Origin of the sequence: Pseudomonas lundensis (genome assembly GCF_001042985.1) — a bacterium.
In the GTDB taxonomy this organism is placed as follows: Bacteria; Pseudomonadota; Gammaproteobacteria; order Pseudomonadales; family Pseudomonadaceae; genus Aquipseudomonas; species Aquipseudomonas lundensis.
Window position 1 is genome coordinate 57277 of record NZ_JYKY01000003.1, and the last position, 57152, is coordinate 114428.

At 59.0% G+C, this 57152-nt stretch carries 53 protein-coding genes and 1 pseudogene (2 of these 54 only partly in view); 30 read left to right on the forward strand and 24 right to left on the reverse strand.

Annotation, left to right across the window (positions count from 1 at the left end; genetic code table 11):
• A protein-coding gene (locus tag TU74_RS03245; RefSeq protein ID WP_048375091.1) for an OprD family porin crosses the window boundary here: on the reverse strand, window positions 1-72 show its beginning. It extends 1281 nt beyond the left edge of the window; the window shows 72 of its 1353 coding nt (coding positions 1-72); the start codon lies at window positions 70-72; its stop codon lies off the left edge, out of view.
• Between the two features lie 498 nt (window positions 73-570).
• Here TU74_RS03245 and tauA point away from each other — a divergent pair, with 498 nt between their 5' ends.
• Genes tauA through tauD form a run of 4 tightly spaced genes read left to right on the forward strand, consistent with a single transcriptional unit; the run spans window position 571 to window position 4098 of the window.
• Complete coding sequence (tauA, locus tag TU74_RS03250) at window positions 571-1551, forward strand: taurine ABC transporter substrate-binding protein (protein WP_048375093.1); 981 nt, start codon at window positions 571-573, stop codon at window positions 1549-1551.
• Window positions 1552-1578: 27 nt separating this feature from the next.
• Window positions 1579-2373, forward strand: a complete 795-nt coding sequence (gene tauB, locus TU74_RS03255) for a taurine ABC transporter ATP-binding subunit (RefSeq protein WP_048375095.1) — start codon at window positions 1579-1581, stop codon at window positions 2371-2373.
• A complete protein-coding gene (tauC, locus tag TU74_RS03260) occupies window positions 2370-3209 on the forward strand; it encodes a taurine ABC transporter permease TauC (RefSeq protein WP_048375097.1) in 840 nt (279 codons plus the stop codon). Before tauB ends, tauC begins: the two co-directional genes overlap by 4 nt.
• Before the next feature lie 55 nt (window positions 3210-3264).
• Window positions 3265-4098, forward strand: a complete 834-nt coding sequence (gene tauD / locus TU74_RS03265; RefSeq protein ID WP_048375098.1) for a taurine dioxygenase — start codon at window positions 3265-3267, stop codon at window positions 4096-4098.
• 35 nt (window positions 4099-4133) lie between these two features.
• Here the strand turns inward: tauD and TU74_RS23035 are convergent, their stop codons facing one another.
• Both TU74_RS23035 and TU74_RS03275 read right to left on the reverse strand, forming a co-directional pair.
• Window positions 4134-7058: an RHS repeat-associated core domain-containing protein gene (locus tag TU74_RS23035; protein ID WP_157315135.1), complete on the reverse strand. Its 2925-nt coding sequence runs from the start codon at window positions 7056-7058 to the stop codon at window positions 4134-4136.
• 69 nt (window positions 7059-7127) lie between these two features.
• Window positions 7128-8153, reverse strand: a complete 1026-nt coding sequence (locus TU74_RS03275) for an LLM class flavin-dependent oxidoreductase (RefSeq protein ID WP_048375100.1) — start codon at window positions 8151-8153, stop codon at window positions 7128-7130.
• 216 nt (window positions 8154-8369) lie between these two features.
• Between TU74_RS03275 and TU74_RS03280 the strand changes: the two genes are divergently transcribed.
• Together TU74_RS03280 and TU74_RS03285 are read left to right on the forward strand one after the other, a co-directional pair.
• Window positions 8370-8801: an OsmC family protein gene (locus tag TU74_RS03280; protein ID WP_047296236.1), complete on the forward strand. Its 432-nt coding sequence runs from the start codon at window positions 8370-8372 to the stop codon at window positions 8799-8801.
• A 170-nt stretch (window positions 8802-8971) separates the two neighbouring features.
• Complete coding sequence (locus TU74_RS03285; protein ID WP_047279681.1) at window positions 8972-9205, forward strand: DUF1161 domain-containing protein; 234 nt, start codon at window positions 8972-8974, stop codon at window positions 9203-9205.
• Window positions 9206-9208: 3 nt separating this feature from the next.
• Here TU74_RS03285 and TU74_RS03290 read toward each other — a convergent pair whose 3' ends face one another.
• Complete coding sequence (locus TU74_RS03290) at window positions 9209-9628, reverse strand: PA0061/PA0062 family lipoprotein (RefSeq protein WP_047296237.1); 420 nt, start codon at window positions 9626-9628, stop codon at window positions 9209-9211.
• A 109-nt stretch (window positions 9629-9737) separates the two neighbouring features.
• Here TU74_RS03290 and TU74_RS03295 point away from each other — a divergent pair, with 109 nt between their 5' ends.
• On the forward strand, window positions 9738-10793 hold the full coding sequence (locus TU74_RS03295; RefSeq protein ID WP_048375102.1) for an aminopeptidase: 1056 nt from the start codon (window positions 9738-9740) through the stop codon (window positions 10791-10793).
• On the opposite strand, the gene TU74_RS03300 is transcribed toward TU74_RS03295, so the two are convergent.
• The gene (locus tag TU74_RS03300; protein WP_048375103.1) at window positions 10790-11431 is read right to left on the reverse strand and encodes a dual specificity protein phosphatase family protein; all 642 of its coding nucleotides are present in this window, start codon (window positions 11429-11431) and stop codon (window positions 10790-10792) included. The two genes, TU74_RS03295 and TU74_RS03300, sit on opposite strands and share 4 nt — an antisense overlap.
• Window positions 11432-11733: 302 nt before the next feature.
• On the opposite strand from TU74_RS03300, the gene TU74_RS03305 reads away from it, so the two are divergent.
• From TU74_RS03305 to TU74_RS03325, 4 genes are all read left to right on the forward strand, one after another.
• On the forward strand, window positions 11734-12483 hold the full coding sequence (locus TU74_RS03305) for a gluconate 2-dehydrogenase subunit 3 family protein (protein ID WP_048375104.1): 750 nt from the start codon (window positions 11734-11736) through the stop codon (window positions 12481-12483).
• A gap of 2 nt (window positions 12484-12485) precedes the next feature.
• A complete protein-coding gene (locus TU74_RS03310) occupies window positions 12486-14267 on the forward strand; it encodes a GMC family oxidoreductase (RefSeq protein ID WP_162199704.1) in 1782 nt (593 codons plus the stop codon).
• A 12-nt stretch (window positions 14268-14279) separates the two neighbouring features.
• Window positions 14280-15548 carry a cytochrome c gene (locus TU74_RS03315; RefSeq protein ID WP_048375109.1) on the forward strand — a complete coding sequence of 423 codons (1269 nt, stop codon included), beginning with the start codon at window positions 14280-14282 and terminating at the stop codon, window positions 15546-15548.
• 934 nt (window positions 15549-16482) lie between these two features.
• Entirely contained in the window at window positions 16483-16908 is a 426-nt protein-coding gene (locus TU74_RS03325; RefSeq protein WP_048375111.1) for a DUF4399 domain-containing protein, read from the forward strand.
• Window positions 16909-16966: 58 nt separating this feature from the next.
• On the opposite strand, the gene serA is transcribed toward TU74_RS03325, so the two are convergent.
• Window positions 16967-18196, reverse strand: a complete 1230-nt coding sequence (gene serA, locus TU74_RS03330) for a phosphoglycerate dehydrogenase (RefSeq protein ID WP_047278613.1) — start codon at window positions 18194-18196, stop codon at window positions 16967-16969.
• A 206-nt stretch (window positions 18197-18402) separates the two neighbouring features.
• Here serA and TU74_RS03335 point away from each other — a divergent pair, with 206 nt between their 5' ends.
• The 7 genes from TU74_RS03335 (at window position 18403) to TU74_RS03365 (ending at window position 25342) form a co-directional block, all read left to right on the forward strand.
• A complete protein-coding gene (locus TU74_RS03335; protein ID WP_048375114.1) occupies window positions 18403-19797 on the forward strand; it encodes an FAD-binding oxidoreductase in 1395 nt (464 codons plus the stop codon).
• Between the two features lie 134 nt (window positions 19798-19931).
• Entirely contained in the window at window positions 19932-20597 is a 666-nt protein-coding gene (locus TU74_RS03340; RefSeq protein WP_048375116.1) for a fumarylacetoacetate hydrolase family protein, read from the forward strand.
• A gap of 126 nt (window positions 20598-20723) precedes the next feature.
• Complete coding sequence (locus TU74_RS03345) at window positions 20724-21767, forward strand: DUF5924 family protein (protein WP_048375118.1); 1044 nt, start codon at window positions 20724-20726, stop codon at window positions 21765-21767.
• A gap of 45 nt (window positions 21768-21812) precedes the next feature.
• On the forward strand, window positions 21813-22967 hold the full coding sequence (locus tag TU74_RS03350) for an ABC transporter permease (protein ID WP_186350557.1): 1155 nt from the start codon (window positions 21813-21815) through the stop codon (window positions 22965-22967).
• Between the two features lie 8 nt (window positions 22968-22975).
• Window positions 22976-23767, forward strand: coding sequence for an ABC transporter ATP-binding protein (locus TU74_RS03355; protein WP_088500181.1), 792 nt, complete (start codon window positions 22976-22978; stop codon window positions 23765-23767).
• A 1-nt stretch (window position 23768) separates the two neighbouring features.
• Window positions 23769-24707, forward strand: coding sequence for an MlaD family protein (locus TU74_RS03360; protein ID WP_047296253.1), 939 nt, complete (start codon window positions 23769-23771; stop codon window positions 24705-24707).
• Window positions 24704-25342, forward strand: a complete 639-nt coding sequence (locus tag TU74_RS03365) for an ABC-type transport auxiliary lipoprotein family protein (RefSeq protein WP_047279533.1) — start codon at window positions 24704-24706, stop codon at window positions 25340-25342. The genes TU74_RS03360 and TU74_RS03365 overlap by 4 nt, the downstream gene beginning before the upstream one ends.
• 66 nt (window positions 25343-25408) lie before the next feature.
• On the opposite strand, the gene TU74_RS03370 is transcribed toward TU74_RS03365, so the two are convergent.
• The 5 genes from TU74_RS03370 to TU74_RS03390 form a co-directional block, all read right to left on the reverse strand.
• Complete coding sequence (locus TU74_RS03370; protein ID WP_048375121.1) at window positions 25409-26638, reverse strand: nucleoside recognition domain-containing protein; 1230 nt, start codon at window positions 26636-26638, stop codon at window positions 25409-25411.
• A 104-nt stretch (window positions 26639-26742) separates the two neighbouring features.
• On the reverse strand, window positions 26743-28062 hold the full coding sequence (gene gltP / locus TU74_RS03375) for a glutamate/aspartate:proton symporter GltP (protein ID WP_047278630.1): 1320 nt from the start codon (window positions 28060-28062) through the stop codon (window positions 26743-26745).
• 557 nt (window positions 28063-28619) lie between these two features.
• Window positions 28620-29084 carry an inhibitor of vertebrate lysozyme family protein gene (locus TU74_RS03380; protein WP_047278632.1) on the reverse strand — a complete coding sequence of 155 codons (465 nt, stop codon included), beginning with the start codon at window positions 29082-29084 and terminating at the stop codon, window positions 28620-28622.
• Between the two features lie 2 nt (window positions 29085-29086).
• On the reverse strand, window positions 29087-29251 hold the full coding sequence (locus TU74_RS23295) for a DUF1328 domain-containing protein (protein ID WP_019828122.1): 165 nt from the start codon (window positions 29249-29251) through the stop codon (window positions 29087-29089).
• A gap of 84 nt (window positions 29252-29335) precedes the next feature.
• Window positions 29336-29620 (reverse strand): hypothetical protein, encoded by a 285-nt coding sequence (locus TU74_RS03390; protein WP_047296259.1) that lies wholly within the window; start codon window positions 29618-29620, stop codon window positions 29336-29338.
• 436 nt (window positions 29621-30056) lie between these two features.
• Here TU74_RS03390 and algB point away from each other — a divergent pair, with 436 nt between their 5' ends.
• Together algB and TU74_RS03400 are read left to right on the forward strand one after the other, a co-directional pair.
• On the forward strand, window positions 30057-31403 hold the full coding sequence (gene algB / locus TU74_RS03395; RefSeq protein WP_047296261.1) for a sigma-54-dependent response regulator transcription factor AlgB: 1347 nt from the start codon (window positions 30057-30059) through the stop codon (window positions 31401-31403).
• A 10-nt stretch (window positions 31404-31413) separates the two neighbouring features.
• Window positions 31414-33201, forward strand: a complete 1788-nt coding sequence (locus TU74_RS03400; RefSeq protein ID WP_048375123.1) for an ATP-binding protein — start codon at window positions 31414-31416, stop codon at window positions 33199-33201.
• A 7-nt stretch (window positions 33202-33208) separates the two neighbouring features.
• On the opposite strand, the gene TU74_RS03405 is transcribed toward TU74_RS03400, so the two are convergent.
• The 7 genes and pseudogenes from TU74_RS03405 to TU74_RS24415 all read right to left on the reverse strand — a co-directional run bounded on the left by TU74_RS03405 (window position 33209) and on the right by TU74_RS24415 (window position 40388).
• Complete coding sequence (locus TU74_RS03405; protein WP_226942046.1) at window positions 33209-34849, reverse strand: EAL domain-containing protein; 1641 nt, start codon at window positions 34847-34849, stop codon at window positions 33209-33211.
• 15 nt (window positions 34850-34864) lie between these two features.
• Entirely contained in the window at window positions 34865-35641 is a 777-nt protein-coding gene (locus tag TU74_RS03410) for an N-acetylmuramoyl-L-alanine amidase (RefSeq protein WP_047296265.1), read from the reverse strand.
• Between the two features lie 55 nt (window positions 35642-35696).
• Window positions 35697-37739 (reverse strand): GGDEF domain-containing protein, encoded by a 2043-nt coding sequence (locus tag TU74_RS03415; protein WP_048375125.1) that lies wholly within the window; start codon window positions 37737-37739, stop codon window positions 35697-35699.
• Window positions 37736-38614 (reverse strand): endonuclease/exonuclease/phosphatase family protein, encoded by an 879-nt coding sequence (locus TU74_RS03420; RefSeq protein ID WP_048375127.1) that lies wholly within the window; start codon window positions 38612-38614, stop codon window positions 37736-37738. Before TU74_RS03420 ends, TU74_RS03415 begins: the two co-directional genes overlap by 4 nt.
• Window positions 38615-38628: 14 nt before the next feature.
• Window positions 38629-39270 (reverse strand): thiol:disulfide interchange protein DsbA/DsbL, encoded by a 642-nt coding sequence (locus TU74_RS03425; protein WP_047296314.1) that lies wholly within the window; start codon window positions 39268-39270, stop codon window positions 38629-38631.
• Between the two features lie 198 nt (window positions 39271-39468).
• Complete coding sequence (locus TU74_RS03430) at window positions 39469-40089, reverse strand: c-type cytochrome (protein ID WP_047296315.1); 621 nt, start codon at window positions 40087-40089, stop codon at window positions 39469-39471.
• 46 nt (window positions 40090-40135) lie between these two features.
• A pseudogene (locus TU74_RS24415) lies at window positions 40136-40388 on the reverse strand (c-type cytochrome).
• A 215-nt stretch (window positions 40389-40603) separates the two neighbouring features.
• On the opposite strand from TU74_RS24415, the gene yihA reads away from it, so the two are divergent.
• Complete coding sequence (gene yihA / locus TU74_RS03440) at window positions 40604-41248, forward strand: ribosome biogenesis GTP-binding protein YihA/YsxC (protein ID WP_047296316.1); 645 nt, start codon at window positions 40604-40606, stop codon at window positions 41246-41248.
• A gap of 268 nt (window positions 41249-41516) precedes the next feature.
• Here the strand turns inward: yihA and polA are convergent, their stop codons facing one another.
• Window positions 41517-44285: a DNA polymerase I gene (polA, locus tag TU74_RS03445; RefSeq protein ID WP_047296318.1), complete on the reverse strand. Its 2769-nt coding sequence runs from the start codon at window positions 44283-44285 to the stop codon at window positions 41517-41519.
• A 74-nt stretch (window positions 44286-44359) separates the two neighbouring features.
• Between polA and TU74_RS03450 the strand changes: the two genes are divergently transcribed.
• Window positions 44360-44650: a DUF2782 domain-containing protein gene (locus TU74_RS03450; protein WP_047278657.1), complete on the forward strand. Its 291-nt coding sequence runs from the start codon at window positions 44360-44362 to the stop codon at window positions 44648-44650.
• 57 nt (window positions 44651-44707) lie between these two features.
• The gene (locus tag TU74_RS03455; RefSeq protein ID WP_048375129.1) at window positions 44708-45658 is read left to right on the forward strand and encodes a homoserine kinase; all 951 of its coding nucleotides are present in this window, start codon (window positions 44708-44710) and stop codon (window positions 45656-45658) included.
• An 80-nt stretch (window positions 45659-45738) separates the two neighbouring features.
• On the opposite strand, the gene TU74_RS03460 is transcribed toward TU74_RS03455, so the two are convergent.
• Window positions 45739-46659, reverse strand: a complete 921-nt coding sequence (locus tag TU74_RS03460) for a zinc ABC transporter substrate-binding protein ZnuA (protein ID WP_048375131.1) — start codon at window positions 46657-46659, stop codon at window positions 45739-45741.
• A gap of 66 nt (window positions 46660-46725) precedes the next feature.
• On the opposite strand from TU74_RS03460, the gene TU74_RS03465 reads away from it, so the two are divergent.
• From TU74_RS03465 to TU74_RS03480, 4 genes are read left to right on the forward strand one after another with little or no spacing between them, the layout of a single operon-like run.
• Entirely contained in the window at window positions 46726-47208 is a 483-nt protein-coding gene (locus tag TU74_RS03465; protein WP_047278664.1) for a Fur family transcriptional regulator, read from the forward strand.
• Window positions 47208-47996 carry a zinc ABC transporter ATP-binding protein ZnuC gene (gene znuC / locus TU74_RS03470; protein WP_047278667.1) on the forward strand — a complete coding sequence of 263 codons (789 nt, stop codon included), beginning with the start codon at window positions 47208-47210 and terminating at the stop codon, window positions 47994-47996. The genes TU74_RS03465 and znuC overlap by 1 nt, the downstream gene beginning before the upstream one ends.
• A complete protein-coding gene (gene znuB / locus TU74_RS03475; RefSeq protein WP_047296324.1) occupies window positions 47989-48777 on the forward strand; it encodes a zinc ABC transporter permease subunit ZnuB in 789 nt (262 codons plus the stop codon). Before znuC ends, znuB begins: the two co-directional genes overlap by 8 nt.
• Window positions 48778-48814: 37 nt before the next feature.
• On the forward strand, window positions 48815-49531 hold the full coding sequence (locus TU74_RS03480; protein ID WP_047278671.1) for a PA5502 family lipoprotein: 717 nt from the start codon (window positions 48815-48817) through the stop codon (window positions 49529-49531).
• Window positions 49532-49599: 68 nt separating this feature from the next.
• Here TU74_RS03480 and katE read toward each other — a convergent pair whose 3' ends face one another.
• Window positions 49600-51738: a catalase HPII gene (gene katE, locus TU74_RS03485; protein WP_048375133.1), complete on the reverse strand. Its 2139-nt coding sequence runs from the start codon at window positions 51736-51738 to the stop codon at window positions 49600-49602.
• Between the two features lie 308 nt (window positions 51739-52046).
• Here katE and TU74_RS03490 point away from each other — a divergent pair, with 308 nt between their 5' ends.
• The 3 genes from TU74_RS03490 (at window position 52047) to TU74_RS03500 (ending at window position 54581) form a co-directional block, all read left to right on the forward strand.
• Entirely contained in the window at window positions 52047-53054 is a 1008-nt protein-coding gene (locus TU74_RS03490) for a methionine ABC transporter ATP-binding protein (protein ID WP_047278675.1), read from the forward strand.
• Window positions 53054-53728, forward strand: a complete 675-nt coding sequence (locus TU74_RS03495; RefSeq protein ID WP_047281536.1) for a methionine ABC transporter permease — start codon at window positions 53054-53056, stop codon at window positions 53726-53728. The genes TU74_RS03490 and TU74_RS03495 overlap by 1 nt, the downstream gene beginning before the upstream one ends.
• Before the next feature lie 82 nt (window positions 53729-53810).
• Entirely contained in the window at window positions 53811-54581 is a 771-nt protein-coding gene (locus TU74_RS03500; RefSeq protein ID WP_047296340.1) for a MetQ/NlpA family ABC transporter substrate-binding protein, read from the forward strand.
• Window positions 54582-54668: 87 nt separating this feature from the next.
• On the opposite strand, the gene TU74_RS03505 is transcribed toward TU74_RS03500, so the two are convergent.
• The 3 genes in view from TU74_RS03505 to TU74_RS03515 are tightly spaced (each overlapping or abutting the next) and all read right to left on the reverse strand, a layout consistent with a single transcriptional unit that may run on beyond the window.
• Complete coding sequence (locus TU74_RS03505; RefSeq protein WP_048375137.1) at window positions 54669-55304, reverse strand: SCO family protein; 636 nt, start codon at window positions 55302-55304, stop codon at window positions 54669-54671.
• Window positions 55301-56200 carry a heme o synthase gene (gene cyoE / locus TU74_RS03510; RefSeq protein WP_047296344.1) on the reverse strand — a complete coding sequence of 300 codons (900 nt, stop codon included), beginning with the start codon at window positions 56198-56200 and terminating at the stop codon, window positions 55301-55303. Before cyoE ends, TU74_RS03505 begins: the two co-directional genes overlap by 4 nt.
• Window positions 56188-57152, reverse strand: partial view of a COX15/CtaA family protein gene (locus TU74_RS03515; protein ID WP_048375139.1) — the 3' portion only. Its footprint extends 115 nt past the window's final position; 965 of the gene's 1080 nt are visible here — the last part of the coding sequence; the start codon falls outside the window, past its right edge; its stop codon occupies window positions 56188-56190. The genes cyoE and TU74_RS03515 overlap by 13 nt, the downstream gene beginning before the upstream one ends.

The window sequence follows — 57152 nt, forward strand, 5'->3', positions numbered from 1 at the left end:
AAAACCGGCAGCGCCCGCTTGTTGTGCCAACAAACCTACGGCCACAGCCACGGCCAAGGTGGACTTGTTCATTGTCTTGCTCCTTTGCATTTCTAATTTTTGTAGTTCTTTAGCCCCAGATCTGACGTCTCGGTGCTACAGATGCGCGATTAGCGCCAGACAGTGACTGACAAGTCAATCGTAACTTTTCGTGTCTACGACCTTTGTCTAGTCTGCTGTCCTTTGTGCGTAGGTTAATGGCTTTCTGTTAAACCCAAAAAGAATTATTTCTAAAATTATCAGATCAAACAGCTATATACAGCGCCTTTTCCAACGCGCAGGTGAGGGAATGCTATCGGCCTTTGGTCTAATTTCTAAATGGATATTTATGAAGTTTTTAAGTCTGTTTTCTTATAAGGCGATCAACGGATCAGGGACGCAGAAAATCGCCGGATCAGTTTTCGTCACCGCACGCTCAAGCCGAATGAAGAACTTCATAAGCTAATGCTTAAAAGTTATTTATTTAGCGATTCTTAGATCATTTAACCTCGTTTTCTGCCGATCTCCGGCCGCCTGTCGAGGAGCTTCATCGTGAAACTGTATTCTCCCCTACGCCTTCTGGCTGCTTTGTCCCTGGCAACTGCCAGTTTCTTCGCACAGGCCGCCACGGATCTCACCGTTGCCTACCAAACCACCGTCGACCCGGCAAAAGTGGCTCAGGCAGACGGCGCTTACGAGAAAGCCATCGACGCCCCCATCCAGTGGCGCAAGTTTGATAACGGCGCAGACATCATTGCCGCTATCGCGTCGGGCGATGTGCAAATCGGCTACCTGGGTTCCAGCCCGTTGACCGCGGCGATCACCCGTAACGTCCCGGTCGAAACCTTTTTGATAGCCACTCAGATCGGCGGCGCTGAAGCGCTGGTAGCGCGCAACGGCTCAGGCATCAACAACCCGCAGGATCTGATCGGTAAAAAAGTCGCCGTGCCGTTTGTTTCGACGGGCCACTACAGCCTGCTGGCCGCGTTGAAGCACTGGAACATCGACCCGTCGAAGGTCACGATTCTGAACCTTGCGCCGCCCGCCATCATTGCCGCCTGGAAGCGCGGTGACATTGACGCTACGTACGTATGGGACCCGGCGCTGGGCGCCGCCAAAGAAAACGGCAAGGTGCTGATTACCTCCGGCGAGTTGAGCACGTTCGGCGCCCCGACGTTTGATGCGTGGATCGTGCGCAAAGACTTCGCCGCCAAACACCCGGACGTCGTCAAAGCCTTTGCCAAGGTGACCCTGGATGCTTACGCCGACTACCACAATGACCCGAAAGCCTGGCTGGCCAATCAAAGCAACATCGACAAGCTGGTGAAGCTGTCGGGCGCCAAAGCGGCTGATATCCCGTTGTTGCTGCAAGGCAACGTGTACCCGCTGGCCACCGATCAGGCGGTATTGCTGGGCGCGCCCACCACCAAAGCCCTCGCTGACACAGCGGCCTTCCTTAAAGAGCAAGGCAAAGTGGACGCCGTGCTGCCTGACTACGCGCCGTCTGTGAACGCCCGCTTCGTCGCTCAATAACTCACGCTTTTTCAGGAGCCGCCCGACATGGCCTTGTTATCACTGGAGCGCATCAGCGCACAGTATCCGGGGGCTGCCGAACCGGTGCTGTCGGACATTTCCGTCAACCTCGGCCCGCAGCAGTTGCTGGTCGCACTCGGCCCGTCGGGCAGCGGTAAAACGTCGTTGCTGAACCTGATTGCAGGCTTTGTCGAACCCAGCGGCGGGCGTATCACCCTCGATGGCGCGCCGGTCCATGGCCCCAGCGCCGAACGCGGCGTGGTGTTTCAAGATGACGTGCTCCTGCCTTGGCAAGACGTACTGGCCAACGTCGGCTTCGGCCTTGAACTGGCGGGTATCGCCAAGGACAAACGCGAAAGCCGGGCCCGCGAAATGCTCGCGATGGTGGATTTGTCGGGTTTTGAAAAACGCCGGATCTGGGAGCTGTCGGGCGGGCAGAAACAGCGCGTGGGGCTGGCCCGTGCGTTGGCGGCCGATCCTCGCGTGCTGCTGATGGACGAACCGTTTGGCGCCCTCGATGCCTTCACCCGTGAGCAGATGCAGGAGCTGTTGCTGCAAGTGTGCCGCCGCACTGCCAAGCCGGTGTTCCTGATTACCCACGACATCGAGGAAGCCGTATTTCTGGCCACGGACCTGATTCTGCTGGCACCGAATCCGGGACGCATCGTGGAACGTCTGACGCTGGACTTCGGGCAGCGCTACAACGCCGGTGAGTCGGCACGCTCGATCAAGTCCGACCCGCGTTTTATTGAAACCCGCGAACACGTGCTCGAACGCGTGTTTTCGCAACGCGACGCCGCCCGACGGCAGGAGCGCGCATGAGCAGTTACGAACTGGCGAACGACGCCACCCCACCCGCAGCGGCGCACGCGCCGCGTCCAGCCAAACGTCCACTGAGCACACGCTGGATCAGCCTGTTGACCCTTATTACGCTGATCGCCGCCTGGTGGGCCGTGACCGCTGCGGGGCTGATCGAGCCGCTGTTTTTGCCACCGCCGTCCGCCGTGCTGGAGAAAGGCTGGTTGCTGGCAACCCGGGGCTACATGGATTCAACCTTGTGGCAGCACTTGGGCGCCAGCTTGAGCCGCATCGGGCTGGGCCTGGGGTGTGCGATTCTCACGGCGATTCCGGTGGGCATTGCGATTGGCCATAACCGCATTGCGCGGGGGATTTTAGACCCGCTAATCGAGTTCTATCGCCCGATCCCGCCACTGGCTTACTTGCCGCTGATCGTGATCTGGTGCGGCATCGGCGAGCTGTCGAAAGTGCTGCTGATTTACCTCGCAATCTTCGCGCCGATTGCCATTGCCACCGCCACCGGCGTGCGCACCGTGGACCCGGCCAAAGTGCGCGCCGCGCAGTCACTGGGCGCAACCCGCTGGCAGTTGATTCGGCATGTGATCCTGCCAAGCGCCCTGCCCGACATTTTGACCGGCGTGCGCATTGGCCTGGGCGTGGGTTGGTCGACGCTGGTGGCCGCCGAGCTGATCGCCGCCACCAGCGGTCTGGGGTTCATGGTGCAGTCGGCCGCGCAATTTCTGGTCACCGATGTAGTGGTGCTGGGTATTTTGGTGATTGCCATCATCGCTTTCGCCATGGAAATGGGCCTGCGCGCCCTGCAACGCAAGCTGGTGCCGTGGCACGGCCAGGCTCACTAACTGTTTCGAACTAACACGACGCTGATGCATCGGCGTGCTGATGAAGAGAATGACCATGAGCCTGACCCTTACCCCGCTTAGCGCTGCCCTCGGCGCGCAGATTGAAGGCGTTGACCTGACTCAGCCGCTGAGCATCGAACAGCGCGACGCCATTGAGCAGGCGCTGCTGACGCATCACGTGATCTTCTTCAGGAACCAGTCGATCAACCCGCAGCAACAAGCTCGATTTGCGGCCAATTTCGGTGATCTGCACATCCACCCGATTTACCCGAATATTCCCGAGCAACCCGAAGTGCTGGTGCTGGACACCGCCGTCACCGACGTGCGCGACAATGCGGTCTGGCACACCGATGTCACCTTCCTGCCAACGCCTGCCCTGGGCGCGGTGTTGAGTGCCAAGCAGTTGCCAGCCTTTGGGGGCGACACGTTGTGGGCCAGCGGAATTGCGGCATTTGAGGGGCTGTCAGCACCCTTGCAGCGGCTGCTGGACGGGTTGACGGCGACCCACGACTTCACCAAGTCGTTCCCGCTGGAGCGCTTCGGCTCCACCCCGGAAGACTTCGCGCGCTGGGACCAGACGCGCAAGAACAACCCGCCGCTGTCACACCCGGTGATACGCACGCACCCGGTGAGCGGTCGCAAGGCGTTGTTCGTCAACGAGGGTTTCACCACCCGCATCAATGAGCTATCAGAGGCTGAAAGCGAGGCGCTCCTGAAGCTGTTGTTCGCCCACGCCACGCGCCCTGAATACACCATTCGCTGGCGCTGGCAGGAAAACGACGTGGCGTTTTGGGACAACCGCGTCACTCAACATTACGCCGTGGATGATTACCGCCCCAACCGGCGCGTGATGCACCGCGCCACCATTCTGGGCGATGCACCGTTTTGATTCACCGCGTTCGGGCAGTGATGGCACTGGCCCTCCTACCACCTGAACCCATGGGGATCGGTCATAAAGGGAAGTGCTTGACGCTTTGACGGCGGCACATAGACCTCTTGCAGCACAAAGTGGGTCGCTGAGGGGGCATAGGCTTTTACTAGCGCTTGAGAGAAGCCCGCAGGCTTAATGGTGAAGGTCGATTGCAGCGGGTAGATGCTTTCGGCCTCATTGACCGGCGATGGCAACTCCATGGCGCGCGCACCTTTGACCGTGAGCATCACAGGGTTCAGGCCCCCCCCACGTGTGTCGTAAGACCCAAGCGAAAACCGCTTGGCAACGCTCATCATGCTGCTGACAGACAGAAATTGCTCAGTGCGCACTATGTCGCCTGTACTGGCTTGTGCAATCAGGGCCTTCAAACCCAAATCACTCACCCCAGTGCCTCTGAAAGCAGTCACCACTGAGGCACCGGGGTTGCTGCGTATATGCAAATCGAACAGCTCGACAGCGCGTTCGCGGGTCACACTCAACGCGTCACTCATGCCTGATTCAGCAGGATCAAAGGTAACAGCGCCTTCGGGTTGCATGTTTGAGTAGATCGTCTCGATGTCCGCTGTGCTCCAATCGCCAGGGACCGGGTTGAAAAGAGGATTGGTCATCCATCTGGCCATTTCGTTGAAATAACTGGATGACGCAATATACGCCTGCTCCAAGCCCTGCAAGATATTGGCTGGTCTGTTGGCGCTGATGCTCACGGAAGCGTTGTACTTGGCCATTTCTTCGAAACTGAACCCTTGCGTTCTTAATGCGTTGATGACATCCGCGTGCTCACCGCCTGAAAGGCTGTGCCGGAACATGAACGTCTCCAGGGGTTGAAGGTAAACCGTTGGAAAATGCTCGCGCACGTAATGCTCCAAGGCTTGAACACGATTTGGCCTGAGATCCGAATAAACGCCATTCAAGCCCATGCGATCACGTTTTGAAACCGGGTTGTTACCGACCATGACGTAGCGGTTCAAACCGTCCACAGCGCCCGCCGGGTCGGGGTTGATCCAGCGTTGCAACCACGGCGCGTAATAGCGAAATCCGTAGTAATACAGCCCGCTGGCGTCCTGTTCCTTGCCCGAGTAACGAACCGTTTTGAACGTGGCCTGCAACGCCGTCCGGGCCGCCCACCAGGCCGTGGCGCCATAGGGGTAATAGCTTTCCTGCGTGATTAACTGCCCGTGCCCGTCAAGCTCCAGCGTGGTACTGCCTGACAGATCTGCGAGGCTGAAACGACACTGCGTTTGAGCCTCGGGGTCAACCCGACCGCGATCCCACTGCAACACCCTGATCCCGCTCAAACCGGTTTGAACCGTAATGACATTGAGTTGCTCGCCAGTGGCGGTGTCTTCGCGGATCTCAAGCCCCGGCAAATACAGAACCGAACGGGTATGGACCCTGCTTGCGGCCAGGGTCGTGCGCACTTTCTGCACCCGTTGCCCGGCCGCGTCATAGGTATAAGCCTCCTCGTCGTTGCTGGCATCGGTGCGGTGAACCAGCGTGACGCTCAACAGGTGGTTGTTCACGCTCCATTGAAGGGCCTGCCCCCGACCCAGCGACAGTGGGTTGCCGTTGCGGTCAAACGCACTGCCCAGTCCAGGGGTTTGAGGCGTAACGGCCTCGTCGTCATGCAGCACACCGTGATTGCTGGTGCTAGCCACTGCAAAGGTCCGCCGATAGCCGCTGCCGGTCTTAACGTGATGGCGTAACTGGGTCAGGTTGCCCGCCTCGTCGTAGACATACACGTGCCGGTAGTTTCGCCAGACCGTGTCATCTTTCACGCCATACAGCATGAACGCCGGTAACGCCGGGGAGGGGCTGTTATTCGCGTTTTCGCGCCCCGTTGCATAAGTCAACTGATAGAGCGTGTCGTAAGCGAAGGTACTGACCGGATCGACCTGAGCATTAAACGACCACTGCACCGGCTGCGCGTTGTCGCGGATCCGGGTCACATTGCCCACCCGGTCATATTCATAGTTCAGGTCTTGCAGCGGCGACTTCGCCTCGCCAGCCCGGTAAGCCTGCAACCGCTCCAGACGTCCATCAGGCTGCGCGTATTGCGCCACTGTCATCACATTGTTCGAGGCGCGTTCGGACTCCAACTGGCCACTGGCGTTGTAGGTGCGTTGATCGATCAGCACCTGGCGGCGCTCACCTTTGAGGGTCAGGGCGTTTTCGAGCAACAACCCATCGATGCCATAGACACTGTGCTGACAATGACCTTTGGCATCAATTTGCCCGATCACCGCCGCAAACACGTCGTAGTGCCAGGCCGTGGTGAAACCCTCAGGCTTCAACCGTGCATCGCGCTCAGCCACCGCTTGCGGCCAGTCCACCACGTGCAGTGACTGACAGAGCCTGCGCTGCTCGCTCAACACCTGCCCTGTCAACGAATAGTGCTCATAACGCAAAGACCCCGAGGCATCCTCATGCCGCACCAATCGCCCGCAGCGGTTGGCGGTCTTGTCCTGTGACGTGACGCTTGCGTAGGTCAGAACCTCGACGCAACGTTCAGCCAGCTCGTCGGCGCCGCGCTCATGCCGTGCGATCAGTCGCAGCCATGGGTCGAACACCTGACGCTGCTTTGCCCCCCTTGAGTCCCAACTCCTGAGCACGTGCCCCGCTGCCCCGCGCAACCACCAGCGACTGCCCGCATCGACGCTGCGGCTAAAGAGGGGGTGACCGCCGAGGCTGTACCGGGTGCTTTGATTGGACTGAGGCGCGGGCGATAGGTCCCGCATGCGGTGCAGGCGCGGGTCCCACTGCTCCAGCAACACGCCCGTTGCGCTAAACACCTGACTATTGATGCGCGACAGGGCCGGGGCGTCGGAGGAGATTCGGTGATAGGCCACGCGGCGCACACTCAGGCCACGAGGGTCAAAAGCGGCGAGGCTTGGCGTGTGGTGGTGCAAAGAGGAAGGCATGGGCATGACCACAGGTAAACAAGGTCACGCCAGCCTGACGGCCCGATCAAGCCGTCAGGTGGTAGATAGTTATTGCGGCGAGCGTGCCTCTGAGCGTTGTTTCATCACCTGCGCCAGCAATTCATAGGAATGAATACGGTCAGCATGTTCGTACAGGTCGCAGGTGAAAATCAGCTCATCAGCGCCCGTCTGCTCAACCAATACCTCAAGCTTGGCGCGGATCTTCTCGGGGCTACCGACCATGGCCAGGCCGAGGAAGCTCATCACAGCGTCCTTTTCATGCGGCAACCACACACCGTCCATGGTTTTGACCGGCGCGCGCTGCACCAGACTTTGCCCGCGCATTAACGCCAGAATGCGCTGATAGACCGACGTCGCCAGGTACTCGGCGTGCTCATTGGTATCAGCGGCCACCAGCGGTACGCCCAGCATCACGTAGGGTTTGTCGAGCACAGCCGAGGGTTTGAAGTGATTGCGGTAGACGCGAATGGCTTCATGCATCAAACGGGGTGCGAAATGGGAGGCGAAGGCGTAAGGCAAGCCGCGTTCACCCGCCAATTGGGCACTGAACAAGCTCGAACCGAGCAGCCACACAGGCACTTGGGTGCCGGTCCCGGGCATGGCAATCACGCGCTGATCCGGCGTACGCGGGCCCAGGTAGCGCATCAGCTCGGCCACATCCTGCGGGAAATCATCGGCGCTGCCGGAGCGTTCGCGTCGCAACGCCCGCGCGGTCATCTGATCCGAACCCGGCGCACGGCCGAGCCCCAGATCAATGCGCCCAGGGTAGAGGCTTTCAAGGGTGCCGAACTGCTCGGCAATCACCAGCGGCGCATGGTTGGGCAGCATCACACCGCCAGAGCCCACGCGAATGGTCGATGTACCGCCCGCCAGATAACCGATCAGCACCGCGGTCGCGGAACTGGCGATGCCGTCCATGTTGTGGTGTTCGGCAACCCAAAAGCGGTGATAGCCAAACTTTTCCACGTGCTGCGCCAAATCCAGCGAATTGTGCAGCGATTGGGCAGCGCTGCCGCCTTCACGCACGGGCACCAGATCGAGGGTTGAGAACTTGATATCGGACAGGTGTGTCATCAGCCGGCTACTCCTAATGGGACGCAGGCTCAGACGCTCGCCAAAACCTGCCAGTGCTCTTTGCAATATGGGCATATACCCGAGTTTCAATAGCAGGCTACGAAATGAGCTACTAAAAAAGACGATTGGTCTGACAGTATGAACTTTACTCAGCCGACTACCCTCACAACTCCATACAAGGCGTGAAACCTTCACGCCGTTCTTCAGGAGGCACGCATGAGTATTAAAAAGACAGCATCGGCTCATTGGGCAGGCGACCTTAAAACCGGCATCGGCTCCATCTCCACTGAAACCGGCGTACTGCGCGAAGCGCCTTACGGCTTCAAGGCACGATTCGAAGGCGGCAAAGGCACCAACCCCGAAGAACTGATCGGTGCGGCCCACGCTGGCTGCTTCTCGATGGCCCTGTCGATGATCCTTGGTGAGGCAGGGCTCACAGCCGAGAGCATCGACACCACCGCAGAAGTGACGCTGGATAAACAAGACGACGGTTTCGCGATCACTGCCGTGCACTTGGTGCTCAAGGCCAAAGTGCCGGGCGCCACCCAGCAGCAATTCGACGAATTGACCACCAAGGCCAAAGAAGGCTGCCCGGTATCGAAAGTTCTCAAGGCCGATATCACGCTGGACGCCACGTTGCTGAGCTGATCAAGCACGGCACCGCGCCCTGGCCCGCTCCCTCTTGAGCAGGCCAGGGCGGTCTTGGCGATCCCCGTGTGTTTGCCCTGGATCAGTCTGGATTGACGCCCAATGTGATCGAATCATCCCCGCGTGCGTCAATGCATGACTTTGCGCATCGCAATCAAGGGAGTCTCACCATGAAACGTTTCGCTTTAGCTGTTATCTGCTGCGCCATGGCGACCACTGCGTTGGCCGCGCCCAAGCCGTGTGAAGAACTCAAGGCTGAAATCGAGGCCAAGATTCAGGCTAATAACGTGTCGTCCTACACCCTGGAAATCGTGACCAACGATGAAGTCCAAGACCAGAACATGGTGGTAGGCACGTGCGAAAACGGCACGAAAAAGATCATCTACCAGAAGAACGACAACTGATCGCTACGGAATACAGTTGACCAGCCGCTCCTCGGCCACCACCTTGCCCTCGGCGTTAAACAGCCGGGCATAGGCGTTGAAGCCCAGGGAGCGTGCCTGCAACCGATAACGCTGACCGGGCTGAAAATCGGCGTAATCGAGCGTCAGGTAGCACAGCCGTTCCTGCGGGTTGCTGAACTGGCTCATGCCCCCGATAAACACCTCATAGTCGAACCGCACCATGAGTTCATGGCTGCCCGGCGTCACCTGAAAATAGCGGCCATCGGCCGTGCGCTGGTTATCCAGCCGCTCCGCCATCACCAGCTTGCCGGTTTGCGTCTCAAGATCGACCCACGCCATGGCGGGGTTGTGCACAGGCAAGGGCGTGCTGGCACACGCACTCAGCAGCAGACACGCTAGCGCCAACCCGATAAAAGTTCGCATGCTCGTTTCCTTGGCAGTGTGAAGTGCCAGCATAGCGCCTTCACCGCGACTGTGGCGCACTCACCCTCTTAACAGCTAGGCTTGCCGCACTCTTTGACTGGATGACCCGATGACGCCCAGGGCTTGTTGTTTATGGGTGCTGGCTGCACTGACCCTGCTCAGTGGCTGTTCCAGCGTGAACTATTACTCACAACTGGCGAGCGGGCAGTTGCACCTGCTAAAAGCCCGCGAGCCGATCGATCGCGTCATCAACGACCCCCAACGCCCCGCAACCCTGCGCAATCAGCTTGCCCATGCACAGGCGGCACGCACCTTCGCCAGCCAGCATCTGCTACTGCCTGAAAACGCCAGCTATCGCCTGTACGCCGACCTCAAACGCCCTTACGTGGTGTGGAACGTGTTTGCGACCCCGGAATTTTCACTCGACCCCATCACCCATTGCTTCCCGATTGCCGGGTGCGTTGCCTACCGAGGCTATTACTCATTGGCAGGCGCGCGGGGCGAAGCGGCCTTACAACGCGAGCAACACCGGGATGTCTTTGTCAGTGGTGTGGAAGCCTATTCAACCTTGGGCTGGTTCGACGATCCGATCCTCAACACCATGCTGAACTGGGGTGACGAGCGGCTCGCCAGCGTGATTTTTCACGAACTCGCTCACCAGCGTGTTTACGTCAAAGACGACACAGAATTCAACGAATCCTTCGCGAACTTCGTCGAACAGGAAGGCATGCGTCAGTGGCGTGCCCACCAAGGCTTACCGCCCCCCGATCCACGCGCCACCCAACAACGCGAGCAATTTATCGGCTTGGTTCTGCAAACGCGCCAAGCGTTGCAAACCCTCTACGCGCAAGAGTTACCGGCCGACACCATGCGCCAGCGCAAAGCCCAGACGTTTGAGCGCATGCGCGATCAATACCGCCAATTGCGTGACCAGCAGTGGGCCGCCAATACGCGTTTTGACCTGTGGATCAATAGCCCGATGAACAACGCCAAACTGCTGCCGTTCGGGCTCTACGATCAATGGGTGCCCGCGTTCGCGGCGTTGTTCCAGCAAAGCGGCAACGACTGGCAGACGTTTTATGCCGCCGTGGAACACCTCGCGAAATTGCCGCTGCTGGCGCGCAAAACCGCCTTACGCCAACTGGCCGCACACGCTGCGGCTTAAGCCTTGCCCGGCTTCAGCCAGTTCATCACCACACACGATGCAAATGCACTCGTGCTGCACGCGCCACTGCTCAAGGCTGCACGCAAGGCCGGTATGTCTGCGTTCATCAGGTATTTCGCGCCATCCTTGTAATGCGCATTTTCACCGAAGCCGCCTTGGGTCATTTCTTTAAGCGCCTCTTCCTTGCTCCAGTCCTGAACCACCACGCGGTACATGGCTGACATCAGCCCGGTGCGGTCGGCGCCATGCTTGCAATGCATCAAGACCGGCCCGCGCGCTTGTGCCGTCTGAATGGCGCGCAGCGCAGCCAGTACGTCCTGGTCGTCCACGTGATTGGTGCGATATGGCAGCTGCACCTGAGTCACGCCGGGGGTTTTCAGCCACGTGCTGTCGGCCTCGGGCAGAAAATTGATCACCGTCGCAATCTGCAACGTTTCCAGCAGCGGCTGCGCATGGCTGTCGGGCAAGGCGCTGCGGTAGAGCGTGGGCGACATTTGATACAGGTTGTACTGCGTGGCAACAGGCTGGGCCCATTGCACAGGGCGAGACGCAGGATGTTCATCCGCCTGCGCCTGTGGCAGCGCCGCCAACGTCAGGAATATCAGGCACAGCGCAGGGAGAATCCGATGTTTCGCCATATCAGTTCGACCGTTTTTATAAAGATCAGAAAAAGTGGGGCGAGGGTGGATCAGCCGCAATCAAAACGCTGTGAGCCGCTTGTCAAAAAAACGTGAAGCCCGCAATTGCCCGGATTTAATTGCCGCGGGGTGCGGCAAAATTACGCATGAAACGATTCACCTAGGTCATTGGCCTGTTAGAATTTGTAACCAATGTTTGCCTGCGCGTTCTTTTTCCCGGTCGAAGCCGACCCGTGCCGCCTGCCAAAACGAAAAGCTGCCGCTGAGCAGCTGTCATCCGTGAATGCCTGATGAGGTGCCTCATGTCTGAACAAGACAACCCGCGGCGTGAGTTTCTGCGCAAAACCCTGACCCTGATTCCCGTGGTGACTGTCGCCAGCACCAGCCTTGGCGGCTCAGTGCTGATGGCCTCGGCCAGCGTCGATGCCAACGCCGCGGCTCGCGAAGGGCGCTCGCCCGCGCCGGCTGCCGGCAATGCGTACGAACCCACCTACTTCACCGCCCAAGAGTGGGCATTTGTGCAGGCCGCCGTGGCGCGCTTGATTCCAACTGACGAACAAGGCCCCGGCGCACTGGAAGCCGGTGTGCCGGAATACATCGACCGCCAGATGAACACGCCTTATGCCAGCGGCGCGCTGTGGTTCATGCAAGGCCCGTTCAATGCTGATGCCCCGGCCGAGATGGGCTGGCAGAGCAAACTGGTCCCCAATCAGATTTATCGCCTGGGCATTGCTGCCACGGATGAACACTGCAAAAAGGTCTACGGCTCAGTATTTGCTGGGCTAGACAGCGCTACCCGAGACACCGTGCTCTCGCAGCTGGAAGCAGGCACCCCGCAATTGGAGAGTGTCCCGGCGAAGATGTTCTTCAGTTTGCTGCTGCAAAACACCAAGGAAGGGTTCTTCTGCGACCCGATTCACGGTGGCAACAAAGGCATGGTCGGCTGGACCCTGATCGGCTTCCCCGGCGCCCGCGCCGACTTCATGGACTGGGTAGAACGCAATGAGCAGTACCCCTTCCCGGCTGTATCGATCCGCGGCGAGAGGGCCTGAGCATGACCGTTATGAAAAAAGTGGACGCCGTGATTGTAGGTTTCGGCTGGACAGGCGCGATCATGGCCAAGGAGCTGACCGAAGCGGGACTGAACGTGGTAGCCCTTGAGCGCGGCCCGATGCAGGACACGTACCCGGATGGCAATTACCCGCAGGTCATCGACGAACTCACCTACAGCGTGCGCAAAAAGCTCTTCCAGGATGTGTCGAAAGAAACCGTCACCATCCGCCACAGCGTGAACGACGTCGCACTGCCGAACCGCCAGTTGGGTGCCTTCCTGCCCGGCAACGGGGTGGGCGGTGCCGGTTTGCACTGGTCAGGCGTGCATTTCCGTGTCGACCCGATCGAACTGCGCCTGCGCAGCCATTACGAAGAGCGTTACGGCAAACACTTCATCCCCAAGGACATGACCATCCAGGACTTCGGCGTGAGCTATGAAGAACTGGAGCCGTTTTTCGATTACGCCGAAAAAGTATTCGGCACCTCGGGACAGGCCTGGACCGTCAACGGGCAGTTAGTGGGTGAAGGCAAAGGCGGCAACCCGTATGCGCCGGATCGCTCAAATCACTTCCCGCTGGAATCCCAGAAAAACACCGTTTCTGCACAACTGTTTCAGAAAGCCGCCAATGAAGTGGGCTACAAACCCTACAACCTGCCTTCAGCCAACACCTCGGGGCCGTACACCAACCCCTATGGCGCGCAGATGGGGCCGTGCAACTTCTGCGGCTTTTGCAGCGGCTATGTCTGCTACATGTATTCCAAAGCCTCGCCCAACGTGAACATCCTGCCCGCGCTCAAGCAGGTGCCCAACTTTGAACTGCGCCCCAACGCGCACGTGATTCGCGTCAACCTCGACAGCGACAAAACCAAAGCCACGGGCGTTACCTACATCGACGCCCTGGGCCGCGAAATCGAACAGCCCGCCGACCTGGTGATTCTGGGCGCGTTCCAGTTCCACAACGTGCGTTTGATGCTGCTCTCGGGCATCGGCAAACCTTACGACCCGATCACCAATGAAGGTGTGGTGGGCCGTAACTTTGCCTACCAGAACATGGGCACCATCAAGGCGTACTTCGACAAAGACGTGCACACCAACAACTTTATCGGTGCGGGCGGCAATGGCGTGGCGATTGATGACTTCAACGCCGACAACTTCGATCACGGGCCGCACGGTTTCGTGGGTGGCTCCCCCATGTGGGTCAACCAGGCCGGGAGCCGTCCGATTGCCGGCACGTCCAACCCGCCAGGCACCCCGGCGTGGGGCAGCGCGTGGAAGAAAGCCACCGCCGATTACTACACCCACCAAGTGTCCATGGACGCTCACGGCGCACATCAGTCTTACCGTGGCAACTACCTGGATCTCGACCCGATTTACCGCGATGCCTACGGCCAGCCCTTGCTGCGCATGACATTCGACTGGCAAGAAAACGATATCAAGATGAACCGCTTCATGATGGAAAAAATGGGCAAGATCGCCCAGGCCATGGACCCGAAGGCCATCGCCCTGCTGGGCAAAAAAGTCGGTGACCACTTCAACACGGCGTCCTATCAGACCACCCACCTTAACGGTGGAGCAATCATGGGCACCGACCCGAAAACCAGTGCGCTGAACCGCTATTTGCAGAGCTGGGATGTGCATAACGTGTTCGTACCGGGCGCGTCAGCCTTCCCGCAGGGCTTGGGCTACAACCCGACCGGGCTGGTAGCGGCACTGACCTACTGGTCGGCGCGGGCCATTCGCGAGCAGTACCTGAAAAACCCCGGCCCGCTGGTTCAGGCATAAGGAGCGATGACCATGAAAGCACTTGTTATCGCAACCTTCGGGCTGCTGGGCAGCGTCTCGGCCATGGCCGCCGGGGCAGATCCGCAGGCCTTGATCCGGCAGGGCGAGTATCTGGCGCGCGCCGGGGACTGCGTGGCCTGCCATACCGCTAAGGACGGCAAGCCGTTCGCGGGCGGCCTGCCGATGGAAACCCCGATTGGCACGATCTACTCGACCAACATCACGCCAGACAAGAGCGGCATCGGCGATTACAGCTTTGAGGACTTCGACAACGCCGTGCGTCATGGCATTGCCCCAAACGGCAGTACCCTGTACCCGGCGATGCCCTACCCGTCCTACGCCCGGGTGAATCAGGCGGACATGCAAGCGCTGTATGCCTACTTCATGAAAGGCGTAGCGCCCGTCAAGCAAGCGAACAAACCGGTGGATATCCCGTGGCCCATGAGCATGCGCTGGCCGCTGGCCATGTGGCGCTGGACCTTTGCGCCCGCCGTGCACGATTTCACCCCCGTCGCGGGCCAAGATCCGGTGCTCAGCCGTGGCGCGTACCTGGTAGAAGGCCTGGGCCATTGCGGCGCATGCCACACCCCGCGCGCCCTGACCATGCAGGAAAAAGCATTGAGCGCCACAGACGGCAGCACCTTCCTCGCGGGCAGTGCGCCGCTGGAAGGCTGGATCGCCAAAAACCTGCGCGGCGACCACAAGGACGGCCTTGGCAGCTGGGACGAAACGCAGTTGGTGCAGTTCCTGAAAACCGGGCGCAGTGATCGCAGTGCGGTGTTTGGCGGGATGAGTGACGTGATCGTTCACAGCATGCAGTACATGTCCGATGCCGACCTGACGGCAATCGCACGTTACTTGAAGTCTTTGCCTGCGGTGGATTCAACCGACAAACCCCATCAGTACGACCCGGCCGTGGCCGACGCACTGTGGAACGGCGATGACAGCAAACGCGGTGCGGCGGTCTACATCGACAACTGCGCCGCGTGCCATCGCACCGATGGTCATGGCTATACCCGCGTGTTCCCGGCGCTGGCGGGCAACCCGGTGTTGCAGTCCGAAGACCCGACCTCGTTGATCCATATCGTGCTCAAGGGCGGGACACTCCAGGCGACACACACCGCGCCGTCGACCTTCACCATGCCCGCCTTCGACTGGCGCTTGTCGGATCAGGAAGTGGCCGATGTGGTCAATTTCATCCGCACCAGCTGGGGCAACAGAGGGGCGGACGTCAACGCGTCTGATGTGAAAAGCATGCGCGACTCATCCACACACCCATGATGTATCGGGCGCCACGGCCGCTGCCAAGCAGCGGCCGCGGGGCGAAGGTGAGATCTACCCGGGTCAAACCACGGGTGGCGCAGGACACATCTTCCCGAACAGCCAATTTTTTATGGCGTTCGATTGGAACAACGGGGGGAAATCGCACTGCATCCGGGTTAAACCGAAGTGGCCGAAGACCGATGTCTATATCGGGGAAAAGGGGGCTATCGATAGCCGAACGGATGGCAAGCTCATTGAAGCATGCGGGCCACTGCCCAAATAGAACACGCCGAGAACCTGGTCTTTCGTATGACGTGATGACGCAGTATCCGATCTATACGCACCCGCTCTAACGTCAATAAACGGCGTTGGCGATCGATCTTCACCTTCACGTTTTCCAGCCCCTTCTGACCGCCACTGTTCTCCACGAACCCGCCAACCTTCAGCCCGTATCAGCAGGGGCAAGCCTAGTTGAGTGCTTTCCAGCAAAAGCTAATTGATCAAATGGCGGCCACTGCAGGTCTAAGCACTATGATTGATTGCAACATCGTATGTCCCGCTTTCAATCCCCGACAGCAACTGGTTGCCGTTCGTGATCAGGTTGAGGCCTGCACCTGCTGCGCTTGCGCCAACCGTTGGCCCGGCTCAACCTCAAACCCGGTCAGGTGCCCGGCCTGCCTGAAGATTCAGGGCGGCGTGTCTGCGTCGAGGGCGGTGCGCGATTCGCACCGGTGGCTAACGTCATCGATCAACGCGGCGTGAGCCAAAGGGCTCATCCGTGGCAATAACAGCATCAGGCCTGGCAGAAGGCGCAGGGTCACTGGGTTGAACAGGATGCAAGCGATTCGCAATAAAGGTTCGCTTTGCTTTATGTTGGTCCGCTGCGGGTTGGACAGCACTGCGACTGGACGTTGTCTTCACCCCATGAATTTTGTGAAAAACGGAGAGAAAAATGAAAAGTTTACTGTCTCGCGCTGCACTGGCTTCAGTTCTGATGGGCGTTTCGGTCATGGCCATGGCGGCCACCCCGGCACCCGAAGGCGCAAAAGTTTCGATCATTTCCCCGGCTGACGGCGCCACAGTGGATAAAACCTTCACAGTCAAATTCGGCGTTGAAGGCATGAAGCTGGCACCTGCTGGCGACCAGACACCCAACACCGGCCATCACCACCTGCTGATCGACGTTGACCAGCCCATTGCTGCGGGCCAAGTGATCCCGGCAGACGCCAACCACGTGCATTTCGGCAAGGCGCAGACCGAAGCTGAAGTCACCCTCGCGCCCGGCAAGCACACCTTGCAGCTGGAGCTGGCAGACAAGAACCACATGACCTTCGAACCGGTCATCGTGTCGAAGAAGATCACGGTTAACGTGAAGTAACTTTACGGGCGGCACAAAAAAGGAGACCCGAAGGTCTCCTTTTTTAGTAGCGCGCGACTTAGAACAGTACGCGGCAACGGATGGTGCCGGTGATGCTTTGCAGCTTCTCTTGCGCCAAGTCCGAGGACTCGGCGTCGACGTCGATCACCACGTAGCCAACTTTCTCGTTGGTTTGCAGGAACTGGCCGGAAATGTTGATGCCGTTTTCTGCAAAGACCTTGTTGATCTCGCTCATCACACCGGGAATGTTCTGGTGGATGTGCAGCAAACGGTGCTTGCCCGGGTGAGCCGGCAATGCCACTTCGGGGAAGTTGACGGAAGACACCGACGTACCGTTGTCGCTGTACTTGACCAGCTTCTCTGCCACTTCCAGACCGATGTTGGCTTGCGCTTCAGCGGTAGAACCGCCGATGTGCGGGGTCAGGATCACGTTGTCCAGGCCGCGCAGCGGGCTTTCGAACTCTTCGTCGTTGGAACGCGGCTCGACCGGGAACACGTCGATGGCGGCGCCGATCAGGTGTTTGTCCTTGATCGCGTCAGCCAGGGCGTCCAGCTCGACCACGGTGCCACGTGCGGCGTTGATCAGAATGCCGCCCTTTTTGATGGCGCGGATTTCTTTCTCACCGATCATCCACTGAGTGGCGGCGGTTTCAGGCACGTGCAGGGTCACGATGTCGGACATGCCCAGCAGTTCGTGCAGGTTGCCCACTTGCGTGGCGTTACCCAACGGCAGCTTGGTCACGGTGTCGTAGAAGAACACCTGCATGCCCAGGCCTTCAGCCAGTACCGACAGCTGTGTGCCGATCGAACCATAACCGACGATACCCAGCTTTTTGCCGCGAATTTCGAAGGAGTTGGCAGCGCTTTTGATCCAGCCACCACGATGGCAGGAAGCGTTTTTCTCAGGGATGCCACGCAGCAACAGGATCGCTTCAGCCAACACCAACTCGGCCACCGAACGGGTGTTGGAGTAAGGGGCGTTGAAAACAGCGATACCGCGTTCGCGAGCAGCGTTGAGGTCGACCTGGTTGGTACCGATGCAGAAACAGCCAACAGCCACCAACTTCTTGGCGCAATCGAACACTTCTTCGGTCAGTTGAGTGCGAGAACGGATGCCGATGAAATGGGCATCAGCGATCTTTTCCTTCAGCTGATCTTCAGGCAAGGAACTGGTGATGTACTCAATGCTGGTGTACCCGGCGGACTTGAGAACATCAACAGCGGATTGGTGGACGCCTTCCAGAAGAAGGAACTTGATCTTGCTCTTATCGAGAGAAGTCTTGCTCATCTGCGTAAACCTGTGTCCCAGAGAAAAATGGCAGGGAAGTGGACAGCCTGAGCTGACCTGGCCGGCGTGAAGACCGGCACCGAGAATCGTCCTACGGCTCGATTCTACGGGGGGGCCGTATGCTAGCATAAGCGCCCCGCTAAACACCCATTCCTGCGACGTGAAGCGTTCTCAGGATGACCATGAATTGTTCGAGAGTTCTGTTGATGACCCATCCTGCCTTGATTGATGAGCTAAAGACCCTGGTAGAGCCTGGCAAGGTTCTCACCGACGCCGATTCCCTCAATGCTTATGGCAAGGACTGGACCAAGCATTTCGCCCCCGCGCCGCTGGCCATCGTGTTCCCGAAAACCACTGAACAGGTGCAGGCCATCGTGCTGTGGGCCAACGCCCATCACGTCGCGCTGGTGCCGTCGGGCGGCCGTACCGGTTTGTCGGCCGCAGCCGTGGCGGCCAATGGCGAAGTGGTGGTGTCCTTCGACTATATGAACCAGGTGCTGGACATCAACCTGACCGACCGCACCGTGGTGTGCCAGCCGGGCGTGGTCACCGAGCACTTGCAGAACCTCGCTGAAGAAAACGGTCTGTATTACCCGGTGGACTTCGCCTCGGCAGGTTCCAGCCAGATTGGTGGCAATATCGGCACCAATGCCGGCGGGATCAAGGTGATTCGCTACGGCATGACCCGCAATTGGGTCGCGGGCATGAAAGTGGTCACCGGCAAGGGCGACATACTCGAACTGAACAAAGACCTGATCAAAAACGCCACCGGTTATGACATGCGCCAGCTGTTCATCGGAGCCGAAGGCACGCTGGGCTTTGTGGTCGAAGCCACCATGCGCCTGGACCGTGCGCCCAAGAACCTGACCGCCATGGTGCTGGGTACGGCCGACTTCGATTCGATCATGCCCGTGCTGCATGCCTTCCAGAGCAAACTGGATCTGACAGCATTCGAGTTCTTCTCTGACAAGGCTCTGGCCAAGGTCATGGCGCGTGGCGATGTGCCTGCAGCGTTTGACACCGAGTGCCCGTTCTACGCGCTGCTGGAATTCGAAGCGACCACCGAAGAAGTGGCCAATGCCGCGCTGGAAACCTTCGAGCACTGCATGGAACAAGGCTGGGTGCTGGACGGCGTGATGAGCCAGAGCGAAACCCAGCTGCAAAACCTGTGGAAACTGCGCGAGTACATCTCCGAGACCATTTCCCACTGGACACCGTACAAAAACGATATCTCGGTGACGGTTTCAAAAGTCCCGGCGTTCTTGAAAGAAATTGACGCGATCGTCGGCGAACACTACCCGGACTTCGAAATTGTCTGGTTCGGCCACATTGGCGACGGCAACCTGCATTTGAACATCCTCAAGCCTGAAAACCTGAGCAAGGACGAGTTCTTCGCCAAGTGCGCGACCGTCAACAAGTGGGTGTTTGAAACCGTCGAGAAGTACAACGGTTCGATCTCGGCCGAGCACGGCGTGGGCATGACCAAGCGTGATTACCTGACGTACAGCCGCTCGCCGGTCGAAATCGAGTACATGAAGGCCATCAAGGCTGCCTTCGACCCCAACGGCATCATGAACCCGGGCAAGATTTTCGCGATTTAATCAGCGGCACAACAGCGGTCGTCGCTGCCGGACGGTGGTTCTACCACCTGCATCACTGAAGGCCGCGTGCATGGGGCCTTCAGGGGCAACATCGGCATCGACGCTTTCAGCGAACCCACCAGCGGAGTCGGTCAATGAGCTATCAGCACCAATATGTCGACGGTACAAGGATTCACTTTCCAATGGGCAAAGTGGTGTGCATCGGGCGTAACTACGCCGAGCACGCCAAAGAGCTGGATAACCCGATCCCGACTGAGCCTTTGTTGTTCATCAAGCCCGGCAGTTGCGTGGTGCCGCTGCAAGGTGGCTTCACTATCCCGACCGAGCGCGGCTCCGTGCATTACGAGGCCGAGATCGCTGTGCTGATCGGCAAGCCGCTGTCCAACCACCCGAGCCCTGAGGAGGTGCTGGACGCCCTCTCCGGTTTTGCTCCGGGCCTGGACCTGACCCTGCGCGACAAACAGGCCGAGCTGAAAAGCAAGGGCCTGCCCTGGGAGATCGCCAAATCATTCGACGGCGCCTGCGTGCTGGCCCCGTTCGTACAAAGCAGCACGTTCAAGGATCTGGCTGACATTGGCATTCGCCTGACCATCAACGGCGAAGTCCGCCAGGACGGCAACAGCGCCCTGATGCTCAACCCGATAGTGCCGATGATTCAGCACATGGCCTCGTGCTTCTCGCTGCAAGCGGGCGACGTCATCATGACCGGCACGCCGGTGGGGGTAGGTCCGTTGAATGTCGGGGATGAGATCGTGCTGGAACTGCCAGGCGTCAGCCGCTTCGAAAGCCGCGTGAACTAAGTCAGGGTCACAGGCCCCCTTACCCATCAGCGCCCCTGCTCAGGGGCGCACAATCTCTCAGACGCCAGCAGTACTTAAACGCTATTCTGTCGAGGATTTTTCCTATACAGAATGTGAACCCGCCGCATGCCAAACTGGAACCACTACATACAGCGCGTCATTGAATTGATGAAGCGCTATCCGGGGCTGATTGCGCTGTTCGGCTTCTGCTCGGGTGTGGGCAGTTTCATTCTGGTTGATCGTCAGCAAGGCATGGCCCGCTGGATCGCGGTGATTTTGCTGGTGAGCTGGGTCTGGCTAATGCTGGAAAACACCTTCACCCAGCTGTTTATGCGGGTGTTCAAACGCGAAATCCCCCCGCCGCTGCTGCGTTACGCCACGCAGATGATCCATCAGGAAAGCCTGTTTTTCGTCTTGCCGTTTTTCTTTGTCACCACCACCTGGAACAGTGGCCAGCTGGTGTTCACCGGGCTGCTCGGTGCAACCGCGCTGGTAACCATCACCGACCCGCTCTATTACAAATGGTTGGCGCCCAAGCGCTGGCTGTTTTTGGCCGTTCACACGCTGGCGCTGTTCGCGGCGCTGCTGACCGCACTGCCGATCATCCTCAACCTCACCACGTCGCAAAGTTACATGCTGGCGCTGGGCGCCGCTGTGGTGCTGTCCATCCCCAGCCTGGCCGTGAGTTTGCCGCTCAAGACCATGCGCGGCTGGCTGTTGCTGCCGTTGCTGGTCATTGCCCTCGGCGGCACGGGGTGGCTGCTGCGTTCATGGGTGCCACCCGCCACCTTGTGGATGACGGAAGTGGCCGTGACCACGCAATTACAAGACCGCACGCCGGGCGAGAGCCTCAAGCGCATCGACGTCAATGAGCTGCGTGCGCGGGGTCTGTACGCCTACACCGCGATCAATGCGCCACGGGGCTTGAATGAACGGATTTATCACGTGTGGAAGCTCAACGGTCAGGAAGTGGACCGCATCGCGCTGGATATCAAAGGCGGGCGCCAGGAAGGCTACCGCGCCTGGACCCACAAACAGAACTTCCCGCCCAATCCCGTAGGCCGCTGGCAAGTGCGAGTGTTGACGGAAGATGGGCAAATGATTGGCGTGCTGCGCTTCCGGGTTACCGACGCAGATCAATCGCCTTCAGCGTCCCGTCAGGCAAACTGACCGGATTGTGCTATTACCTATGGTCTACGTATTCGCAAACTGAGCTTGGAGCCGACGATTATTACTGCTAAGGCTGGCGACGCCCAATTAGATACTTCGAGCAAACCGGCCCGGCTGCACATCAGTGGCGACTGGACGCTGGCCAATTACACACGCCTCAAGCAACTCAACGCGCAGTTGGCCGGCAAGTACGACGACAACACCCAGGTTGACCTGGATGACGTGACCCGCCTCGACACGGCAGGCGCTTCGCTGCTGGTCGAGCTGCTGGGCGCCGAGCGCGTCAGCCAACTGGCCGACACCACCTCCAGACTCCCCGCCGCCGACCGTGCCTTGTTGCAAACGGTCTATTCTTCGATGCGCGACTTTTGCGTGCCGACCAAGGCCGCCGAGGAGAACACCGGCATTCAGGTGCTTAGCCGCATTGGCTGCGCCGTCGACAAGCTGTGGCAAGACTCGCTGCAACTGCTGGGTTTCATCGGCCTGATCCTGCAAACCCTGGCCCGTAACCTGTTTCGACCCAAGCAATGGCGCATCACCCCGGTGGTGGCGCATATCGAACAGATCGGTTTGAACGCGGCCCCGATTGTGGTGTTGCTGACCTTCATGGTGGGCGCGGTGGTGGCGTTCCTTGGCGCGACAGTGCTGGCCAACTTCGGCGCGGGTATTTTCACCGTCGATCTGGTGGCGTTTTCCTTCTTGCGGGAATTTGGCGTGTTGTTGACCGCCATCCTGCTCGCCGGCCGCACCGCGAGTGCGTTCACGGCACAAATCGGTTCGATGAAAGCCAACGAAGAGATCGACGCCATCCGCACCCTGGGCCTCGACCCCATGGATTTGCTGGTGTTGCCGCGTGTCCTGGCGCTGCTGATCGCGCTGCCGCTGCTCACGTTCCTGGCAATGATGGCCGGGATTCTGGGCGGCGCCGTGGTGTGCATCGTGTCCCTGGGCATCTCGCCCGACATGTTCATCTCGCTACTGCACTCGGACATCGGCGTGCAGCACTTTTTGGTGGGCATGGTCAAAGCGCCCTTTTTCGCCTTCTTGATCGCCGCCGTCGGCTGCCTTGAAGGCTTCAAGGTGGCGGGCAGTGCTGAATCGGTGGGCGAACACACGACGTCCAGCGTGGTGCAATCGATCTTTATCGTGATCGTGCTTGATGCCGTGGCGGCGCTGTTTTTCATGGAGATGGGCTGGTGAGTGCTTCTGTGCCAAACGACCGCGAGGCGGTGATTGAAGTGCGCGGCCTGTGCAATCGCTTCGGCAGCCAAACCGTGCACGAGCACCTCGATCTGGATGTCTACAAGGGCGAGATATTGGGGGTGGTGGGCGGCTCGGGCACGGGTAAATCCGTGCTGTTGCGCAGCATTGTTGGCCTGCGGCGGCCCAATGAAGGCGAAGTCCGTGTGTTCGGTGAAGACTTGATGAGCTTGCCGGAAGAACAGCGCTCACGGGTCGAACGACGCTTTGGCGTGCTGTTTCAGCAAGGCGCGCTGTTTTCATCGCTGACGGTGACCGAAAACATTGCCTTGCCACTGATCGAACACGCAGGCCTGAGCCGCCCGGACGCCGAGCATCTGGCGCTGGTGAAATTGGCCCTGGCCGGGCTGCCGCTGTCGTCGGCCGATAAGTACCCGTCGTCGCTGTCCGGCGGCATGGTCAAGCGGGCCGCGCTGGCCCGTGCCCTGGCGCTGGACCCGGACATCCTGTTTCTCGATGAGCCGACTGCCGGGCTCGACCCGATTGGGGCGGCGGCGTTCGACCAATTGATTCTGACCCTGCGCGATGCACTGGGTTTGAGCGTGTTCCTGGTCACCCACGACCTCGACACGCTTTACACCATCACCGACCGGGTGGCGGTGCTGTCACAGAAACGCGTGTTGGTGGCCGAACCGATCAAGCAGGTCGAAGACTACGACGACCCGTGGATTCATGAGTATTTCCATGGCCCTCGTGGCCGCGCCGCGTACGAAGCGGCAACCCAGCGTAAGGAGCAATGACATGGAAACCCGCGCCCATCATGTATTGATTGGCTTGTTCACCGTACTGGTCATCGTCGGTGCCATGCTGTTTGGGCTGTGGTTGGCCAAGGCCAGCATGGACAGCACCTTCAAGGACTACGAAGTGGTGTTCAACGAGGCTGTCAGCGGTTTGTCCAAGGGCAGCTCGGTGCAATACAACGGGATCAAGGTCGGTGATGTGATTGAGTTGCGGCTCGACGACAAGGACCCGCGCCGGGTGCTGGCGCGCATCCGCCTCGCGGCCAATACCCCAGTCAAAGTCGACACCAAGGCCAAACTGGCGCTGACCGGTGTGACGGGCACGTCCATCATCCAGCTCAGCGGCGGCGACCCGAACAGCCCGCCACTCAAAGGCAAAGACGGCAAACTGCCGGAAATCGTGGCCTCGCCCTCGCCTATCGCGCGCCTGCTGACCGACGGCTCGGACGTGATGGCCAACGTCAACATGCTGCTGCACAACGCCAATCGACTGTTCTCCCATGAAAACGTCGACCGCGTGGGTAAAACCCTGAACAACCTTGAGCAAACCACCAACGCCATTGCCGGCCAGCGCGGGGATATCTCCCAGACGCTTAAGCAACTGGCGCAGGTCGGCAAACAGGCGAGTATCACGCTGGAGCAAACCACGGCGCTGATGCGCAATGCCAATGGCCTGCTCAACACCCAGGGCAAGCAGATGTTCGGCAGCGCCGAGCAGGCGATGCAGTCGCTGGAGCAAAGCGCGGCCACCATCAACACCTTGCTCAGCAATAACGAAGAGTCGCTGAACAACGGCATGCAAGGCCTCAATCAACTGGGCCCGGCCGTCAATGAGCTGCGCGAAACCCTGAGCACGCTGCGCAGCATTTCGCGGCGGCTTGAGGCCAATCCAAGCGGTTACTTGCTGGGCCGCGAACAGAACAAGGAATTCACGCCATGAGTCGCACGTATCGCCTGGCAGGTTCAATCGTATTGGCCGCAAGCCTGAGCCTGCTCAGCGCTTGCTCGATCTTGCCCAAGCCCGAGCAAGTGGACGTGTACTGGTTGCCCTATGCGCAAACGCCGATAGCTGCCAGCCGCAGCGCGCCGGTGACATGGTCGCTGCGACTCGACAAGCCGATGGCCAGCAATGCACTGAACAGCCAGAACATCGCCGTCGTGCCGCAAGGCAACCTGATCAGCAACTACAAAGGCGCACGTTGGAGCGACCCGGCGCCGGTTCTGTTGCGTAATCGCTTGCTGGACGCGTTCTTGCAGGACGGGCGGATTCAGGGGTTGAGCACGGACGACAGCAACCTGCAGGCGGACTACGAATTGGGCGGCGAGTTATTGGCCTTTCAGACCCATTACAACGGCAAAAACCCTGAAGTGCTGGTTCAGTACAACGCGCGTCTGGTGCGCACCAGCGACCAACGGGTGATCGCGTCTCGCCGCTTTGAAACGCGCCAGCCCCTGAGTAATCCGATGGTGCCGGGCGTGGTGGCAGGGTTTGGCCAAGCGACCGATGCGCTGATGCCTCAAGTGGTGCAGTGGGTGATGCAACAGGGCCAGGCGCAACGCGTCATCGCCCCTTAGTCGACAACGCAGCCGCGCCCCTGGCTGGACATTACCGGGGGACGCGGCGACGACAGCCCGTTGGCCTTAACCGAAGAACCAGTAACACACACCAATGGCCGCCACTACGCCCGAGAACTCCGCCAGCAACGCGCAACCCACGGCGTGGCGGGCGCGCTGGATACCGACCGCACCGAAGTACACCGCCAGTACATAGAACGTCGTTTCGGTACTGCCCTGCACCGTCGCCGCCACCAGCGCCGGGAAGCTGTCGACCCCCTGGCTCTGCATGGTTTCGATCAACAACGCCCGCGCCGCACTGCCCGAGAAGGGCTTGACCATCGCGGTGGGCAGGGCGTCGACAAAACGCGTGTCCCAACCCAGCCATTGCACCGCATGGCGAATGCCGTCCAGGCCGAAGTCCAACGCCCCCGAAGCCCGCAGCACGCCGACGGCACAGAGCATGGCCACCAAGTAGGGAAGCAGGTTCTTGGCCACGTCGAAGCCTTCTTTGGCGCCTTCGACAAACGCCTCATACACCTTGACCTTACGCAGCGCGCCGATAATCAAAAAGATCATGATCAGCCCGAAGAGGGTCAGGTTGCCAAGGAGGGACGACACACTGGCCAGCGCCGTGGCAGACAAGCCTGCCAGCAAGGCCATGAACCCGCCCAGAATCAGCACGCCCGGTAGCAAGTACGCCAACACGACCGGGTCCCATAGGCGCAAACGCTGCATGAAGGCCACTGAGAGCAGCCCTACGAGGGTTGAAGCGCTGGTTGCCAGCAAGATAGGCAGAAACACCAGCGTCGGGTCAGCAGCGCCCTGCTGGGCGCGGTACATGAAGATGGTGACGGGCAGAAGCGTCAAGGACGAGGCATTGAGCACCAGAAACAGGATTTGCGCATTGCTGGCACTGGTCGGATTGGGGTTGAGCTCTTGCAGGGCGCGCATCGCTTTCAAACCGATCGGCGTGGCAGCGTTGTCCAGGCCCAGTCCGTTGGCGGCGAAGTTCAGGGTAATAAACCCCAGCGCCGGGTGGCCGGGCGGCACTTCGGGCATCAGGCGCTTGAACAACGGCCCCAGCGCCCTGCCCAGCCAGTCCACGATCCCGGCCTTCTCGGCGATGCGCAGAAACCCCAGCCACAGGGTCAGGGTGCCGAACAGCAGAATCATCACCTCAACCGAGAGCTTGGCCATGGCGAAAATGCTTTCGACTATCGCGGCGAAGATCCCGGCATTGCCACCCACCAGCCATTGGGCGAGTGCGGACACGGTCGCGACGACGAAAAAGCTGAGCCATAGGCCGTTAAGCATCAAAAGCACTCCTCAAAGATGCGGCGAATGATAGCGGCCAACCCCCGAAAACAACAAACCCCGGACAAGTCCGGGGTTTGGCGGTTCAAGCATGCGCGGGGCGATTATTCGCCTTTTGGCAGGGCTTGCTTGCTGCGCCAGTGCGGCAGCGAGTTCCAGTAGCGCTGGCCCTTGGCATCGTCGTACATGCCTTCCCAACGCGAGATCACCAGTACCGCCAGGGCGTTACCGATCACGTTCAGGGCCGTACGGGCCATGTCCATGATGCGGTCAACACCGGCGATGAAGGCCAGACCTTCGAGCGGGATACCGACGCTGCCCAGTGTCGCCAGTAGCACCACGAAGGACACGCCCGGCACACCGGCGATGCCTTTGGAGGTCACCATCAGGGTCAGGACCAGCAGCAGTTGCTGGCTGATCGACAGGTCAATGCCGTACAGCTGGGCAATGAAGATCGCCGCGATGCTCTGGTACAGGGTCGAACCGTCGAGGTTGAACGAGTAACCGGTTGGCACCACGAAGCTGCAGATCGCTTTCGGGCAACCGTAGGCTTCCATTTTCTCGATCACACGCGGCAACACGGTTTCCGAGCTGGCGGTGGAGTAAGCCAGTACCAGCTCATCCTTGAAGATGCGCATCAGCTTGATGACGGAGAAACCAAACATCTTGGCAATCAGGCCCAGTACCACGAAGCCGAAGAACAGGATGGCGGCGTACACCAGCACCACCAGCTTGGCCAATGGCAGCAGCGAGGCAAAACCGAAGTTGGCGACGGTCACGGCGATCAGCGCAAACACACCGATTGGCGCGTAGTTCATGATCATGTGAGTCACTTTGAACATCGACTCGGACACGCCCTGGAAGGTTTTCACCAGCGGGTCGCGCAGCTCGGCGTTCAGGCTCGACAAACCAAGACCGAACAGCACCGAGAAGAAGATGATCGGCAGCATTTCACCGCGAGCCATGGCCGCGAAAATGTTCGATGGGATCAGGTTGAGGATGGTTTCAATGAACGCATGTTCGTGCTGAACTTCTGCGGCCGTCGCTTGATATTTGGAGATATCGACCGTGCCCAGGGTGCTCATGTCGATGCCGGCGCCCGGGTGGAACAGGTTGGCCAGTAGCAGGCCGACCACGATCGCGATGGTGGTCACCACCTCGAAGTAAATGATGGTTTTAAGCCCGATGCGACCGAGCTTCTTCGCATCCCCCACGCCTGCAATCCCGACAACCAGTGAAGAAATCACGATTGGGATTACGATCATCTTGATCAGACGGATAAAGATATCGCCAGCGGGTTGCAAGACGTTGCTGATCCACCAGGCCTTTTCAGCACTGAAATGGTTAAGCAGCGCGCCGATTGCAATACCCAGGACCAGACCGATGAGGATCTGCCAGGCGAGGCTCAGTTTTGCCTTCTTCATGTCATTACCCTTACTTCAAGTGGACTCGGGAAGAGGCTCAGACTAGAGCGCCGCGAGGCGCATAAATCCAAAACCTCTCCCCCCGTAGAAGGTCGCCCAAATCGAGCCGATCAGGCTCTTCGGCAGGCGAAAAAAGGCGCAACTATTCCCATGCAAGGGGAAGCCGTCTAATGCCGTAAACGCCTACCCTATGCCGAATCGGCATGGATATTGTCCGACAAGACCTTAAACGCATGGAGCCGTAAAGACAGAGAATAGACGACATAACCGCCGCATACCGGCTGTTTCAAGGTCTTTTTGTCACCGCGAGGCGAGCAAAAATACGTTCTGACCTCAGAAATATCCGACAACATAAATCGGTTATAGAGAAGTGATCATTTTGCTATTAGTCGATAAAAGGTCGACGTTCGCAAAGGCGCCTCAAGCCACATGTGTTTTGAAAAAAATGAGCCGTGAGAAGGTTTTACGCATAAGAAAGAGATTTTTCAGACGAAAAAAAACCAAGGTATGACCTTGGTTTTTTCACTGATCAACAGCTGAAGAAACTGCCCAACGGGTTAGTACCAGTTAGGGTCTTTCTTCAATTGTTCTTTAAGCAGTGCTTGCATACCGACATCAGGCTGACCCAAGAATCGATAATCGGCATGACGCGTCGGCGACTTGTCTGCCGGCAAACCCGCCGGGACTTCAACCAACATGGCGTAAGCGTCTTTCTTGTCGAGGCTGACCGCCACAATAAGACGCTTGTTTAAGCAGGTTTGCGCGGTTTCGCAAAGCGGGCCGACCAAGTAAGCATCGCCGTCTTCAGTCACCGCATTCATCTGCTCGGCACTGCCCGACAGGTTCATCACCCATTCCGGCAGTCGCTCTTCCTTTTTAACGACCTTTTGCCATGCATCGCGGTAAGCAGGGTCATTTAACAGTTCGTTGGCACGGGTCTGGCCATCGTTGGCGGCCATGACCATGGCGCTGCTGCCCATGAGCAGGGCAGCGGCCATTGCCTTAAAGGATCGGCTAAACATGGTTACCCTCGACCGCGGCGACCAAAGATGAAGGACACGACAAACATCACCAGGAACACGACAAAGAGAATCTTGGCGATACCCGTGGCGGTGCCAGCGATACCACCAAAGCCCAGAACGGCTGCGATGATGGCGATAATCAGAAAGGTAATTGCCCAACTCAACATGGTGATTCTCCTTATTACTGTGGGAAAGCGTGTCTGTATCAATGCAGCCCCTCAAGCCCGCAAGGGTCTCAAGGTTGTGAACATTTAAAACACCCAACGTTCCGGCGGCACTTCAGTATTTGCGATTTGCGTCTCATCGGCTGCCGTCAGGGCGTAGCCGGCGATCACCTCGGCGCTCGAGCCGATCGCACTGAAGTGCGTCTGCTGAGCGGGTTGGTGCAAAACTGTTTGTGCAGGTGGTGAAACCTGCTCAAAACGAACGAGCTGCTGACCACCGATCAACGTGACCAGAAGCGCCAAGCTGGCGAACAGGCCTTGCTGAAGCTGAAGCGAAGAAACGCGAATGCGGGATAGACCTAGACGATTCATGCTCAGACTCCTGCCACTCGGTGGTCATTGTTGGGTTGAGTCCGCCAGCGTTAACCGCTGCAAGACTGCGTTACAGGAGTTATTGCAGGCGGCATGCCAACTTTTTAACAACCATAAAACCCTTATAAATCAATGACTTATAAACAATAACAAAATGCGCTAGCGAGCATCCTGCACGATGCACGGAGGCTGGGTCGGGCGTTCTGCACGACGGACTGAGGCCGAGTTCCACTCAGGCCGGGAAGGGATGGCACAATGCAATTGTTTTAGTGAGAAGGGATGACCGGCGCCGGAGCTGAAAATCACGTTAAATCAGTGGGTTACAGCATGCAGGCAAGTGGCTACCCTGCTAGCCTCTGAATCATTCGTGAAAAATCATGCAACTTGCCCGATGATTCCGACACTAACCAACATCACTCACTAAGGAACGTAGGAAATGGAGTCAGCCAAAGAGCACCAAGGCCGCATTCTGCTGGTCGACGATGAGTCCGCCATCCTGCGTACATTCCGCTACTGCCTCGAAGACGAGGGGTACACCGTGGCCACGGCCAACAGTGCCGCCCAGGCCGAAGCCCTGCTGCAACGCCAAGTGTTCGATTTGTGCTTTCTGGACTTGCGCCTGGGCGAAGATAACGGCCTGGATGTGCTGGCCCAAATGCGCGTTCAAGCCCCCTGGATGCGCGTGGTGATCGTCACCGCGCATTCCGCTGTAGACACCGCGGTCGACGCCATTCAGGCAGGCGCGGCAGATTATCTGGTCAAGCCGTGCAGCCCGGATCAACTGCGACTGGCCACGGCCAAACAGTTGGAAGTGCGTCAGTTGTCGGCGCGCCTTGAGGCGCTGGAAGGGGAAGTGCGCAAGCCTAAAGATGGCCTGGACTCCCACAGCCCGGCGATGATGGTAGTCTTGGAGACCGCGCGCCAGGTGGCCAGCACCGACGCCAACATCCTGATTCTGGGCGAGTCGGGCACCGGTAAAGGGGAACTGGCGCGTGCCATCCATGGCTGGAGCAAACGGGCGAAGAAGTCCTGCGTCACCATTAACTGCCCCTCATTAACGGCCGAGTTGATGGAAAGCGAGTTGTTCGGCCACACCAAAGGCGCGTTCACCGGCGCCAGCGAAAGCACCTTGGGCCGCGTCAATCAGGCGGACGGCGGGACATTGTTCCTCGATGAAATCGGCGACTTCCCGCTGGCGTTACAGCCAAAACTGCTGCGCTTCATTCAAGACAAAGAATATGAGCGCGTCGGTGACCCGGTCACACGCCGTGCTGACGTGCGTATTCTGGCCGCCACCAACCTTAACCTTGAAGACATGGTGCGCGATGGCCGCTTCCGCGAAGACTTACTCTATCGCCTGAACGTCATCACGTTGCACTTGCCACCCTTGCGCGAGCGTAGCGAAGACATCCTGACCCTGGCCGACCGCTTTCTGGCGCGTTTCGTCAAAGAATACGCGCGCCCCGCCCGCGGTTTCAGCGAAGAAGCCCGTCAGGCACTGGCCAATTATCGATGGCCCGGCAATATCCGCGAACTGCGCAACGTAGTAGAACGCGCCAGCATCATTTGCCCACAGGAAGTCGTTGACGTCAGCCACTTGGGCATGGCCGAGCAAACCACGCCAAACGCCCCACGTATCGGGGCGGCATTAAGCCTCGACCAGCTGGAGAAAGCGCACATCGGCGCGGTACTGGCCACCAGCGACACCCTCGATCAAGCCGCCAAAACCCTCGGCATTGACGCCTCAACGCTGTATCGCAAACGTAAGCAGTACAACCTGTGAGTAATCTTCGATGAAACTCGCTATCAAGCTTCGAACACGCCTTTTTTTGAGCATTTCAGCGCTGATTACCGTGGCGCTGATGGGGTTGGTGCTCGGCGTGTTCGGCGTGATGCAAATGGCTAAAACCCAGGAAGCGTTAATCCGCAATAACTTCATCACCCTCGATCTGGGCCTCAAGCTGCGTCAGACCCTGGGGGATCAACTGATCCTGATGCTGCACAACGAGCCCGATACCGAAGCCCTTATAACCTCGTCCCAAAAGTACTTGAAATTGCTCGACGAGGGCATTGAGCACGAGCGCAAGCATGACTTGCCGAGCGGGTTTGCCAAAGCGCGAACCGATTACGTGAGCTTCCTCAAGGCGTTTAATCAGACGCACCACCGGGGCATTAATCTCAGTAACGACAATGAACTCACCGCACGCTTTAATGCCTTGCGCAACGGTCTGATTGACGAACACCGCAAGGCGCTCGAAACCATCAACACCGCACAGGCGCAGGCGCGTGAACGGGCCATGGTAATCGCCACGGTGCTGGGGCTAGTGGGCGTTGCGGTGCTGATCATCGGCTTTATTACCGCCCACGGGATCGCCCGACGCTTTGGCGCACCCATCGAGGCGCTGGCCAAAGCGGCCGACAACATCGGTAAAGGCAATTTCGAAGTGGTTTTGCCGCTGTCTTCCGCCACCGAGATGAACCTGCTGACGCGGCGTTTCGGCATCATGGCCGAAGCCTTGCGCCAGCATCAGGCAACCAACGTCGATGAGCTGTTGGCCGGGCAACAACGGCTACAGGCAGTGCTCGACAGCATAGACGACGGGTTGTTGATGATCGATCAACAAGGCCGCCTGGAACACCTGAACCCCGTCGCTCAGCGTCAGCTAGGCTGGGACGAAGGCCGTCTGGGCCAGCCGCTGGGCGAAGCCTTGCAGCGTCCGGAGCTGGATCAACAGCTGTTGACCGTATTACGCGGCGGCAGCCTGGAACGCTTGCCGGAAGACCTGAGCGTCGACATCGAGGGTGAGACACGCCTGCTGACGTACAGCCTGACCCCGGTCAGCCAGCCCAAAGGCCCGATCCTGGGCGCGGTGATGGTGCTGCATGATGTGACCGAGCAGCGGGCGTTCGAGCGGGTTCGCAGCGAGTTTGTGTTGCGGGCCTCTCACGAGCTACGGACCCCGGTGACCGGCATGCACATGGCGTTCGGTTTGTTTCTGGAGCGTGCGCATTTCGATGCGCAATCACGTGAAGCGGACTTGCTGAACACGGTCAACGAAGAAATGCAGCGGCTGATGCAGCTTATAAACGATCTGCTGAACTTCTCCCGCTATCAGAACGGCATGCAAAAACTCACCTTGGCACCGTGCGACCTTCAGGAAATGCTGGAGCAGGCGCAAGCCCGATTTGCTGACCGGGCCAACGCCAAAGATGTCGAGTTTGTGATCGACCTGCAGTCGCCACTACCGCGCCTCAATGCCGATCAGGCGCAATTGGAACGCGTGCTGGACAACCTGATAGACAACGCCTTGCGCCATACCCCTATTGGCGGGCAAATCCGCCTGCAAGCGCGGCGCCATGGAGAGCGGGTGATTATCAGCGTCGAAGACAATGGCGAAGGCATCGCCTACAGCCAGCAAGGCCGTATTTTCGAGCCCTTCGTGCAAGTAGGCCGTAAAAAAGGCGGCGCAGGGTTGGGGCTGGCGTTGTGCAAGGAGATTGTGCAGTTGCACGGCGGGCGCATCGGCGTCTACTCGCGTCCTGGCCAAGGCACCCAGTTCTATATGGCGCTGCCGTTATAGGCGCGGCTTACACGTCGTCGTCAGCACGACGTGGGCCGAGCCGTCGGCCACCGGTGATGCGCTCCCGGAACTGGTGCGCATTCAGCGGTTTCTCAAACAGCCAGCCTTGCCCATAGACCACGCCCTCGCTGCGCAACAATTCAACCTGATAGTCATGCTCGATGCCTTCAGCGATCACCTTGAGGTTCAGGGCGTGAGCCATGCGGATGATGTGTGGCGCCACGCCGCTGCTGGCCGCGTCATAGCCCAGCGCATCAATGAATGCCTTGTCGATTTTCAGGCAGTCCACGGGCAAGGTTTGCAGGTACGCCAGGCTGCTGTAGCCGGTGCCAAAGTCATCAATCAGGATCGAATGCCCCTTGTCGCGCAAGGCTTGAAGCTTGAGGCGCGCGACTTCGACATCGATCATGCCGCGCTCGGTGACTTCAAACGCGATCTGGCTGGCCGCCACCTCGTGAATGGCCAACAGACGCGCCACCACCTTGCCAATGCGCGGCTCCATCACGTCACACGCAGACAGATTAATTGAGACATACAGCTGCGGATTGGCGCGCAACACCGGCCCCAATTGCTCCAGGGTGCGCTCCAAGACGAAATCGGTCAGTTGACGAATCTGCCCTGTGCTTTCTGCCAAGGGAATGAACAACTCCGGACTGGTCATGGTGCCATCTGCATGTCGCCAGCGAATCAACGCTTCAGCCCCTACAAACTGGCGGGTGTTGAGGTCGACAATCGGTTGGTAACGCACCTTGAATTCGCCCCGCCGCAGGGCGCCCTGCAACTCGCCGCCCAGTGACTGACGCTGACGGGCCAAGTGCAACACCAGCGCCCCCATGCACAGCGCAATCAGCAGGCTGCCGGGGAGCATCCACCACAGCTCTGCCAGATACGCCTTGGCCTCGGCACGCGGCAGGCTCAACACCAATTGATAGTCGGAACTGTCCGTGGGCAAGCGGTACAACATGCGGTAATCGGTGACCACCACTTCGCCGTCGTCCGGTGGCCAGCCTGCACTGGGCGGCCAATCCTGAGCCTGCCCCAACACAGGAAGCGCCCGTTTGCCTTCATCGACCACCACCAACAGACTGCCACCGGGGGGCAAGTCCACCGCGTCGCTCAAATGCCCGCGCGAGGTGGTGACTTCAAAATCACCGCGACCCAGCATCAACCCGGCGAGATTGTCGTCCGGTTCATTGGGGCTGGTCAGCCAGTAACGATAGACCGGGCCTTTTATGTCGGGCTCGCGGCCGGGTGAAGGGGTCAGACTCAGACGCGCAGGCCAGTTGGAGCAGATCTGGGAACCATCATAGAAAATGGCTTCATAAATGAAGCGGTACTGAAAACTGACCTGCTGCAACTGGTCAATCATCGAGGGGCCGCAATCGCGCAGCGGCTGATTGTTCAAATCATCCAACCCTTTGCGCAGTTGGTTGAACAGTTGCTCAAGACGCTCAAGCAACCGTTCGCCATGCACGCTCATTTGCTCGCGCTCGCGCATCTGAACCTGATGCATGGCAATCGGTACGCTCAGCGCCAGCAACAGGCTGGCACTGAGCAAGGTCGCCAGTATGGCCAGCGACCATGGACGATAAAGAGCATTGCGCAGGCTGTTGGTAAAAGTCCGCAGCGTCAAACGTCCTGAGGCCAATCCCTGCTCCTGATCCTATTGAGTGGTGTTCAGCACATTCAACATAGCTGCCGTTTCCGCGTCCGGGAGGCCGTCAAAGCGAGAAGGGCGGAAACGCATCTGGAACGCGGCCAAAACGTGTCGCGTCGCGACGTCCAGTTCACCTGTTTGCGGTGTTTCATAGCCGAACAGGGCCAATTGTTGCTGAAACCAAGTGATGCTCGGCAGCTGTCGGTCATACACAGCCTGAGCGCGGGCAACCGCCTGGGCATTGGGCCAGACGCCGAAACCTGCGTCTGCCAGACGTTTCCAGGGGAACAGCGGGCCGGGGTCGAGCTTGCGCGTCGGCGCAATATCGCTGTGACCGATGATGTTCTGCGGGTCGATTTTGTAGCGCGTGGAAATGTCCTTGAGCAGGGCGATCAGGGTCTGGATCTGACCTTCGGTATACGGGTACCAGACCCGACCTTGAGGCGTGTCGCGAAAGCCCTTGTTGACGATTTCGATGCCGATGGAGCTGGAATTGAGCCAGGTGCGGCCTTTCCATTGGCTTTCGCCGGCGTGCCAGGCGCGCTGGTTTTCATCCACCAGTTTGTAGAGGGTCGGCGGGGTATCGCCAATCAGGTAGTGGCTGCTCACAGGACCGTGGGTGAGCAACTCAAGCGAGCGCTCCAGCGAGGTCGATGTGTAATGCAGCACGATGAATTGCACACGGCTGTCGTAGTTGACCGAAGGATGGCTGGTGTCCATGCGCGGCCCGCTGGCACAACCGGCCAGCAGCAGGGCAGACAAAATCAGGGTGATTACTTTCATGGTTTAGGTTTTAGCGTAAGGGCAGACAGGCAACAGCATAACGTAAGGCTGGCGTTTAACCCTGTTCAATGGTGTTGCGGCCTGCCGCTTTGGCGCGGTACAGCGCTTGATCCGCGCGCTTGAGGACCTGATCGCTGCGCTCGCCGGGCTTGAACGCGGCCAGGCCGATCGAAACCGTGACGGTCACAGGCTCGCCCTTAAAGTGAAACGGGCACGCCTCGATGGCAGCCCGCAGCGTGTTGGCCAGTTGCATACCCACCGCCATGCTCGTCGCGGGCATCAGCATGACGAACTCTTCCCCCCCAAAACGCGCAATAAAGTCGTTAGGGCGCAGGCGCTTGCGCAACTGAGTGGCGATGATCTTCAAGACTTTGTCGCCCGCCAGATGACCATAGCCATCGTTGATGCGTTTGAAATGATCCAGATCGAGCATGGCCACCAGCAGCATGTTGCCGTGTTGTTGCCATTGTTCGACCTCGTGGGCCAATCGCTCGCCCCACGCCGCCCGGTTGGGCAAGCCGGTTAACGGATCAATCAGGGCCTTTTGCCGCTGCTCTTCAAGGTGCTCGCGGTAGCCTTGGGCTTCCTGCTCCATATGCGCCACCCGCTCGGCCAGGCCTTGCAGGTGCGTGGCAACTTCCTGTTCGCGGGCATCGCGCTGTTGCTGATGCTGGTCCATGGTGCCCAGCAACGCCTCCAAGCGGCTTTCGAGGATGTGTTTAAGGCTGTTGAGGTCCGCGGCGTCTTGCACGCTGCTCTGCAGATCGTCGACGTGTTCGCGCAGTTGGGTGTGCATGTCATCGGCTGCGGTACGGCCTTCAGCATGGCCCGCACTCGCCGCCTGGAGATTGCCTTGAAAGGACTCCAAGCGCTCGTTGAGCTGCTTGAGGTAGGCCTCGAACTCATGTTGACCGCTGTCCGTGATGGCCAACATCAACACGGCAAGATCGTCGAGGATCGGCAGTAATTCGTACCAGTTCAGACCTTTTTCGAGACGGCTGCGCATCGCCTCGGCTTGCGGGCGATGATGCTCCGGCAACGAAAGATCGCTCAACAAGCCCAGCAGGGTCGATTCAATGTGCGAAGCGACCGAGCTATAGGACGGCTCGGGCGTGTCGGGCAGTGCGTAAACCGGGTCTTCTTCGGCACTGAGCGGTTCAAGCGCATCAGGCTCAGGGTCGGGGTCGGGGTCGGGGGCCAGCGATTCAGAAACGGGCGACACCCCGGCCTCGACCCGCTCAGCTTCGGCCTGGGCGAGCACCGACTCCAGCGCGCCACTCGAGCCCTCATCTGCATCGGTTTCGATAGCGTCAGGCACCTCCACCGCTGCGGCCTGCGCAACAGGCTCAAGGGGTGGCAGCGACAGGATTTCGACTTCAATGGGCGAGGGTTGAAGCGCCTCGGGCGCCTGTTGCAGTACCTCCGCAACTTCCACATCGGGTTGCGGCACAGGCGCAGGCTCGACAGCCGGCGCGGGCTGCACTGCAAACGGTTCAGCACTGACGGCCACCGGGTCTGCGTTGATGGGCTGCGGGCTCGAGGTTTCGAACTCCGGCGCAGCCTTTTGCGCGTCTGCGCTGCCAAACAAACGTTGCAGCAAGCCCGGCTTCTGCGGCTCTGCATCGTTGAGTTGAGGCGCAAGCGCCTGCCCCTGCAAGGCACTTAGTTCGCCCAAAAGCAGCGGAATCTCACGCGCCTGTGTCACGCGGCTGTCGAGCTGCTTGGCAAAGGTCTTCAGGGGCTTTCGGACGTCCCTGGGCAGGGGCAGCGCCTGCAACTGATTGACCAGCGTATTGAGCGCAGTACTGATCTGTTCGACACGGGTTTCACGGCGCTGCTCGGAGTCGAGCACGGCCTTTTCAAGGCGTGGCATAAGGGCTGCCAGCGCCGCGTCCATCTCGTCCGTGCGCACCGCCTCGCGCATCTCTTTCATGCACTGATCGACCGTACGGTCAGAACCTTCGGCGGCCAGCGTGCTGCGCACCAGCCCACGGCGCAGTAAGTCGAGCCGTGCGTTCCAGCGACGTTCGAGTTTTTCTTGGTGCTCGATGCTTTTAAGGTACTTCTCTTTCCAGCGCTTGGCGTCGTCGGCGGTCATGCAGGGGGCTCACTGGCGGGGGGACTCAACACGGGCAGTGAGTCGACACCCACCGAACCGGGCAAACGTATTTCAACCGCGACCGGTAAATGGTCTGAAATGGGTTGATCCAGTACCTGAACCCGCTCCAGGGTCAGGGTTGGACTGAGCAAAATATGATCAAGGCAACGCTGCGGACGCCAACTGGGGAAGGTGGCTTCCATTTGCGGGGCCAGTAAGCCTAGATCGCGCAGTGGCGAAGTATGTAACAGATCACTGGCATGGGTGTTCATGTCCCCCATCAACACTTGGTGCTGATAGCCGCCAATCAGCTCGCGTACATACGCCAGTTGCAAGGTTCGGGTCTTGGTGCCCAACGCCAGGTGCATCATGACGACGACCAGAGCGTCCGCTCCTTCACCAAACCGCACCAGAATCGCGCCACGACCCGCAGGGCCGGGCAGCGGGTGATCTTCAATCGCGGTAGGGCGCAAACGGCTGAGCACCCCGTTGCTGTGCTGGGCCAGGCGCCCGAGATTGCGATTGAGTTGTTGATACCAGTAAGGGAATTCGCCCTGCTGGGCCAGGTACTTGACCTGATTGATGTAGCCGGAACGGTGGCTGCCGCCGTCCGCCTCTTGCAGCGCAACCAGATCGAAGTCGCTCAGCAGGTCGCCGATTCGATCCAGGTTGCCAGTGCGCCCCTTGTGCGGCAACACGTGCTGCCAACTGCGGGTCAGGTAATGACGATAACCCTGGGTGCTGTTGCCGACCTGAATATTGAAACTGAGCAGCCGCAAACGACGATCATCCGATAACCCACGGGTTACCAGAGGGTCGTCATTGACCTGCGGCTCATGCAGGCCAACGATGCGATCATTCTTCCAGCGCCGCACAGGAAAGGCGCCCCTTACTTCGCAGCCTCTGCACGCTCTTTGGCGATCAACTGATCGGCCACGTTCAAGGTTTGCTCAGGGCCACCTGAAGTACCCAGGTCAAAACGGTACTTGCCGTTGACGATCATGGTAGGCACACCGGAGATTTCATATTTTTTGGCAAGTTCTTTGGCTTTAGTGATTTGGCCCTTGATGGCGAACGAATTGAAGGTCGACAGGAACTTGTCTTTGTCTACGCCTTGAGTGGCCAGGAATTCAGCCATTTCATCAGGCTTGTCCAGGCGCTTGCCTTCTTTTTGGATGGCGTTGAACACCGCATTGTGCACTTTATGCTCAACACCCATGGCTTCAAGGGTCAGGAACATTTGCCCGTGAGCATCCCATGGGCCGCCGAACATGGCAGGAATACGCACAAAATTCACATCCGCAGGCAGCTTCTCGACCCATGGGTTAATCACTGGCTCGAACGAATAGCAATGCGGGCAGCCGTACCAGAACAACTCAACAACCTCGATCTTGCCAGGCTCAGCGACCGCAACAGGACTAGACAACTGAACGTATGTTTTACCCGCTTCGAGCGGTACATCGGCAGCGTGGGCCGACATGCCAAACAGGCTGGCACTGACGAGAGCGGCGCTGAGGATCAGATTACGCATGCTTTACTCCTGGACAAATAAGGTCGCTGTCACGTGACCTGTATTCAGACAGGCCCGCGCAGTCTTGAGTTCGGTAGTGTAACGGCAGATGCCATAAAAAAGGGCAGCCAACGCTGCCCTTTTAAACTCACACTCAAGGATTAAACGATCGTTAACATGGCCAACGACTCTCGCCTTGGCTCATCGACCGCAGAAACCTTAGTGCAGACCTTGAATGTAGCTGGCCAGGGCTTTGATGTCCTTGTTACTCAGCTTGGCCGCGATACTGCGCATGACCATGGTGTCGCCGTCGTTTGTACGGTCGCCTTCACGGAAAGCTGTCAGTTGTTTCTCGATGTAGCCGGCATGTTGGCCACCCAGGTGCGGGAACCCGGCGGGTGCGTTGCCCTGACCGTCTGGCGAGTGGCAACCGGTGCAGGCTGGCAGGCCTTTCTCAACATCCCCACCACGGAACAATGCTTGGCCACGCTCGACCAGTTTTGCGTCAGCCGCGCCGACAGAGCCCTTCTGGCTGGAGAAATAAGCGGCAATGTCTGCAAGGTCCTGGTCACTCAGGTTGGTCAGCATGCCGGTCATTTCCAGCACCTCACGCTTGCCGTCCTTGATTTCGTGCAGCTGTTTGAGCAGGTATTTGTCACCTTGCCCAGCCAGCTTCGGGAAGTTTGGCGCCATGCTATTGCCGTCGGGACCGTGACAAGCGCCACATACAGCGGTTTTTGCCTGACCGGCAGCAGCATCGCCCACAAGAGCAGTGCCTGCGGCCTGGGCAACACCGGTGACGCCCAAGGTCAACAGCAGACTCACGAGTAATTTGTTCATCAGCTAATCCAACTACGGCTAAGGGTTAAAGAGTTATGGGCCGGGCTCACTCATTCATCACACGATGATCATTACGGTAAACCTCGACACTGCAGTCCATGCACAAACCACGCGGCGGCATCGCCTTGAAACCCTGGGTCACGTGCTGCACCAGCGTTTTCATACCCTGTTTGCCTCTAGTCTCAGGCTTTCCGACGACCGGTTTCGGGTCGGTTGGCGCGGGCCAGAACGTCAGGTCATACAAACGCGGTTGTACACGGCTTCCGGATCCTGTGTAGCCTGAGCGCTATTCGCGGCATCAAGACACCGACAGCCAGCAGTCATAAAACGACCTTTCAGGGTTGGGAGCTTGCTGCGTTCTAATGCGCAACCTAGGTCAATCGCTCCCGTGTACTTCATCCTACGCTGGGACAAAGCGCACACAAAATCTGCGGCATTATATACTGGCGTCACTGAAACGGAAACGACACTGCTCGCCGCGTCCATTCCTGACGCCGCTCACATCGGAAATCCCATGCAACTCAAGAACCCCATTCTCGGTCTGTGCCAACAGGCTAAATTCATGCTCAGCGCCGCCAAAGTCGATCAATGCCCTGACGATCAAGGCTTTGAAGTCGCTTTTGCCGGCCGTTCCAACGCCGGTAAATCCAGCGCCCTGAACACCCTGACACACGCCAGCCTGGCGCGCACCTCCAAAACCCCGGGCCGCACCCAACTGCTGAACTTCTTCCAGCTCGACGAAGAACGGCGCCTGGTCGACTTGCCGGGTTACGGCTACGCCAAAGTGCCCATCCCGTTGAAACTCCACTGGCAGCGCCACCTGGAAGCCTACCTGGGCAGTCGTGAGAGCCTCAAAGGACTGATTTTGATGATGGATATACGTCATCCCATGACTGACTTCGACAAGTTGATGCTCGACTGGGCGGTGCAAAGCGGCATGCCGATGCACATCTTGCTGACCAAAGCCGACAAACTGACCTTCGGCGCCGCCAAGGGCGAGTTGTTGAAAGTGCAGTCGCAAATCCGTAAAGGCTGGGGCGACGCGGTGACCATCCAAATGTTCTCGGCCCCCAAGCGCATGGGCCTGGAAGAGGCGTACACCGTGCTCGCAAACTGGATGGAACTGCCAAATAAAGGCGAAGAAGACGCGGGCGAGTAACAAATCGCAGGCAAAAAAAACCCCGGACTTCGTATGGGGAGGGGGAAGTTCGGGGTTCAAGTACTGAACCGCTAGGGCGGGGTTCAGAATTCTGCCAACACTTAACACAACATTAGGAGCATTGAAGGGCTTCACCACCCATTCAACAGATCTGAGTGGTGAAGGAGGATTTAGTTCCAGACGCCTAAAAACTCTTTGATCTAAGCAAATTCCCTTCGGAACTAATGGCAAATTGCCTGTGACGATCAGTCGCAGGCAATTCAGCGTTTTAGTGCGCCTCATCCCAGTTATTGCCGACGCCCACTTCCACCACCAGTGGTACATCCAGCGTGGCGGCGTCACTCATGTGTACGCGCAGCGCTTCGCTCACCTGTTCCACCAAGTCTTCGCGCACTTCCAGCACCAATTCGTCGTGCACTTGCAGGATGACGCGCGCCTCAAGCCCCGAAGCGCTCAACCAGTTATCCACCGCCACCATGGCTTTCTTGATGATGTCAGCCGCCGTGCCCTGCATCGGTGCGTTGATCGCGGTGCGCTCGGCGCCTTTGCGCAAGGCCGGGTTCTTCGCATTGATCTCGGGCAAGTACAGGCGACGGCCGAAAATGGTCTCGACATACCCTTGCTCAGCCGCCTGCGTGCGCGTGCGCTCCATGTAGTCGAGTACGCCGGGGTAGCGTGCGAAATAACGGTCGATGTACGCCTGCGACTGCTTGCGGTCGACCCCGATTTGCTTGGCCAGACCGAAAGCGCTCATCCCGTAGATCAAACCAAAGTTGATCGCCTTGGCACTGCGTCGCTGGTCCGTGGTGACATCGCTCAGCTCAACCCCGAACACTTCCGCCGCGGTCGCACTGTGTACGTCCAGATTATTGCGGAAGGCATGCAACAAGCCTTCGTCCTTGGCCAGATGCGCCATGATCCGCAGCTCGATTTGCGAGTAGTCCGCCGCCAGCAATTTGTAGCCTGGTGGCGCGACGAATGCCTGACGAATCCGGCGACCTTCCGCCGTCCGAATCGGAATATTCTGCAGGTTCGGATCACTGGACGACAAACGGCCTGTCGCCGTGACCGCCTGGTGGTAGGACGTGTGAATCCGCCCCGTACGCGGGTTGATCTGTTCAGGCAGGCGATCGGTGTAGGTGCTTTTCAGCTTGCTCATCGAACGGTACTGCATCAGCACTTTGGGCAGCGGGAAGTCTTGCTCGGCCAGCTCGGCCAGAACGGCTTCAGCGGTTGAAGGCTGACCTTTGGCCGTCTTGCTGATAATGGGCAAACCCAACTTTTCGTACAGGATCACGCCCAATTGCTTAGGGGAGCTGAGATTGAATTCTTCGCCCGCAATTTCAAACGCCTCACGCTCCAGCGCGACCATTTTGTCGCCCAGTTCAACGCTCTGCACACCCAACAGCTTGGCGTCCACCAAGGCACCCTGGCGCTCGATGCGCGCCAATACCGGCACAAGCGGCATCTCAATGTCGGTCAGCACGCTGTTAAGGCTCGGTATCGCCAGCAGTTTTTCATGCAGGACATTGTGCAAACGCAATGTCACATCGGCGTCTTCGGCGGCGTAAGGGCCAGCCTGTTCCAGCGAGATCTGGTCAAAGGTCAGCTGCTTGGCCCCTTTGCCGGCAATATCCTGAAAACTGGTGGTGCTGTGACCCAGATACTTGAGCGCCAGGCTGTCCATGTCGTGGCGAGTGGCCGTGGAGTCGAGCACGTAGGACTCCAGCATGGTGTCGAAAGCAATGCCTTGCACACTGATCCCACACGCCGGATCGCCGCCGATCGCGCAGTTGGCGAGGATGTTCATGTCAAATTTGGCATGTTGCCCGACCTTGGCCTTGTTCGGGTCTTCGAGCAGCGGCTTAAGGGCGCGCAGCACGGTGTCACGGTCCAGTTGCTCAGGCACGCCCATGTAGGAATGCGTCAACGGAATGTAAGCCGCTTCACCCGGCTTGACTGCAAACGACAGCCCCACCAACTGCGCTTGCTGAGCATCCAAACCGGTGGTTTCGGTATCAAACGCGATCAGTTTGGCGTCCTGTAACTTCTTCAGCCACACCTCAAAACGGGCCTGATCGAGGATGGTTTCGTACTGCACCTCGGTATCGGCGCTCTCGACAGGCGCTTCCTGGGCAATCACCTGACCCGCCCGCTTGGCTTCGCGCTCGACTTCAGCGATCCAGCTCTTGAACTCCAGCTCGGTGTACAACGCGATCAGCTTTTCGCAATCGGGCGCTTTGAGGTGCAGGTCTTCAAGGCCGATATCCAGCGGCACATCGATTTTGATCGTGGCCAATTGATACGACAAAAATGCCATTTCCCGGTGTTCTTCAAGCTTCGCGGGCAGGTTTTTGGCCCCGCGAATGGGCAGCGTCGGGACGATGTCGAGTTTTTCGTACAAGTCGACCAGACCGCCGCCCACGCCAACCAGCAAGCCAGACGCCGTCTTCGGGCCAATGCCCGGAACACCCGGAATGTTGTCGGAGGAATCACCCATCAGCGCCAGGTAGTCAATGATCTGCTCGGGCGAGACGCCAAACTTCTCTTTCACACCTTCAACGTCCAGCACACTGCCGGTCATGGTGTTGACCAAGGTGATGTGACCGTCAACCAGTTGCGCCATGTCCTTGTCGCCGGTGGAGATCACCACCGGGCGGTCTGCGGCGGCGCTGCTGCGCGCCAGGGTGCCGATCACGTCGTCCGCTTCAACGCCTTCGACACACAGCAGGGGGAAGCCCAGCGCGATCACGCTTGCATGCAAGGGCTCGATTTGCACGCGCATGTCATCGGGCATGCTCGGTCGGTTGGCCTTGTATTCGGCGTACATGTCATCGCGAAATGTCCCGCCCTTGGCATCGAAAACAACCGCGAACGGGCTGTCCGGATACTGCTTGCGCAGACTTTTCAGCATGTTCAACACGCCCTTCACGGCACCTGTCGGCAGGCCCTTGGACGTGGTCAGCGGCGGCAGCGCGTGGAAAGCGCGGTACAGATATGAAGAACCGTCCACCAGGACGAGGGGTGCTTGGCTCATGAGCAGGATCAACCTTTTCCGCGAGTCCGGCGCTAGAATGTCCGGACCAATGACGACAAAGGGACAAGGTTATCATGCGTACACTTAATCGCCTGTTGCTCACCGGCTTGATTGCAGCCATTCCGCTGGTAACCTTCGCGGCAGATGAGGCACCTTCCGCCGATCCGGAAGTCACCATTCGCACGGAAGGCGACAAAACTATCCAGGAATACCGTCAAAACGGCTTCCTGTACGCCATCAAGGTCACCCCAAAAGGGGGCAAACCGTACTTTCTGGTACGCGCTGATGGTTCAGAAGGCAATTACATCCGTTCCGACCAGCCGGATATGCTGATTCCATCGTGGAAAATTTTCGAATGGAAATAGCGTCTTAACTTTAATCGGCGCCGCACCCTCGCGGCGCCCGTACTGGCAGTTTTAACCATGTCTGTTTTCACGCAACTGGCTCGTCCCGAGCTGGAAACCTTTCTTGCACCTTATGGGCTCGGCCGTTTGCTCGACTTCCAGGGGATCGCCGCTGGTAGCGAAAACACCAATTACTTCATCAGCCTGGAGAAGGGCGAATACGTTCTGACCCTGGTTGAACGCGGTCCTGTTGACGAAATGCCGTTCTTCATTCAATTGCTGGACGTGCTGCACGACGCCGACTTGCCGGTGCCCTACGCTTTGCGCACGCTGGACGGCCAGGCCTTACGTGAGCTCAAAGGCAAACCGGCGCTCCTGCAACCGCGCCTGGCGGGCAAGCACATTCGCGAAGCCAATGCTCAGCACTGCACACAAGTCGGTGAGCTGCTGGGCCATTTGCATGTGGCGACCCGCGACAAGCTGCTTGAGCGCAAGACAGACCGCGGTCTGGACTGGATGCTGGCCGAAGGCCCCGCGCTGAAAAAGGACCTGAGCGCTGAAGCGGCCCGGCTGCTGCAACTCGCACTCGATGAGATCAGCGAACGCAAATCGCAGATTCTGGCGCTGCCACGGGCCAACCTGCACGGCGACCTGTTCCGCGACAACGCGATGTTCGAAGGCACGCACCTGACCGGCCTGATCGACTTCTACAATGCCTGTTCCGGGCCGATGCTGTACGACGTGGCCATTGCACTGAACGACTGGTGCGCAGACGAAGCAGGCCACCTGGACGCTCCCCGTGCCCGCGCCTTGCTGGGTGCCTACGCAGCATTGCGCCCGTTTACCGCCAGCGAAGCCGAGTTATGGCCCACTCTGCTGCGCGTCGCCTGTGTGCGTTTCTGGCTATCGCGCCTGATTGCAGCACAGACGTTCGCAGGCCAGGACGTACTGATTCACGACCCGGCCGAGTTCGAACGACTGTTGGCCGTTCATCAAAACGTCAGTATTCAATTGCCGTTCGCGCTGTAACAAACACGGCCACGCCGTGCGATTGAGGGGCAGGGCTGCGATCACCGTGATAGCGCAGCCCGCCCCTCAGCGGCGCCAAGTTACAAATTTTCCAGACAACCCGCCAGGTCGTTGCCCAGTTTCTCCAGCAACTGCTCATAGCCTTGAGCCGTCGCCGGGGTGTAGCCGCCCAACGCATCCAGTTCTGCCAAGGTCACGGGCATCCCGGCCGTCAGCGTCTGCGCCAGGCGCGGACGCAGCGGCGGCTCGCTGAACACGCAGGTTTTGCCCACTGCCTGCAATTGCTTACGCATGGCGGCCACATGCTGAGCGCCCGGCTGGACTTCCGATGCCACGCTGAATACGCCCGCATGCTTGAGGCCGTAAGCGCTCTCGAAGTAATCGTAAGCCTCGTGAAACACAAAGAACGGTTTGTCGGCCACGCCTGCCAGACGCGCCTTGAGCCGCGCATCAAGTGCGTCCAGGCGTTCGTTGAAGGCCTTCAGGTTGCGCTGATACGTCGCCGCATTGGCCGGGTCTTTCTCACTCAGGTCAGCCGCCATTTTGGCTGCGATAACCCGTGCATTCGCAGGCGCCAGCCACAGGTGAGCATCCAGCGTGCCAGGGCGATGATCGTGATCGTGTTCGGCAGCATCCTCAGAGTGGGAATGGCTGTCCTCGGTAAAGTGGCGCAGCATCAGGCCAGGCAAGGTCTGTACCGAGACCGACGGAGCCGTGCGCCCCGTCAGCACGCGCGGCAGGAACCCTTCCATGTCCGGGCCGATCCAGTACAGCAGGTCGGCCGATTGCACACGCCGTACGTCGGATGGCCGAAGCGCGAAGCTGTGCGGCGATGCGTTGGGTGGCAGCAACACGTCTGGCTTACCGACGCCGTCCTGCACCGCCGCAGCGATCAGTTGCAAAGGCTTGATGCTGGTTAGCACGTTAACGTCCGCTTGAGCAGGGCCAATCACCAACAAACTGGCGCTGAAAGCAATAAAAATCGAAAAAAGACGGGGCACGATGAGCACTCAGGGTGGTTGAAACGGGTAACATAATAACGTCTCTCTCAGAAATCGTCGCCGCCCATGCCTATTACACCGCTTGCCAGCCGCCCTCACGACCACTCCCATTGCGTTCACAGCGCCCTAAGCGAGGCCGATACCTTGTGCGCGCAAAAGGGCCTGCGCCTGACCGCATTGCGCAAGCGGGTGCTGGAGCTGGTCTGGCAGAGCCATAAACCGCTGGGCGCCTACGACATTCTGGCCGTGCTCAGCGAACAGGACGGCCGCCGCGCCGCGCCTCCGACCGTGTACCGGGCACTCGACTTTCTGCTGGAAAACGGCCTGGTGCACCGCATCTCATCTCTGAATGCCTTTGTGGGGTGCAGCCACCCCGAGCACCCGCATCAGGGGCAGTTCCTGATTTGCCGCACCTGCCACGCCGCCATTGAGCTGGAGCAAAAATCCATCAGCGACGCGATTATCAGCAGCGCACACGATGTCGGCTTTACTGTCGAAGGCCAGACGGTCGAAGTCGTCGGCTTGTGCGCAGGCTGCCGGGAGGCTTGATGAGCGCTGCATTGATTCGCCTTGAACACGTCACCGTGACCTACTCGGGGCAAAACGTGCTCGACAACATCGAGCTGAGCGTCGAGCCGGGCCAGATCGTGACGCTGATCGGGCCCAATGGCGCGGGTAAAACCACACTGGTCAAAGCCGTACTGGGCCTGATAAAGCCGACGAGCGGCAGTGTGTGGCGCAAACCCAAACTGCGCGTGGGCTACATGCCCCAAAAACTGCACGTCGATCCGACGCTTCCGTTGTCAGTGCTGCGTTTTTTGCGCCTGGTACCGGGGGTTGACCGGGCTCAGGCGCTCGAAGCCCTGAAAGAAGTGGGCGCAGAAAAGGTCATCGACAGCCCGGTGCAGAGCGTGTCCGGGGGCGAAATGCAACGCGTGCTGCTGGCCCGCGCCTTGCTGCGCAAGCCTCAACTGCTGGTGCTCGACGAGCCCGTACAAGGTGTGGACGTCGCCGGTCAGTCCGAGCTGTACGCCCTGATTACCCGGCTGCGCGACCGTCATGGTTGCGGCGTGTTGATGGTCTCCCACGACCTGCATCTGGTGATGAGCACCACTGACCAGGTGGTGTGCCTGAACCGTCACGTCTGCTGCTCGGGCCACCCGGAACAGGTCAGCGGCGACCCCGCTTTCGTCGAGCTGTTCGGCAAAAACGCACAAAGCCTGGCGATTTATCACCACCATCACGACCATGCCCATGACTTGCATGGTTCGGTGGTCAACGCAGACGCCCAAAGCACACACCCCCACGTTCATGGAGAAGGCTGCAAGCATGGCTGATTTTCTGGTTTACGCCCTGCTGGCAGGCTTGGCTTTGGCGATGGTAGCAGGGCCTTTGGGCTCGTTTGTGGTGTGGCGGCGCATGGCCTATTTTGGCGATACGCTGTCCCACGCGGCCTTGTTGGGCGTAGCGCTGGGTTTCTTGCTGGACATCAGCCCGGCCATTGCCGTGACGGTCGGTTGCCTGTTGCTGGCCATCCTCTTGGTGACCTTGCAACAACGGCAACCACTGGCTTCAGACACGCTTCTGGGAATTCTCGCACCCAGCACCTTGTCCCTCGGCCTGGTCGTACTAAGCTTCATGCATGAAGTGCGAATCGACCTGATGGCCTACCTGTTCGGTGACCTGCTGGCGATCAGCCCGACCGACCTGATGTGGATCGTGGGCGGCAGCGCCGCGGTACTGGCGCTATTGGTCGCATTGTGGCGGCCCTTGCTGGCGATTACAGTGCACGAAGAGCTGGCCATGGTCGAAGGCTTGCCCGTCGCCGCATTGCGCATGACCTTGATGCTGTTGATTGCTGTCGTGATTGCCGTGGCAATGAAAATTGTCGGGGTGCTGTTGATTACATCGCTGCTGATCATCCCGGCAGCGGCGGCTCAACGCCATGCCCGTTCCCCTGAGCAAATGGCCCTCGGGGCCAGCGTTCTGGGGATGATGGCCGTGTGTGGTGGCCTTGCGCTGTCATGGTTCAAGGACACACCGGCTGGCCCTTCGATTGTGGTCTGTGCCGCTGCACTGTTTCTGCTGAGTTTTGTTCTGCCCCGTCGAGGGGTGTAGACTTGCTCGTTTTTTGCGCACTTAGAGAGCCGCAGGAATGAAGCTGTTCAATTACCGTTATGTGCTTCTGGTCGCATTTTCCGTGCTGCTGGGCGCCTGCCAAAGCACACCGTCTGCCGACCAGCTCGCGCAGCAGCAACGCGCTGCAGCCATCGCTCAGCTGGAGCAAAACCTGGCCAGCAGCGAACTGGCGACCGCCGAAGACGAACTGGCGGCCCTGCAAGCGCAAACCCCGGACGACCCCCAGTGGGTGCAGTACCAGCGCCAACTGGCCGAAGCCTACCTGCAACGCAGTCAAATCTACCTGCAAAAGGGTGATGTGAATGCGGCTGCCACGGCCCTGAGCCGCGCCCGCACCCTGATGCCCAAAGCGCCGGCGCTAACCAGCGGCGTCAACAGCGCCATTGCCCATGCACGCAAAGCCGAACTGGACAAGGCAGAAGCCGCCCTCAAAGCGGCTGAAAAACGGCCACCGGCCAAGGTCATCGACCCGGCAGCAGAGAGCACCACCGTTGCGCTGAACATCACCGATATCAAGAAACTTCGCCATCAACTGGACCTGATCGCGCAGGACATCGTCAATTATCAGTGCGCCGTGACGTTACAAGTGCCGCGCACCGCCGATTACCCATGGCTGGCGACCCTGATCACCAAACGCGTTAAAAAGCTCAACCCCGGCTTCGACTTCAAACTTGATCGCCACATCGTGCGCCACGTCCCGGCGCAAATGGTGCTGATTCCAAGCAAGCCTTAACCGACAGGCTCCAGACGTAAAAAAACGCGCTTGCAGGCTCTGCAAGCGCGTTTTTTTTCAGGCTCACCTTATGCCGGGATTGCTTTGGCCTTCGGCTCGCGCGCCCAGACACGATGCTGGCCAATGGCAGCAAAGAACGCCTTGAAGTCCTTGGCATCCTTGAGCACCAACAGCCCCTCATCCGCCTGCAAATGCAGCACATCCAGCAACTGCTTGGCTTCGCCGTGCAGCGCAATCGCTTTCAGGTGTTTGTAGGCTTCCAGTACGTAATGCAAAGCTACGCCATCGCCGCTGAGCGCTTTGATCGATGCTGCGCCGCCCGGCACGTACACCGCGTCGAAAGCCACCGAGGGCATGCCTTCCATCGACGCATCCACTGGCAACGCCTTGCCATCCGCTGTTTTCACAGGCGCTGAAGTCGGCCCGAGCAGCTTGGCATGCGCGCCTTCAGCCGCCAGCGCCTGCTTGAGTGCATCAATCGCGGCACCCTCGACGCCGTTGGCAGCCAAAATCGCCACTTTGCGAGTTTTGATATTGCCTGGCAGCAGGTTGGCCTGGCTTAGCGCAGGGGACTGGCTAACCGTGGTTGCGCGAGCCTCCACCGTGCCGGCTTTAGGCGCTGGCAGACCGAGGTTTTCAGCCACACGCTTGGCCAGTTCGAGATCGATGTTGGCCAAAATCTCGTTTACCTGACGCGCGCGGATGTGTTCGCGCTCCACCTTGCCCAGCTCAAAGCTATACGCCGCAATGATGTGCTCTTGCTCGTGCTTGCTCATGCTGTGGAAAAACAGCCGTGCCTGGGAGAAGTGGTCGCTGAACGACTCACTGCGCTGGCGAATCTTGTTCGCATCAATACGCTCAGGGTAGCTTTCAAAACCGCCATCCTGTGCCGCTGGAGGGGTTTCTTTCGGCCAGCCGCCATCAATCGAGTTAGGCTCGTAAGACGCCCGACCTTTATGAATGGTGCTGCGGTGCTGTGCATCACGCTGGTTGTTATGGAACGGCGCGACCGGGCGGTTGATCGGGATCTCATGGAAGTTCGGCCCGCCCAAACGGCTGATCTGCGTATCGGTGTACGAGAACAGACGACCTTGCAGCAACGGGTCATTCGAGAAATCGATACCGGGCACGATATGACCGGGGCAGAACGCAACCTGCTCGGTCTCGGCAAAGAAGTTATCCGGGTTACGGTTGAGCACCATTTTGCCCAGAGGCGTGATCGGCACCAGCTCTTCCGGGATCAATTTGGTCGGATCAAGGATGTCGAACTCGAACTTGTGCTCGTCTGCTTCGGCAATGATTTGAACGCCCAGCTCCCACTCCGGGTAATCGCCGACTTCAATCGACTCCCACAGATCACGGCGATGGAAGTCGGTGTCTTTACCGGCCAGTTTTTGCGCTTCGTCCCACACCAGTGAGCAGGTGCCAGCACTTGGGCGCCAATGGAATTTGACGAAGTTGGATTTACCTTCGGCGTTGACCAGCCGGAAGGTATGCACGCCAAAACCTTGCATGCTGCGCAGGCTTTTCGGGATGGCGCGGTCAGACATCGCCCAGATAACCATGTGCGCGGACTCGGGCACCAGTGAAACAAAATCCCAGAACGTGTCGTGGGCTGAACCGCCGGTAGGAATTTCGTTATGCGGCTCAGGTTTTACTGCGTGTACGAAGTCAGGGAATTTGATGGCGTCTTGAATGAAAAAAACCGGCATGTTGTTGCCGACCAGATCGAAGTTGCCTTCATCGGTAAAAAATTTCACGGCAAAACCGCGAACGTCGCGCACCGTATCACCCGACCCGCGAGGTCCTTGCACCGTGGAAAAACGCACAAATACCGGGGTTTTCTTGCTCGGGTCTTGCAGGAAACCCGCCTTGGTCAGGGCGGTGTGGGCTTCGTACGTCTGAAAGTAACCATGAGCGCCGGTGCCCCGGGCGTGGACGATACGTTCTGGAATGCGTTCGTGGTCAAAATGCGTGATCTTCTCGCGCATGATGAAGTCTTCAAGCAACGAAGGGCCTCGGGCGCCGGCTTTCAAGGTGTTTTGATTGTCTGAAATCTTCACCCCTTGATTGGTGCGCAACGCCTGATCGGTAGCGTCATCCCGGAAGCGTTCCAGGCTGTCCAGTTTGACGTTCGTGTTGCCACGATCCAAGGTGTCGGTGCCGGCCATCTGGCTCTTGTTCGAAGACGGTTTTTTGGTACTCATCAGACTTCACTCCTTGTAGGCAAAAGCCCCATGGGCCGGGCTTTGTAGACAAATCTCCCGAAACGGGATGTGAGTTGCTTCAGGGTCTGTTCCCGTTTGATCGCCGCCGCTTTCATTGAAACGTGAACAGACCCTAGTACTGACTTGTCACCCTTAGCGGCGTTCCTTTTTTCTGACCTTTGATCGTCTTATTGCCAAATCGATGGTTGGAGCGCAAATAAATGCTAAGAACCTCTATACGGACAGGCTAAAATGCGCGCCCGGCTAACCGCTGATCTTATTTTTTCGCGCCCCACAAGGTTCGCTACGTGATTGAGTTCCATAACGTTCATAAAACTTACCGGGTCGCCGGTAAGGACATTCCCGCGCTGCACTCCACCAGTTTGCGTGTCGAGAGCGGCCAGGTATTTGGTCTGATTGGCCATTCCGGTGCGGGTAAAAGTACATTGCTGCGCCTGATTAACCGCCTCGAAACACCGAGCGGCGGACAGATCATCGTCGACAACGAAGACGTCACGGCGATGGATGGCAACGGCCTGCGCCGTTTCCGTCAGCAAGTCGGCATGATCTTTCAGCACTTCAACCTGCTGGCCTCCAAGACCGTGGCGGACAACGTCGCGCTGCCTCTGACGCTGGCCGGTGAATTGTCCCGCAACGAAATCGACAAACGCGTCGCTGAACTGCTGGCGCGGGTAGGCTTGTCCGACCACGCCAAAAAGTACCCGGCGCAACTGTCAGGCGGCCAGAAACAGCGCGTGGGTATCGCCCGCGCCTTGTCCACCCAGCCAAAAGTGTTGCTCTGCGACGAGGCCACCAGTGCCCTCGACCCGCAAACCACGGCTTCGGTGTTGCAGCTACTGGCCGAAATCAACCGTGAGTTGAAGCTGACCATCGTGCTGATTACCCACGAAATGGACGTTATCCGTCGCGTGTGTGACGTGGTGGCGGTCATGGATGCGGGCAAGATCGTCGAGCAAGGCCCTGTGGCCGACGTGTTCTTGCACCCCAAGCACCCGACGACCAAACGCTTCGTGCAGGAAGACGAGCAGATCGACGAAAGCGAACAGCGTGACGACTTCGCTCACGTGCCAGGCCGTATCGTGCGCCTGACGTTCCAGGGCGAATCCACCTACGCGCCATTGCTGGGCACCATCGCCCGTGAAACCGGGGTGGACTACAGCATCCTGGCCGGTCGTATCGACCGCATCAAAGACACCCCTTATGGGCAACTGACCCTCGCCATCACCGGTGGCGACATGGAAGCTGCTTTCGCGCGCTTCACCGCCGCAGACGTACATATGGAGGTGTTGCGCTAATGGAAACCCTCTTGAGCTTCTTTTCCAACATCGACTGGTACGAAATCTGGCTGGCCTCCGTCGACACCCTGATCATGCTCGGCGGTTCGCTGCTGTTTACGGTGTTGCTCGGTTTGCCGCTGGGCATTCTGTTGTTCCTGTGCAGCCCGCGCCAACTGCTGGAACAGAAAGCCCTGTATTCGGCCCTGTCGTTCGTGGTGAACATTCTGCGTTCGCTGCCGTTCATCATCCTGCTGGTCGTGATGATCCCGTTCACCGTCCTGATTACCGGCACCTCGCTGGGCGTCGCCGGTGCGATTCCGCCATTGGTCGTGGGGGCCACGCCGTTCTTTGCGCGCCTGGTCGAAACGGCGTTTCGGGAAGTGGACCGCGGCATCATCGAAGCCACTCAGGCAATGGGCGCCAACACGCGTCAGATCATTACCAGTGCGTTGTTGCCTGAAGCACGTCCCGGTATCTTTGCGGCAATTACGGTGACAGCCATTACGCTGGTCGGCTACACCGCCATGGCGGGTGTGGTTGGCGCGGGCGGTCTGGGCGATCTGGCCATCCGCTTTGGTTATCAGCGCTTCCAGCCTGACGTGATGATCGTGACAGTGGTGCTGTTGCTGATTCTGGTGCAAATTCTGCAAACCGTTGGCGATCGGCTGGTGGTGCACTTTTCGCGCAAGTGAGCGCGACCCTCGTTAATAAACGTAACCGCCAGCCTACGGGCTGGCAGGCGCCTGAAGTCAGGTGTTCACAAGGAGTTGCTGGATGAAGAAGTTATTTGCTGCGGTCGCCGCTGTTGCGGCATTTTCAGCCCACGCGGGCGATCTGACGGTGGCGGCCACCCCGGTGCCGCACGCCGAAATCCTTGAATTCGTGAAGCCAGCCTTGGCCAAAGAAGGCGTCAACCTCAAGGTCAAGGTCTTCACCGACTACATCCAGCCCAACGTGCAAGTTGCCGAAAAGCGCCTGGATGCCAACTTCTTCCAGCACCAGCCCTACCTGGATGAGTTCAACAAGGCCAAGGGCACCCACCTGGTCAGCGTGGCCAACGTTCACCTTGAGCCGCTGGGCGCTTACTCGTCCAAGTACAAAAAGCTTGAAGAACTGCCCAATGGCGCAACCGTGGTGATCCCCAACGACGCCACCAACGGCGGCCGTGCCCTGTTGCTGCTGGACAAGGCGGGCGTGATCAAGCTCAAAGACTCGACCAACATTCTCTCGACGATTAAAGACGTTACTGAGAACAACAAGGGCCTGAAATTCCGTGAACTGGAAGCGGCCACCATCCCGCGTGTGCTCACCCAGGTAGACCTGGCGCTGATCAACACCAACTACGCGCTGGAAGCCAAGTTGGACCCGGAAAAAGACGCACTGGTGATCGAAGGCAGCGACTCGCCTTACGTGAACATTCTGGTGGCTCGCCCGGACGACAAAGATTCGGCTGATATGAAGAAACTGGTTGATGCGCTGCACACGCCGCAAGTGAAAGCGTTCATCAATGAGAAGTACAAAGGCGCCATCGTTCCGGCGTTCTAATGCCTCAGACCCTCGCCTGATCGCTGCCGCAGGCTGTGAGCTTTGATCCGCAAGCTCGCAGCCTGTGCCCGCAGCAACCGCTTTGCCTTATCTCCTTTCGACCAAACCCGGCAACTGGGCAACCATTTTCTGGTTGTTGAACGGTGCGCGGATGAAACCCCGCTGAGTGCCGTCCGGGCCAATCAGCGCCAGATTGCCACTGTGGTCGACCGTGTAGTTGGGTTTGCTGGTATCCGCCGGAATGAACGGAATACTCACCGCATTGGCCAGGGTTTGCAGCTCTTCAATCGAACCGGGCGTCAGGCCCACGAACTGCGGATCGAAGTAACCCAGGTACTGCTTGAGCTGCTGCGGCGTATCACGGTTCGGATCGACGCTGACCAGCACGATTTGCAGTTTGTCTTGCGCGGCTTTGGGCAGATCACTTTTGATCTGACGCAGCTGGGCCAGGGTGGTCGGGCAAATATCGGGGCAGAAGGTGTAACCGAAGAACAACACGCTCCACGTGTCGGTCAGTTCATTCATCTGCACCGGCTGACCGTCCTGATTGGTCATCTTGATTGCCGGTAACGGACGGCTCTGCGGCAGCAGAATGATGCCCGCATCGATCAGCGCCGTATTGTCGCTCTGGCTTTTGCCGGACATGATTTTGTTAAACGTCAGGCCCATGACCAATGCCACCAGCGCAACGAGGATGTAGACGGTTTTTTGAGTTTTAGTCATAGGTTCAACACTGAGTAATGGTCGACAAGCAGCGCGATGAACAACGCGAACAGGTAGTAAATAGAGTACTTGAAGGTGTTGATCGCGGCGTGCGGCAGGGTGCCACGGTACAGCACCCACGCCCAATACAGAAAGCGTGCGCCCAACCCTAGCGCACACACCAGATAGAGCAAGCCGCTCATGCGAATCACAAACGGCAGCAGGCTCACGGCCAGCAGCACACAGGTGTAAAGCAGGATGTGCAACTTGGTGTACTGCTCACCATGGGTCACGGGCAGCATGGGAATGTCGGCTTTCGCGTATTCAGATTTGCGATGGATCGCCAGCGCCCAAAAGTGCGGCGGGGTCCAGGCGAAGATAATCAGCACCAACAGCAGCGGTTCGGCAGTCACATGCCCGGTCACGCAGACCCAGCCCAACAGCGGCGGCGCAGCCCCGGCCAGCCCGCCGATCACGATGTTCTGCGGCGTGGCGCGCTTGAGAAAACCTGTGTAAATCACTGCATACCCCAACAACGACGCCAGGGTCAGCCAGGCCGCCAGTGCATGGGTGAACACCCATAACACCCCCAACCCCGACACGGACAACAACAGGGCGAACGCCAGCGCAGAACCCGCTGAAATCCGGCCCTCGGCCAACGGACGCTTTTGAGTACGCGCCATCAGCGCATCAATGCGCCGGTCCACCACATGATTGACCGCCGCAGCGCCTGCGGCACACAAACCAATGCCCAGATTGCCAAAGACCAGCACCGTCCACGGCACACCTGCGCGCGTGGCGAGGAACATGCCCACCAACGAGGTGATGAGCATCAACATCACCACTTTGGGTTTAGTCAGCTCCAGGTAGTCGCGCCAGGACGCCGGACGTGAACGCTCAACGGTCAAGGTCGCCATGGCAGTTCTCCTTTAAGCATGATCGAGCCGGGCACCGGTGGCCGAGGACTGAAACGCCAGCGGGCAAGACGCGGTGCCTTGACCCTGACCAGTGCCGTACGTGCGTGGTAGTTGACCAGCACCAGCGTCAACAACAGGGCCGCGCCGCCAGCGTTATGCGCCACGGCAACCGCCAGGGGCAGACCGAACAGCACGTTGCTGATCCCCAGACTCACTTGCAGGCCCAGCGCCAGCATCAGTAACCCCGCCAGCCGCGTCATGCCCACCCGCCGCAGCTGCCAGGCCAGCCCCAACAGCACCACCGTGAGCACCAGCGCGCCCAAACGGTGGGTGAGATGAATCGCTGTGCGCGCGTCGCTGTCCAGTTGGCCGCCCAAATAGTTCGGCCCTATGTGTTGGGTCAGATGAAAACCGTTGGCGAAATCGGCCGACGGCCACCATTGACCGTGGCACGTCGGCAGGTCGACACACGCCACGGCGGCGTAGTTGGAACTGACCCAGCCGCCCAGCGCGATTTGTCCAATCGCCAGCACCAGCCCGGCAGTCGCCCAACGCTGTAAACGGCGGGGCACGGCAAGCGCTGGCAGCACGCCCGATAAACGCAGGGTCAGCAAAAACAGCAAACTCAAGGTCGCGAAACCGCCCAGCAAATGCCCGGTCACCACCTGCGGCCAGAGTTTGAGCGTGACGGTCCACATGCCAAAGGCCGCCTGCGCCAGCACCACCAACAGAATGAACAACGGCAATTTGAGTGGCTGGCCGGGCAGTGTGCGCTGGCGCCAGGCCCGCGCCGCCAACAGCACAATCACCAGCGCCAGGGTGCCTGCGAAATAGCGATGCACCATCTCGCTCCGGCCTTTTTCGACGTGTACCGGGGTGTCGGGAAAGTGCCGTTGCGCATGCGCCAGTTGTGCATCGGTTTTGGGCACGCTGATGAAGCCATAGCAGCCGG

Coding starts and splice junctions, on each gene's coding strand:
- tauB (WP_048375095.1), top strand. CDS start 1,579: ATGGCCTTGTTATCACTGGAGCGCATCAGCGCACAGTATCCGGGGGCT.
- tauC (WP_048375097.1), top strand. CDS start 2,370: ATGAGCAGTTACGAACTGGCGAACGACGCCACCCCACCCGCAGCGGCG.
- tauD (WP_048375098.1), top strand. CDS start 3,265: ATGAGCCTGACCCTTACCCCGCTTAGCGCTGCCCTCGGCGCGCAGATT.
- TU74_RS23035 (WP_157315135.1), bottom strand. CDS start 7,058: ATGCCTTCCTCTTTGCACCACCACACGCCAAGCCTCGCCGCTTTTGAC.
- TU74_RS03275 (WP_048375100.1), bottom strand. CDS start 8,153: ATGACACACCTGTCCGATATCAAGTTCTCAACCCTCGATCTGGTGCCC.
- TU74_RS03280 (WP_047296236.1), top strand. CDS start 8,370: ATGAGTATTAAAAAGACAGCATCGGCTCATTGGGCAGGCGACCTTAAA.
- TU74_RS03285 (WP_047279681.1), top strand. CDS start 8,972: ATGAAACGTTTCGCTTTAGCTGTTATCTGCTGCGCCATGGCGACCACT.
- TU74_RS03290 (WP_047296237.1), bottom strand. CDS start 9,628: ATGCGAACTTTTATCGGGTTGGCGCTAGCGTGTCTGCTGCTGAGTGCG.
- TU74_RS03295 (WP_048375102.1), top strand. CDS start 9,738: ATGACGCCCAGGGCTTGTTGTTTATGGGTGCTGGCTGCACTGACCCTG.
- TU74_RS03300 (WP_048375103.1), bottom strand. CDS start 11,431: ATGGCGAAACATCGGATTCTCCCTGCGCTGTGCCTGATATTCCTGACG.
- TU74_RS03305 (WP_048375104.1), top strand. CDS start 11,734: ATGTCTGAACAAGACAACCCGCGGCGTGAGTTTCTGCGCAAAACCCTG.
- TU74_RS03310 (WP_162199704.1), top strand. CDS start 12,486: ATGACCGTTATGAAAAAAGTGGACGCCGTGATTGTAGGTTTCGGCTGG.
- TU74_RS03315 (WP_048375109.1), top strand. CDS start 14,280: ATGAAAGCACTTGTTATCGCAACCTTCGGGCTGCTGGGCAGCGTCTCG.
- TU74_RS03325 (WP_048375111.1), top strand. CDS start 16,483: ATGAAAAGTTTACTGTCTCGCGCTGCACTGGCTTCAGTTCTGATGGGC.
- serA (WP_047278613.1), bottom strand. CDS start 18,196: ATGAGCAAGACTTCTCTCGATAAGAGCAAGATCAAGTTCCTTCTTCTG.
- TU74_RS03335 (WP_048375114.1), top strand. CDS start 18,403: ATGACCCATCCTGCCTTGATTGATGAGCTAAAGACCCTGGTAGAGCCT.
- TU74_RS03340 (WP_048375116.1), top strand. CDS start 19,932: ATGAGCTATCAGCACCAATATGTCGACGGTACAAGGATTCACTTTCCA.
- TU74_RS03345 (WP_048375118.1), top strand. CDS start 20,724: ATGCCAAACTGGAACCACTACATACAGCGCGTCATTGAATTGATGAAG.
- TU74_RS03360 (WP_047296253.1), top strand. CDS start 23,769: ATGGAAACCCGCGCCCATCATGTATTGATTGGCTTGTTCACCGTACTG.
- TU74_RS03365 (WP_047279533.1), top strand. CDS start 24,704: ATGAGTCGCACGTATCGCCTGGCAGGTTCAATCGTATTGGCCGCAAGC.
- TU74_RS03370 (WP_048375121.1), bottom strand. CDS start 26,638: ATGCTTAACGGCCTATGGCTCAGCTTTTTCGTCGTCGCGACCGTGTCC.
- gltP (WP_047278630.1), bottom strand. CDS start 28,062: ATGAAGAAGGCAAAACTGAGCCTCGCCTGGCAGATCCTCATCGGTCTG.
- TU74_RS03380 (WP_047278632.1), bottom strand. CDS start 29,084: ATGTTTAGCCGATCCTTTAAGGCAATGGCCGCTGCCCTGCTCATGGGC.
- TU74_RS23295 (WP_019828122.1), bottom strand. CDS start 29,251: ATGTTGAGTTGGGCAATTACCTTTCTGATTATCGCCATCATCGCAGCC.
- TU74_RS03390 (WP_047296259.1), bottom strand. CDS start 29,620: ATGAATCGTCTAGGTCTATCCCGCATTCGCGTTTCTTCGCTTCAGCTT.
- algB (WP_047296261.1), top strand. CDS start 30,057: ATGGAGTCAGCCAAAGAGCACCAAGGCCGCATTCTGCTGGTCGACGAT.
- TU74_RS03400 (WP_048375123.1), top strand. CDS start 31,414: ATGAAACTCGCTATCAAGCTTCGAACACGCCTTTTTTTGAGCATTTCA.
- TU74_RS03410 (WP_047296265.1), bottom strand. CDS start 35,641: ATGAAAGTAATCACCCTGATTTTGTCTGCCCTGCTGCTGGCCGGTTGT.
- TU74_RS03415 (WP_048375125.1), bottom strand. CDS start 37,739: ATGACCGCCGACGACGCCAAGCGCTGGAAAGAGAAGTACCTTAAAAGC.
- TU74_RS03425 (WP_047296314.1), bottom strand. CDS start 39,270: ATGCGTAATCTGATCCTCAGCGCCGCTCTCGTCAGTGCCAGCCTGTTT.
- TU74_RS03430 (WP_047296315.1), bottom strand. CDS start 40,089: ATGAACAAATTACTCGTGAGTCTGCTGTTGACCTTGGGCGTCACCGGT.
- yihA (WP_047296316.1), top strand. CDS start 40,604: ATGCAACTCAAGAACCCCATTCTCGGTCTGTGCCAACAGGCTAAATTC.
- polA (WP_047296318.1), bottom strand. CDS start 44,285: ATGAGCCAAGCACCCCTCGTCCTGGTGGACGGTTCTTCATATCTGTAC.
- TU74_RS03450 (WP_047278657.1), top strand. CDS start 44,360: ATGCGTACACTTAATCGCCTGTTGCTCACCGGCTTGATTGCAGCCATT.
- TU74_RS03455 (WP_048375129.1), top strand. CDS start 44,708: ATGTCTGTTTTCACGCAACTGGCTCGTCCCGAGCTGGAAACCTTTCTT.
- TU74_RS03465 (WP_047278664.1), top strand. CDS start 46,726: ATGCCTATTACACCGCTTGCCAGCCGCCCTCACGACCACTCCCATTGC.
- znuC (WP_047278667.1), top strand. CDS start 47,208: ATGAGCGCTGCATTGATTCGCCTTGAACACGTCACCGTGACCTACTCG.
- znuB (WP_047296324.1), top strand. CDS start 47,989: ATGGCTGATTTTCTGGTTTACGCCCTGCTGGCAGGCTTGGCTTTGGCG.
- TU74_RS03480 (WP_047278671.1), top strand. CDS start 48,815: ATGAAGCTGTTCAATTACCGTTATGTGCTTCTGGTCGCATTTTCCGTG.
- katE (WP_048375133.1), bottom strand. CDS start 51,738: ATGAGTACCAAAAAACCGTCTTCGAACAAGAGCCAGATGGCCGGCACC.
- TU74_RS03495 (WP_047281536.1), top strand. CDS start 53,054: ATGGAAACCCTCTTGAGCTTCTTTTCCAACATCGACTGGTACGAAATC.
- TU74_RS03500 (WP_047296340.1), top strand. CDS start 53,811: ATGAAGAAGTTATTTGCTGCGGTCGCCGCTGTTGCGGCATTTTCAGCC.
- TU74_RS03505 (WP_048375137.1), bottom strand. CDS start 55,304: ATGACTAAAACTCAAAAAACCGTCTACATCCTCGTTGCGCTGGTGGCA.
- cyoE (WP_047296344.1), bottom strand. CDS start 56,200: ATGGCGACCTTGACCGTTGAGCGTTCACGTCCGGCGTCCTGGCGCGAC.